Origin of the sequence: Streptomyces sp. NPDC052079, from assembly GCF_040680275.1 — a bacterium.
Lineage (GTDB): Bacteria > Actinomycetota > Actinomycetes > Streptomycetales > Streptomycetaceae > Streptomyces.
The window spans coordinates 112570-170240 of the sequence record NZ_JBFAWL010000011.1 but is presented as its reverse complement, the minus strand read 5'-3'; the positions used below and the strand labels follow the sequence as shown (position 1 = coordinate 170240).

Genomic DNA, 57671 nt, shown 5'->3' with positions numbered 1-57671 from the left:
GAACGTCACCTCGGACAGCTCCAGGTAGTACACGGCCTCACCTTCGCGTACCGCCTGCTCCAGTACGCGCTCCCAGATCGTGTGCGTGGCCAGACCGATCTCCCCGGCCGCTCGCACTCCACGGCATCCCTCCAGCGGATGCACGGTCAGAAACGGTCCCGTTCCCGGACTCCCGGGTCCGTGCGGCGTCCGATGCCGATCGCCCATCGCCCGTCTCCCCATGTTTCCGGGTCCGCCTACCCCGGCGGTTCCCGGCCATTCCCCGGCGCGGTGTGTAGTACGCCGCACGGTGGGCAGGCGCAACCGCAGCGCAGCCGGGACCGTGCGCAGCCTACCGCTCCGGTCCTGCGGCGGCCGGACTCGACCGAATCACCAGACGTTCCCCGAGCACCGACGAGGCGGTGACATGAGCTCCGCTGCACCACTCCCCCTCCCGGGAAGGCAGAACCCCTTGGTCATCGGCGGTCACATGGACGCGGACCGGGCGCTGCTCACACCGCGCGGTGAGCTGGTCCACGGGTGCGCCGAGGCGCTGGCCGAGAAGCTGGCCGGGCTGCCCGCCGGCACGGCCCGGATCGACGTGGACATGAGCGGCGTGCACTTCATGGACTCGGCGGGACTGGAGTTCCTGGAGGTGCTGCGCGACCACGGCCGGCGCCGCCGCCTGCCGGTCACCGCCACCCGCTGGAACGGCCAGCCGCGCCGCATCCTGGAACTCGCCGGCCTCGACACCACGGACCCGCTGCGTTCCCCGGCCCCGCACGGCGCCCCGTCGCCGGCCCTCACGGCGGTGGCGCGGGAACGCGAGGAGCGGCTGCTTCTGCTCCAGGAGGAGGTCGAGCAGCTGCGGCAGGCGATCGCCTCCCGCCCGGTCATCGACCAGGCGCGCGGCATCCTGATGGCGACGTACGGCTGTACGTCGGACGAGGCCTGGCACATCCTGCGGGAGGCGTCGCAGTTGTCCAACACCAAGCTGCGCGCGGTCGCCGAGGCGGTCGCGGCGGGCTCCCGGCCGAACGGTCCCCGACCGCCGGAAGCGGTGCGGGACGCTCTGTCCAGGGCCCTCGCCCGCCGTCACCCCTGAGCAGCGGGGCCCAGGGGCGACGGGGGGGCCGAAGGTGGTTCGGCGGTCGGGCGCGTCACACGGTGCGGAACGCCAGGACCACGTTGTGCCCGCCGAATCCGAAGGAGTTGTTCAGGGCCGCGATGCGGCCCTCGGGCATGGGCCGGGGGGTTGCGCGGACGATGTCGATGTCCACCTCCGGGTCGATGCTGTCGAGATTGATGGTCGGCGGGGCGAGCCGGTCCCGCAGAGCGAGGACGACGGCGACGGACTCCACGCCGCCGGCCCCGCCCAGCAGATGGCCCGTCATGGACTTGGTGGCCGACACCGCGAAGTGGTCGGTGTCGTCGCCGAACACCTTACGCAGCGCGGTGATCTCGGCGACGTCGCCCATCGGCGTGGACGTGGCATGCGCGTTGACGTGCGCGATCTCGGAGGGTTCGAGGTCGGTGGCATCCAGCAGGTTGGTCAGGGCGGCGGAGATGCCCCGGCCGGTCGGTTCGGGCTGGGTGATGTGGTGGCTGTCGGCGGAGAGCCCCTGTCCCACGGCCTCCGCGTAGACGCGCGCACCGCGCCGGGCGGCGTGCTCGGCGGCTTCGAGGACGACGACACCCGCGCCCTCGCCCATGACGAAGCCGTCCCGGTCGACGTCGTACGGGCGGGAGGCCGCCGCCGGGTCGTCGTTGCGCTTGGACATCGCCATCATGTTGCCGAAGGCGGCCATGTTGAGCGAGCAGATGGCCGCCTCGGTGCCGCCGGCCAGGACGATGTCGGCCCGGCCGGTGCGGATCATCTCCACGGCGTAGCCGATCGCCTCGGCACCGGTGGCGCAGGCGCTGACCGGGCTGTGTACACCGGCGCGGGCGTTGACGTCCCGGCCGACGGTGGACGAGGGGGTGCTTGCCATCATCATCTGCATGGCGTGCGAGGAGACCCCGCGCGGCCCCTGCTGTTTGAGCATCTCGTACTGGTCGAGCAGCGAGGTCATCCCGCCGATGGCGGAGGAGACGACGACACCGAGACGGTCCGGGTCCACGACGGCGTCCGTGCCGGCCCGGCCGGTGAAGCCCGCGTCGCCCCACGCCTCCCGGGCGGCGACGAGAGCGAACTGGGCCGCGCGGTCGAGCCTGCCCGTTTCGGCTTCGGAGAGCACCTCCCTCGGCTCCACGGCGGCTTCCGCGGCGATGCGGACCTGGACCTCGGCGGTCCACTCGTGCCGCAGGGGACGTACTCCGGAGCGGCCGGCCAGCAGGCCCTGCCAGGTCGAGGCGGCGTCGCCGCCCAGGGGTGTGGTGGCACCGAGGCCGGTGACGACCACGGTTCGGTCGAGCGCTGTCACAGGAACTGCTCCACGTCGGGATCGATGAGGGGCTGGGCGGCGACGCCCCGGAAGGTGAGGGTGACGTTGTGCCCGCCGAAGCCGGCGGAGTTCTTCACCGCCACGTTCTGGTCGCCTTCGAGCTTGCGCGGGCCGCCGTGCACGACGTCGACGGAGAGGCCCTCGTCGAGGCGCGTGAAGTTGCGGGTCGGCGGCACGATGCGGTGATGCAGGGAGAGGACCGTGGCGATCGACTCGATCGCGCCGGCCGCCCCCAGGCTGTGCCCGGTCATGGACTTGTTCGCCGACAGTGCCGGGGCGTGTCCGGCGTCCCCGAAGACGGTCTGGACGCCGTGTGCCTCGGCCGTGTCCCCGGGCAGGGTCGCCGTGCCATTGGCGTTGAGGTGCGCCACCTCCTCGGGCGTCACGCCCGCGTCGGCGAGCGAGGCCCGCAGGGCGGCGGCGGTCCCGGCGCCGGACGGGTCGGGCTGCACCATGTCGTACGCGTCGGAGGTGACGCCCACGCCGGCGAGCTCGGCGTAGCTGCGCGCACCGCGCCGGCGTGCGTGCTCCTCCGACTCGAGGACGAGGATGCCGGCCCCCTCGCCGAGCACCATTCCGTCGCGTCCGGCGTCGTACGGCCGGCACGCCGAGGCGGGGTCGTCCACCCGCTTGGACAGGGCACGCATGGAGCCGAAGGACGCGATGACGAGGGGGTGCAGCGGTGCCTCGGCACCTCCGGCCACCACGACGTCGGCCTCTCCTCGGCGGATCAGTTCGACCGCTGTGGTCAGCGCCTGGGTTCCGGAGGAGCAGGCGTTGACGGTGGCGTGCACCCCGGCGCGGGCTTTCACCAGCAGCGCGACGGCCGCCGCGGCCCCGTTGCCCATGGACATCGGCACGGTGAGCGGCGGGACCCGGTTCCAGCCGCGGCCCTTCAGCGCCTCCCAGCCATCGATCATCGCGTTCATGTCGCCCAGAGCGGCCGACACGACCACGGCCACCCGCCGGGGCCGGACCGAGGCGCTGTCCAGGCCCGAGTCGTTCCAGGCCTCCGCCGCCGCCGTCACGGCGAACTGGGCGGTGCGGCTCAGGCGCCGACGCTGCTTGTGTTCCAGCCCGGGTCCCGGTTCGACCTTGATCCGCCCGCCGAGCACCGGGGGCATGTCCTTGGTCCAGGGCTGGTCGTCCAGCAAGCGGATGCCGTTCTCACCGCGCACCATCGCGTCCCAGGTACTGGCGACGTCACCACCGAGCGCGGTGGTCTCGCCGAGGCCGGTGACGACGACCTTCGTGCGCTCGTGCTGAGGATGTGTCCCCGGCATGACTCACTTCTCCTGTTCAGGGGTTGTGGCAGGGAAAGGCACGACGGCCGACCGTGCCGGTGGGTCCGCCGAAGGCGCGCCGGCGCCTCCGGCGGACCGTGTGCGTGCGGCGGTCAGGGCCGCCCGGCAGCCGTCGGCGCGAGCTGCGCCGCGAGCTTGCCGGAGTCCTTCTTGACCTGGGTGACCAGCACCTTCCTCAGCAGGGACTTCGGCATGATCCCGAAGTAGTCCCCGGGCTCCACGTCGAAGGTCCAGTGCACGCCGGTGGTGCCGTCCGGGTGCTCGGTGTAGTCATAGGTGCCGGTGTAGCCGAACGGCCCGTCCACCACGTGGAACCTGGAGCGCACCCCCGGCTCGAACTCGGTGATCTCGACGGTGAAGGTCATCTTCTTGCCGATCAGCTGGAAGGTGATCTCGTACCGGCAGCCTGCGCGCGCGGCTCCGTCCAGCAGCCGCGTTCCCACGCAGGCGGACTGCCACTCGGGGTCACGGGCAGGGTCCGACAGCCAGGAGAAGGCCTCCTTCGGCGTCACCGGAAGGTCGAATGCGTACTCAGCCCTGAGTGTCATCGGCGTGTGCTCCCAAGTGCGGTGCGATCGCCCGTGCGGCGACGGCGGCGTGCGGCGGATACATGACGGAGTTGTGGTCGCCGGAGACGTCGACGACCTGGAGCGATCCCTTGACCAGTGCCTCCCAGCCGAGCTTCGGGCCGTAGTCGGTCTGCTCGTCCACCGCGCGCAGCAGCAGCAGGTCGAGGTCGTTCGGCTCGGGCAGATAGGTCTGCAGGGCGATGCCGTTGGCGAGGTATGCCTCGAAGTAGCGCAGGATCTGCGCCCGGTCGGCGTCCTCGGCGAGGACACCGATGGCGGCGGCCCGCTGAAGGATGTGGTCGAAGGCGGCGTCGCCGCCGAGGGCCCGCAGTTCCTCCGCCGGGATGTCGAGGGTCTTTCCGTAGGGCACCGCGAGGTCACGGGCGAACCACGACAGGATCGTCGCGTCGTCCGCGGTCTCCGGGATGTTCTCCTCGATCGGTGCGCGGCTGTCGATGGCGGCAAGCAGTTCGATCTCCTCACCGGCCGCCCGCAGTTGGCCGGCCACCTCGTAGGCGATGACGCCGCCGAAGCACCATCCGCCCAGGGCGTAGGGCCCGGCGGGCTGGATCTCCTTGAGGTATTCGATGTAGCGGGCGGCCATGCCCTCCACGCTGACCTCGGCCTCGCCCACGGTCTCGATGCCGGGTGCCTCGACGGCCAGGACCCCACGGCCGGTGGGCAGGTGGCGGGTCAGCTCGACGTAGCAGAAGACGGTGCCGCCGAAGGGGTGGAACAGGAACAGCGGCCTGCTGTCCGCCTCCCCCTCGCGCAGGGTGACGATCGGGGCGCGGGAGGTCTCCTGGCCACCGCGTCGGACGGTCGTGGCGAGCTCGGCGATGGTGCCCTGCCGCAGCAGCTCGGAGATCGGGATCTCCACGTCCCACTCCTCGCGGATGGCGGCGCTGAGCCGGACGGCGAGCAGGGAATGGCCACCCACGTCGAAGAAGTCGTCGTGAACGCCGACCTCGGGGATGCCGAGGATCTCGGTCCACATCCGCGCCAGGGTGATCTCCGTGGCGTCGCGCGGCTTCTCGAAGGTGGCCTCCGAGGTGACGGCGGGTGCCGGCAGCCGGTTGCGGTCGATCTTCTTGTTGGCGGTCAGCGGCAGTTCGTCCAGGAGGACGATGATGCCCGGGACCATGTACTGCGGCAGTGAGACGGCTGCCGCCGACTTGATCTCCGTCGGCCTCGGCTCGGCTCCCGGCTCGGGCACGACGTATCCGACGAGCCGGTCGTCGCGGACCACGACGACCGCCGCGGACACCCCGTCCACCGCCTGCAGTACGGCCTCGACCTCGGCGAGTTCGATGCGGTAGCCGCGCAGCTTGACCTGGTTGTCCAGGCGGCCGTGGTGCAGCAGTCGCCCGTCACTGGTCCAGCGGGCCCGGTCACCGGTGCGGTACAGCCGCTGCCGGGGAGCCGCGGGCAGTCCCGTGACGAAGCGCTCCGCGGTCAGTTCCGGCCGGCCCCAGTACCCGATGGCCAGTCCGTCGCCGCCGATCCACAGCTCGCCGGGGAACCCGAGCTCGACACGGCGCCCCTGCGGGTCCAGCACGTACAGCTGTGTGTTGGCCAGCGGCCGGCCGATGTCGATGCCCCGGGCGGGGTCGACGCGGCCCTCGGTGGACCAGATCGTCGTCTCGGTCGGCCCGTACACGTTGTGCAGACCCGCGACCCGGCCGGCCAGGAACTCGGCCAGTTCCAGCGGCAGTTCCTCGCCGCCGCACAGGACGTTCAGCCGCGGGCAGCCGTCCCACCCGGCGTCGCGCAGCATGCGCCAGGAGGTCGGAGTGGCCTGCATCCAGGTCGCGCCGGAGTCCTCGATACGGGTCGCCAGGCGTGCGCCGTCGGCGGCCGTCTCACTGTCACAGACGATGACCCGGCCGCCGGCCACCAGAGGCATGAACAGTTCGAGCCCGGCGATGTCGAACGAGATGGTGGTGACGGCGAGCAGGCCGTCCGAGGCGGAGAAGCCGGTGTTCTCCCGCATCGACAGCAGCAGGTTCACCAGCGCGTGGTGCCCGATCCCGACGCCCTTGGGGCGGCCGGTGGAACCGGAGGTGTACAGAATGTACGCCAGGTCCGACGCGGTCGGTTCCTCCGGTGGTGCGCTGTCGCCGTCCCGGGGCTCCGGTGCGACGGCGCCGACGACGCCGGTCTCCAGGTCGTCGAGGTTCAGCACGGGCAGCCCGGCCGGCCGGCTCTCCTTCAAACTCCGGTCGCCGAGCAGCAGCCGGGCGCGGGAATCCTCGGCCATGTAGGCCAGCCGCTCCACGGGGAGCTTGGGGTCCAGCGGCACATAGGCGGCGTCGGCCTCCAGCACACCGAGCAGGGCTGCCACCAGCGGGGCGCCGCGCTCCGCCATCACCGCAACCCGGTCCCCCCGGGTGATCCCGGCGGTGCGCAGCGCGGTGGCGACCCGTTCGGTCTCCGCCAGCAGACGCCCGTAGCTCCACTCCTCGCCGTCGGCGACGAGGGCGGTCGCCCCGGGTGTGCGCCCCGCCTGCTCCCGGAACAGCTCCGGTAGCCGGCCCGGGGGCAGTTCGCGCACCGGCCCGGAACCCTGTGCGGCGAGCTGTGCCGTCTGGCGCGCGTCCACCCGGGCGAGCCCGTGCAGCGGCTCGTCCGGGTGCTGGACGAGGGTGTGCACCGTGGTGACGAAGGCGGCTGCCAGCTCGCGGGCCGTGCCCGGCTCGAAGATGTCGGTGTTGTAGCGCAGTACGCCCGCGAAGGCGCCGTCCCGTTCACCGCCCATCTCGACCCAGAGGTCCGTCTGGCCCTCCTGCTGCGGCAGCGGGTACGGCCTCAGGGTGGCGCCCGCGATCTCCAGCTCGGCGCCGGCGCCCGGGTCCAGCAGGAAGAAGGCGTCCATGTCGGTGAGGAACGGCAGCCGGTCCCAGGCGAAACCGGCCTGGTACAGCGGTGTCCGGCTCGGGTCCCGCGGTGGGGCGAGTTCCCGCACCAGCCAGGGGAAGGGCAGTTCCTGCGCCCGCATCGACTCCAGGGTGCGGGCCCGGGTGGAGGCGAGCACCTCGCGGTATGTGGCGTTCTCGTCGATCTCGCCGCGTACGACGACGGTGTTGACGAAGTTGCCGAGGGCGTCGCGGAACTGCCGTTGCAGCCGGCCGGAGGTCGGGGTGCCCACCAGGACGTCCGACTGGCCGCTCAGCCGGCTCAGCAGCACGAAGTAGGCCGACAGCAGCACCATGTACGGCGTCGCCGACGCCTCGCGCGCCAGGTCCCGTACCGCCTCGGTCGCGTCGGCCGACAGGGCGAACGGCACCGATCCGCCGTCGTACGTGGGCGTCGGCGGCCGGGGCCGGTCACCGCAGAGGTCCAGGCCGGGCGGTGCGTCGGCCAGCCTGGCGGCCTCGTCGGCAACCAGCGTCCGGGCCTTGTCGGTGGCCAGGAAGGCCTGCTGCTGCTCGGCGTACTTCGCGAAGGCCGTGCCGTCGAGGGTGAACCGATGGGGTACGCCCTCGAGCCGGCTGCGCACCTCGGAGAGCAGCAGGGCCAGTGACCAGAAGTCGCCCGCGGCGTGGTGCATCACGGCGGCGAACACCCAGGTACGTTCCCCGGTGCGGTACAGGTGGACGCGCCACAACGGCGGCCGGGACAGGTCGAACGGGGCCCGGGTGTCGGCCCGGACGCGCTCGCGCAGCGTCCCGGGGTCCAGGTCCCGCGCGTCGTGGTGCCGGATGTCGATCGGTACGGCCTCCTGGACCCACTGCGTCGGCCCGTTGTCGCCCGGCCGGAAGCAGACGCGCAGCGCGTCGTGCTCGCTCATCAGGTCGTCCAGAATCTCCCTGACCCGCAGGCCCAGTTCCGCGTCGGCGGTGACCTCGGCGCCGAACACGATGTGGTAGGCGGAACACTGCGGGTCGGCTTCATGGATGAACCAGAGGCCGGCCTGCTGCGCGTTGACGTAGGGCAGCGCGACTGCCGTGGTGTCGTCGGTCATCGTCGTTCCGGTCGTCATCAGCGGCCGTCCGTGGCGGCCGGCACCGACTCGGCGTTCATGAGCTTCCAGAGCGCTTCGGAGAGGGCGTCCACGGTGGGGTGGTCCCACAGCAGATCCACCGGCAGGTCGGACAGACCGCAGGCGTCCTCGACCTCCATACCGACGGAGAGGGCCGCCATGGAGTCGAGTCCGTAGGAGGTGAAGGGCTGGTCGGTGGCGAGTTCCCCGGCGGGTATGCCGGCCTCGGCGGCCACGGCCTTGGTGAGTACGTGCTTGATGTCGTCGAGCGTCATGGTCTTGGTGTTCATCGCGCGTAGGGACCTTCCGGTGTTCCGATGAGCAAGTGGGTCGTTCACAGGGAGGTGGGCCGGTGCCCGCCGGAGTTCGCCTCGTGCACACCCGGACCGGCTTGGCGCATGGTCCGGATGGAGAAGAACTCGTTGTTCTCGCGCTGGGAGTTCATGCGGTCGAGGAGCGTGCGCGCGGTGGCGGGGTCGAGATCGCCGATGTGGTACTCGTGCACCAGCTCACGGGCCAGGGCGGCTTCCAGCCACGCGCCGGCGGCGAAGAACTCGTCGAGGTGGTCCCGGTTGTGGAGCCAGACCCCGAGGGCGGCCACCTTGGCGTGCAGGGCGCACAGTTCCTCCGCCAGCCGCATCAGCCGGGGCGAGGTGGTCTTGCCGGACGCCGACGGCCGGTCCGCCCGGTCCGTCGCCCGCCGCTCCTGGTGGAACCGCTCGTACAGCGCGTCGAGCCGCTCGCGCACATCCTCGGCGCCGGCCCGCAGCGCGGTGAGTCGCTCCTCGTGGCAGCCGGCGTCCGGGGTGAGTTCCGCCAGCCGGTCGATCAGTGACGGGAGACTGGCGAAGACGGCGTCCTTGCCGCGCCCGAACACGCTCACCCGGGCGGGCTGGAAGGACGGCAGGCCGGCCCGAAGGTCGTACAGCGCGCTGAAGTCCTCGTCCCGCGGCCGCTCGTGGGACTTGGCGAGGGCGGCCAACTGCAGGGTGATGCTGTCCAGGCAGACCGGCTCACTGCCGTCGAAGACGGACACGACGGCGCCGTCACGCAGCATCTTCTGGAAGATGCCCACGTGTTCCTGGGCCCGCATGTAGTACCGGGCGCCCAGGGTGCGGGCCAGCGCCTTGCTGCTGAAGTCGACGAGACGGGCCACCTGCACCTTGGCGGCGTTGCCCCAGACGCTGAACTCTTCGGTGTAGAGGTGCAGCCCGCGCATCGCCACGAGGCTTTCGCACTCGGCGACCAGCAGGCTCACGTAGGCGTTCGCGAGGGATTCCGCGACATACGGGATCTCGCCGGCCGGGCCGTCGTACAGGTTACGGCCGGCCAGGAACCCGCCTGCCGTCCGCAGCATGGTGTCGCCCGTGCCCAGGGACAGTCCGGTGCACAGGGTCCGGGTGATCAGCAGCCCTCGCAGGGAGAGTTCGAGTCCCTCTCCTTCGGTGCCCAGGCGGGCGGAGGCATCGACCCTGGCGTCGTCGAAGGCGACCCCGCTGATGTCACAGCCGCGCAGGCCGTAGGTGGGGACGCGAGGTACGCCGGTCACCTGGCCGGAGAGGACCTGTGACCGGTCCACGAGGAACATGGACTGCTTGCGCTTGGCCGGTACCTCGTCGCCGCCGGTGGTACCGAGCAGCACCACGTGGGTGGACGTCCGGCCGCGGTTGATGGGCCATTTCTCGCCGGAGAGGACGTACGTCCCGCCCTCCGGCGTGGCCGTGAACTCGTTCGCGGCGAGATCGGCGCCGTGTCCGGGCTCGGAGTACGCGAGACAGGGGATCACCCCGCCGCGCAGCACGGTGGCCGCCCACTTGGCCCGCTGCTCGGCGTCCCCGCCGATCCAGGCGAGCATCATCCACACCTGTGTGCTCTCGCTGACCGCCACGTTCATGTCGCGCCGGGCGATCACACGGGTGAGCATCAGCAGTTCCTCGGTGGAGCGGAGGTCACCGCCGAGCCATTCGGGAACGAAGTACCTATGGAACCCGAACGCGCGCACCCGCTGGATACCGTCGGCCGGCAATTCCTCGCGCTCGTCGAGCTCCAGGGCCCGGGCGAAGGACGTCGAGTTGGCCGCCAGCTCGGGATCTCCCAGCCATTCCTCCATCGCCTCGGCGAGGGCGATGGCGTCCACCGGACGCTCGGCCTCCTTGACGGCGACGGAACCCACAAGTTGTTTTTCGGCCTCTAATTCGCGCATTGAATACTCCAATTCAGCGCATGAAAAAGTAGGGAATTGGCACAGGTCATCATGTGCCGACGGTGAAAACAGTGTGAGGAGGGCAAACAGTGCGAGAAGATCGGTGCGCGGCACGACCCTGTGCCACGGCAGACCTCAGGAAGGAAGCTGCCCCCCGAACGCGGGCACGCCTGTCGAAGGGCACGGGACCTGGAACGATCGCGCGCCGGTGACGCAGGCGGCCGGCGCTACCCGATACGGCAGCCGAATGGAATCTGGTTCACTTGCACGTCCCCCGTGACGTATGCGTGCAGGTCCTCGTCCAACCGTGGACAGAACCCTGATATGACGGGTCTCACCGAGACCCCTTCCCCGTTTGTAGCTGCCGGGCGTGACAACCCGCGCCCGCACGTGGCGGTTCTGCGCTACGTCCAGGACCCTAGCATTCGTTCCGTGCAGAATCTTGTGAGTCAGGTCACCATTTTAAGCTTTTTTTGTCGTGGAAGAAGAAATTCCGCCGGAAGGATTAATTCCGAACTTTCCGCATGACGGACTCATGAATTCCACACCGGGGCAACTTCCTTGAACATGCAATTGAAACCGAATCCGATCGGAGCGGACGGGGCTGGTGACCGCACACACGAAAAAGCGCCCGACCGGGGAGTCCCGGCCGGGCGCTGTTCGCGCGCGGAGGTGGATCAGGAGGCGCCCACCGGCTCCGCCCGGAGCCGGCCGTCCTCGTCGACGTCCGGCGGGATGGTCGACAGTGCGCTGGCGTGAAGGTCCTTGGTGCGGATCAGGAGGAAGCCGATCAGCGCGGCGATGAAGCCGAGAATCGCACACAAGGTCATGGCGCCGTGGAAGGCGGTCATGAACGCGTCGCGGCCGGCGGCCACCACCTGCTCCTGCAGCGCACCCGCGTTGGCGGCGACGGCGTCGAAGGCACCGGCGCTGATGCCGTGCCCGGCCTCCTCCGCGGCCTTCTCGCCCATCTGCTGCCCGACCGCCGAGGCGGCGAACTCGTCGGCCACCCGGTTCTGGAAGAAGGCGCCCACACCGGCGATGCCGACCGCGACACCGACCTGCTGGAAGGTCTCGTTGATGCCGGAGGCCACGCCGGACTTGGCGGGCTCCGCGACACCGATGGCCAGCGCCGCCCGGGTCGGGTTGAAGGCGCCCATACCGAAGCCGGCAATGATCAGGGACGGGATGAGCACCGTCCAGGCCGAGTCGACCTCCGCCAGGTTCAGGAACAGCAGGCCGATGGCCATGACAAGGGTGGAGCCGCCGAGCAGCACCCTGAAGGGGACCTTGCCGATGAGACCGCCGGCGATCGCTCCGGCCACGAACATCGCACCGGTCAGCGGCAGGAACCGGAGACCCGCGTCCCAGGCGTCCATGCCGAGCATGTTCTGCAGATAGCTCGTCTCGAAGAAGACCGACGGCAGGGCGCCGGCGTTGCCGATCATGGCAACGAGGGAAATGCCGACGAAGGTGGGATTGCGGAAGAACGCCAGGTCGATCATGGCGCGGTCGCCGAGGCGCCTCTCGATGACCAGGAACACCGCCAGGAAGACCGCGCTGGCCGCGTAGAGGCCGAGCGTGTTGAAGCTGGTCCAGCCCTCCTCGGGCGCCCTGATGGTGGCGAACACCAGCGCCCCGAGCGCGATGCTGAACGTGAGCAGACCCGCCCAGTCCGTGGCAGGCGCGCGCTTGTTGAGGGACTCACGCACCCGCAGCGCGCCGATGAGGACGGCGATGATGCCGACCGGCACGTTGATGTAGAAGATCCAGCGCCAGGAGAGCGAGCTGGTCAGCGAACCGCCGATGAGCGGACCGGTGGCGACGGCGAGACCGACGGCGGCACCGAAGACGGTGAAGGCGGTCCCGCGCTCCTTGCCGTGGAACTCATGGCCGAGCATGGCCGGGCCGACGGCGAACATGATCGCGGCGCCCACGCCCTGGACGGCGCGGTAGAGACTCAGCGAGGTGGCGTCGCCGGCCAGACCGCAGGCCAGCGAGGCGATGGTGAAGATGATGAAGCCCACCTGGAAGAGCCGCTTGCGTCCGAGCCGGTCGGCGAGCGAGCCCGCAGCCACCAGGAAGATCGCGAGCGTGAGGGCGTAGGCGTCGAACACCCACTGCAGGTCGGCGAAGCTGCTGTCAAGGGACTCGTGGATCTGCGGCAGTGCGACGGCCACCACGCTCAGGTCGAGCATGAGCATGAACGTGCCCAGCGCGACGATCCCCAGTGTCCACCACCTCGTGGGTGATGGCTCGTGTGCTGTGGACATGCGGGCGACTCTCCTATCAACCGGATTCATCGATGATGGAAAAATAGATGATTGGAAAGCCGGGAGTCAACCTCCGCAGAGGCGCGGCGCCCGACTGCGTGGAGCCCGCACACGAAAGGAGAGGGCGGGCCCCAAGGGCCCGCCCTCTCCTCACACTTGCCGGTCGGTCAGTCGGTGCACACGGACGCCGGCCAACGGCCGGCCAGCATCCGGTCGAGCATCTTGCGCAGCATCTGACGCTCGTCGGCGGCCAGCATCCCGAAGAAGGAGGATTCGACCTCGGTGACCACACCGTCCGCCTTCGCCAGCTCCGCACGGCCGGAGTCGGTGAGCACCAGGTTGTAGCGCCGCCGGTCCACGGGGTTGCGCCGGCGCTCCACGTGCCGGTTGCGCTCCATCTCGTCGATGACCGTCACGACCGTGGTCGGGTCGAGGTTGAGCAGTCGGCTCAGATCCTGCTGGGACAACTCGGGCCCGCCCGCCAGCGAGGCCAGCACGAAGAAGTACCGGCTGCGCATACCGACCGTCTCCAGGGCCTTCTCCACGTCCTCGACCAGCAGCAAAGCCGCCTTGTGGAGCAGATATCCCGGACGCTCGGCGATCAGGAAGTCCTCGCGGGGCCGCAGAGGCGCCCCGTCTTGCTCCGCGTTGCCGCTGCGCGCCATGAGCCGACTCCCTTCATGCATCCGTGATGCTTCAACCATACGTATGGCCACTATCGAAGATACCAACGCTTCGGCGGCATGGAACGTGCCCGGCCCGGACGACCGACCGGAAGCCGGACAGGGGGCACCGGCCCGCCGCTCGTCACGGTGAGCCGGGCCGGTGCGGGGTACCCGGCGGACAGGACCGGCGGGATCAGCGCAATGAGGAGGCGACACGATGAGCGATCACACTCCCTCCCAGGCCGAGGGCGACCGGGACGACGGCGAGTGGACCACCCCCGACGTCCCCCACACCACCCCCTCCCAGGCGGAGGGCGAACGCGACCAGTCGGACGCCCCGGACGCGTCCGACGACGACGCGGGGTGAGCCGGGGACAGATGAACCTAGCCCTCCGGCACACCTTCCTCTTGCGTGACAGCGGCCTCGTCACGCAGCTTTTCGATGATCCCGGTGACCTCGAGCCCCTGGGCCGAGGTCAGCGGCGGCGTGCGGTGACTGATGTCCCCGCAGATGGGACACGCGGGATCCGACTTCACCACGGCCCAGACGCTCTGCGGCGCGTACTGGTGCGGCATCGACGGGATGACCTTGGGGAAGAAACCCCAGTCAGGTGCGGTGCTGACAAGTCCCAGCGTGCGCCGCTCGCGGATGAGCCGGCGCAGGGGGACACCGGCGGAGGAGGAACTGCCCGCGAGGATCCCGATGGCGGCTTGGGAGGCCGCGCAGGTCACCAGGTGGATCGAAGGGCCGAGTGCCGCCTCGCCCACGAGACGGCCGTCCAGCCCGTAGTCCGGTTCGGGACGGTGGGCTCCCGAGCCGCCCCCGGAGCCCACCGCACAGTTCCAGCAGGCCGTCTGCGCCTCCGGCACGCTGAGGACCACCTCGCCCGCAGCAGCGGCACGATACAGGGCGCACGCCACCATGGGGATACCTGCCGCGTAGGCATGGTGGGCGAGCACCGCCTGCTCGGCCATGTCGTCCGTGGCACCGACCACCAGGTCGGCTCCTTCGAGAACTTCGGCGAGGCCGAGGTTGCCCAGCGGCTCCTGGTACTCGTCGACTCGCACCGCCGGATCAACGGCCCGCAGACGGCGGGCCAGGGCGGTGGTCTTCCGCATGCCCACGTCCGCGGCGGCGTAGACGGTACGGGCCAGGTTCGCCCCGTCGACGGTATCCGGGTCGATCAGCGTCAGCGAGCCCACGCCGGAACGCACCAGGTGCTCGGCGATACAGCTGCCCACGGATCCCAGTCCGCACACGACGGCGTGCCGACTCGACAGGTCACCGACCAAGGGCCACACCCTGTCCGTCGCGTCACTCATTCGGCGGCCCACCGCCGCACGGGCCAGGCCGGCGAGTTGCCCCTGAGGAGACGCCGTGGGATCCCAAGGCGAGGGCAGGGCCGTCAGTTCCGGTCGTGGCGACCGCTTTCCCGCGTGTGACCCGTCACCCTGCTCCCATGTGACGGCAAGCGGGCCCACCACGGGGTACTCGGCGTCGACGAAGAGCGCGCCCACCCTGCCGGGGGCCGAGGGCACGGGGACGATCAGGCGGGGCCGGTTGTTGACGTGGATGATCGAGGCAAGGTCGTCGCCCGTGGCCGGGTTCTCCCGGCCACGGGACGTCCGCCGACGCACGGATGTCCCCGAGGGCAGGTCCAGTCCCGCAGAGGCCAGATCGGCGCAGAGCGGGACGACTGTGCCGGGCACCCGCTGCAGCACAGTGTGCTGATGCGGACCCCGCCGCAGGACGTGGAGGGACATCCGCAGGCGGCTCCCAAGCCGTACGTCCTGGGTGCGGGGCCGGCCTTCGGTGACCACCGCGATCAGCAGCTCCGCCAGATGCGGGTTGATTTCCAGCATCCTGCCGGTGCTGGCCACATCGGTCGGGGAGGGATCCGGCACACCTTTGGGGTGGGTATGGACCGTACCGACCAGCCTGCCGTGCCGGGCCTGTTCGAGGAGACCGACGGCCGTGGAAAGTTCAGCCGACATGTCCCAGCTGGCGCTGCTGTAGCGTCCGTGGGTGTCCTCGAGGAGGACGTGCACGAGGGAACCGCAGCCGAGGAGCGCGCCGCCGCGCTCGGGAGGAACGCTGCACAGTCGATCCCGAATGGCGTCGATGACGCCGTCCGTGAGCCGGACCGGGGCATGGACCGCTGAGCGTGAAGCCGCCGCCCGGCCCCTCACCTGCTGAACCTCGGCTTCCTGCCGGCCATGCGCAGGGATGTGTACGCCATCCACTTGGCCGCGTGGGTGCGGACTTCCGCCAGGTCGGCGGCCGAACGGCCACCGGGGCCGCAGAGGACGGAGACGCTCTGCCCTCCGACCTTCACCGAGTACATGTGCTTCTTGTGGCTGATGACGTTGTCCAGGTTGGGCCGGATCGGGGTGATCCGGAACGCGTTCCCGTCACTCGGGGACCGGAACGCAAAAAAGACGAAGGGCAGCTGACCCGAGCAGGGAGGCTGCATCTGAAATTTCCAGCCCGTCAGGAAGCTGGTGACCACAGGCTGCCATTTCTCGACGTTGTGGGGGTCCAGCCTGCTCAATAAGTCGATGTCGGTCTGGGTTGGGCCCGGATTTATCGCAGCCATGCGCTCCTGGGGAATCTTGGAGATCTCTTGGGAAACCCCGGAGGAATCACTCCTCACGAACCCCCCTCCGGGAACCAGCTCAACGTCGGGCCCGTTGTTCCGCTCCATCTCCTCAATCATCGAACGGACATCCTCCCAGGACGCTGCCTGTTCACCGGAAGCCATGCGTTCCTGCGGGAGCCTGGACAGGGGGATCCTCTGGCCCTCCGGGGATTCCGCCAGATGAACCAGTGCAGGGCTTTGTCCCGGTACCAACTCCACATCACGCACGTCCAGGACGCTTTCGCCCCCGGACACCGGGTCGTCCGGGCGAGTGAAGACGAAGGAGTCGGTCTCTTCATCGTATTGGGGCGTCAGGACGATGGGCTCCCGAGTGGTGTCGTGGGAATTGTGGGAACTGCGGGGCGAAGCTGCCACGGCCGCCCTCCTGCTGTGTGACGAGCGGGGAGCGGAGGCGTGCGCCGCCTTGTCTCTGATACCCGCCCCCGTTGGTGGATGACAGGAAAGCTACCCTGCGAATACTTTCCGGCAAAAGAGATTGATGGCGAGGAATCGTTTTTCCGGTCGTATCTTGTACTTCACTCGGGGACGGAAGTGACGGCAGGGAAAAGGGCGCCTCACCGAGACAACGACAGCTAATCCGCATCCCTTTGCAGTCCTGTCCACGCAGCATTGGTCCGCAGGGAGATACGCTCGCCGCCGACCGGCGTGGCAGAAGATCAAGGAGGTACTTCGCGGACCGACGGAACCTTCGGCCTGGGCCGCTTGAGCCGGCGGCATTTCTGACGTAGCCGCCGGCACAGTCCGAAGTCGGAACTACGCCTGTCAGGGACCGAGGCCGCCCGCATCAGCGAGCGTCCGGCCTGCGCGAACTCTCGCTGAGAGGCTGTTCGCCACCTGCATCGGCACCCTGGTCAGCGGCTCGAAGTCCCATCCGGCACATGGTTGAGCGCTCAGCCAACAAGGTCGCCGCGACAAGAGACCGTTCGAGCGCTGCGCCCCTGGGAGGCGCTCATGCCCGCACGCCCTGCGCCGCAACTCCGCAAGCTGCCGGTCGAACCACCCCCGTCCGAACCGGCGGGTGCGGTCGGGCTCTTCGGACGACATCCCCAGACCATGGCCCAGCAGTGAGGAGCCCAACAGCTCGAACTGCTCAATCGGCATGGCATCTCCACGATGGACGGAATGGTCGAGTCGCCATGGCTCCCGTCGACCGGCCGTCATGGCCCGTCGCGCACACCGGGCAGGACCTCTGAGTCCGCACTCCAGTCAGTACGTCCAGACAGTCCCGCACGGCCCGTTCGACCTCTTCCGTGTCCTCGCTTACGGAGGGCTGCCGCCCTTGCGCACCCATGTAGGGACGCGTCCCCTGACACGCGTCCACGCTCCACGCCCCTACGCGCGGCGTGACAGCCGGACGCGCCCGAGAGGCCGCCGCAGGAGATGCACAGAGCCCGCCGCCCATGCTCGGTCGAGCCGCGGCGGGTGAAGAACACCGCAAAGCCGACCACGTCGGTCACAGGCATTGGCAGCCGGAACGCGGCAGTCCACGCAGGTGAGGCGGTAGGCGGTCGAGTCATATCCAGGGCTCTGGATCGCCGCCACATCCCCCGCAACCATGAAAGGTCGACTGCACCCCCTCATCATCAGCCCGCGACGGCCAGTGGACACCATCGCGACTCGTACCATATCTTGTACAAACCCAGAGAGGAGGCGGCAAGCATGTCCATCACCGCCAGCGAGGCACGCCAGAACCTGTTCCCGCTGATCGAGCAAGTCAACGAGGACCACGCCGCGATTCACATCACCTCCCGCAAGGGGAACGCGGTCCTCATGTCCGAAGAGGACTTCAACTCCTGGACGGAGACCGTGCACCTCCTGCGCTCCCCGAAGAACGCCCGCCGCCTGCTGGACTCCATCGCCGAGGCGGAGGCCGGCAAGGGTCAGCATCGCGAGTTGATCGACCCCGACGCGGAGCGTGCATGAAGATCTCGTTCACGTCCCACGCCTGGGAGGACTACACCTACTGGGCCGAGAATGACCGCAAGATGGTCAGGCGCATCAACAAGCTGATCGGCGACACCACGCGCGACCCCTTCAAGGGCATTGGCAAGCCGGAGCCCCTGAAGGGTGACCTGTCGGGCTACTGGTCCCGGAGACTCGACGACACACACCGACTCGTCTACAAACCGACCGACGACGAGTTGATCATCGTTCAGGCTCGATACCACTACTGACACGGCCACTTTGTGGCACCTCGCCGACGGGGTCGACCCCGGAGTGGACCCCGGACGCGGAGGCGTGTGGTGGGGCGGGTGGGACTCGAACCCACGGCCGACGGATTATGAGTCCGCTGCTCTAACCGGCTGAGCTACCGCCCCATAGCGGCGTGTCGCGTACATGTGTGCGCGCCGTCTGCCGCAGCATAGCCGCTCATACGATCTCCTGCTTCGGATGGTCGGCTGCGTACGGCCTCGTTGACCATGGAGACCTCTCCGAGCCCCCCACGGTTCCCCCGGACATGAAAAAGGACCCCTGCGGGGGTCCTCGTTCAGCATGCTCCCCCGACTGGACTCGAACCAGTAACCTGCCGGTTAACAGCCGGCTGCTCTGCCAATTGAGCTACGGAGGACCGAGCTCCCCCGACTGGACTCGAACCAGTAACCTGCCGGTTAACAGCCGGCTGCTCTGCCAATTGAGCTACGGAGGAATGACTCGTTGCATCGAACGCACCCACCTGGGTAACCGCCAGGGGGCGCGCGCTCGCTGCGACACATACATTAGCGCAAGCAGGGGGGTGCTCCGCCAATCGGTACTCCCCGGCGCTGTCGCCGCACCGGAGAAGTACGCAGACGGGAACAACGGGAAGGGTGGCCGCCATGCGTTACCGGCTCACGTTCGTCGCCGGAGTCGTCCTGGGTTACGTGCTGGGCACGAAAGCGGGGCGCGAGCGCTACGAGCAGATGAAGAGGTCGGCCCAGCAGCTTGCACAGAACCCCGCCGTGCGCAACACGGCCGAGAGCGCGGCGCAGCAGGGCCGGGAGCTCGCGGACAAGGCGTACCACGCGGTCAGCGACAAGGTCGGTGACCGTATGCCCGACACGGTCGCCCAACGGGTGCACGCCCTGCGCGAGCGCACCGCCCAGGGCCCGGCCGAGGACGACTGGGGCACCAGCAACACCTGACGGTTGCCCCACCCTGCGGCGCCCGGGCCCACCCACCCCTCCCCATGCGGCAAAATTCGCCGTATGGGGATAGTCGCCGGGCTGGACAGTGCGCCCGATTTCACTCGCATCGTCGTGTGTGACACGGACACCGGGGCCGTGCTCAGGCAGGGGTATGCCCAGCATCCGGTGCAGGGCGCCGACGGCGGCGGCCGTCCCTCCGATGTCGACCCGCAGGCCTGGCTGCTGTCGCTGGGCGAGGCGGCGGGCGGCGGACTGCTGGAGGGTGTGCAGGCCATCGGCGTGTCCGCGCAGGCCAACGCGCTGGTGCCGCTGGACGCGCAGGGCAACACCGTGCGGCCCGCGATGACCGGCGGTGACAAGCGGGCGCAGGTCGCGGCGGCCGACCTGGTGGACGCGCTCGGCGGGCGCGAGGCGTGGGCGCAGGCGGTGGGCTGTGTGCCGGGGGCCGCGCAACCGGTGACCAAGCTGCGCTGGATGGCCCGTACCGAACCGGAGAACGCGGCGCGCACCGCCGTACTGCTCCAGGCGCACGACTGGCTGGTGTGGCAGCTGCTCGGCCGGCCGGTGCGGCGGACGACCGACCGGGGCGGGGCCTCCGGGACCGGTTACTGGGCGGCGGCCACCGGCGGCTACCGGCCCGATCTGGTGGAGCTGGCGCTCGGGCACCAGGTGATGCTTCCGGAGGTGATCGGCCCGGCGGACGCGGCCGGTACGACGCCGGAGGGGCTGCTGATCTCCGCGGGTACGGGCGAGACGATGGCGGCGGCGTTCGGGCTGGGGATCGGGCTGGGCGACGCGGTGGTGTCGCTGGGCGCCTCCGGGTCCGTGATGGCCGTACACACCGAGGCATTGGTCGACCAGCAGGGCATGATCACGTCTCTCGCCGACGCGACCGGCATGCATCTGCCCGTCGTCACCACCCTCAACGCCGTACGGGCGCTGCGCGGGACCGCGGAGTTGCTCGGGCTGCCCGATCTGGAGAGCCTGTCCGAGCTGGCGATGAAGTCGACGCCGGGTGCGCACGGGCTGGTGCTGCTCCCCTATCTGGAGGGTGAGCGCACCCCGCAGCTGCCGCACACCGCAGGGACGCTGGCGGGGCTGCGGCGCGAGTCGATGCGGGCCGAGCATCTGGCGCGGGCCGCGTTCGAGGGGATGCTGTGCGGGCTCGCGGACGCGCTGGATGTGCTGCGCGGCCGGGGCGTGGACGTGCGGCGGGTCTTCCTGCTGGGTCCGGCCGCGGAGCTGCCCGCCGTGCAGGCGGCGGCGCCCTCGCTGTTCGGGGCGCAGGTGGTGGTGCCGCAGCCGGCGGACTACGCGGCGATCGGCGCGGCCCGGCAGGCGGCGTGGGCGCTCGGTGTGTCGCAGGGCACCCTCGATCCGCGGACGCCGCCGGTGTGGCAGGGCGCGGTGGCGCAGGTGCTGGATCCCGGTGAGGAGCTGGCGGTGGGACAGGCGGTGCGCCAGCAGTTCGTGTCGGTGCGGGAGCAGACGCATCCGGGCGCGTTCCGCATATAGCGGGCGGTCGTCTCGCGCGCCGGCGGGTTAATTCGGTTGAGGTAACGCGGGTGGAGTGTTCGACGATAGGGGCCACGGGCAACCGAACGCCCCGTGTCGACCACCCGAGAGATTCAGCGTGCTCATACGACTTCTGCGGTCCCACCTCCGCCCCTACACCAGACCCATCACCCTGCTGGTGCTGCTGCAGTTACTGCAGACCTGCGCCACTCTCTACCTGCCCACGCTCAACGCCGACATCATCGACAACGGTGTCGTGAGAGGTGACACCGGTTACATCCTGAGCTACGGCGCCCTGATGATCGGCATCTCGCTGGCCCAGGTGGTGTGCAACGTCGGCGCCGTCTTCTACGGCGCCCGGACGGCGGCGGCCCTGGGCCGGGACGTGCGCGCCGCCGTGTTCGACCGGGTGCAGTCGTTCTCCGCGCGTGAGGTGGGTCACTTCGGCGCGCCCTCGCTGATCACCCGTACGACGAACGACGTCCAGCAGGTGCAGATGCTGACCCTGATGGCGTTCACGCTGATGGTGTCCGCGCCGATCATGTGTGTGGGCGGCATCGTGATGGCGCTCGGGCTGGACGTTCCGCTGTCCGGGGTGCTGGTCGGGGTGGTACCCGTGCTGGGCATCTCCGTGACGCTGATCGTACGCAGGCTGCGCCCGCTGTTCCGGGCGATGCAGAAGCGGCTGGACACGGTGAACCGGGTGCTGCGCGAGCAGATCACCGGCAACCGGGTGATCCGTGCCTTCGTGCGGGACGCGTACGAGCAGGGGCGGTTCCGTGAGTCCAACACCGAGCTGACCGATGTGTCGCTGCGCACGGGCAACGTGCTCGCGCTGATGTTCCCGGTGGTCATGACGGTGGTGAACCTGTCGTCGATCGCGGTGGTGTGGTTCGGCGCGCACCGGATCGACAGCGGCGGGATGCAGATCGGTGATCTGACGGCGTTCCTCGCCTATCTGATGCAGATCGTCATGTCCGTGATGATGGCCACGTTCATGTTCATGATGGTGCCGCGCGCCGAGGTGTGCGCCGAGCGCATCCACGAGGTGCTGGACACCTCCTCGAGCGTCGTGCCGCCCGTCGCGCCCGTCACCGAGCTGCGCCGGCACGGGCATCTGGAGATCCCGGGCGCGGGCTTCCGCTACCCGGGCGCCGAGGAGCCGGTGCTGAGGTCGGTGGACCTGGTGGCGCGGCCCGGCGAGGTCACCGCCGTGATCGGCTCGACCGGCAGCGGCAAGTCCACGCTGCTCGGTCTGGTCCCGCGGCTGTTCGACGCCACCGACGGCGAGGTGCTGGTCGACGGGGTGCCGGTGGCGGACATCGAGCCCCGGCTGCTGGCGCGGACCGTCGGTCTGGTGCCGCAGAAGCCGTATCTGTTCGCGGGCACGGTGGCGACGAACCTGCGCTACGGCAATCCGGACGCCACCGACGAGGAGCTGTGGCACGCCCTGGAGGTGGCGCAGGGCAAGGACTTCGTGGAGCGGTTGGAGGGCGGCCTCGACGCGCCGATCGCCCAGGGCGGGACGAACGTCTCCGGCGGTCAGCGCCAGCGTCTGGCGATCGCCCGGACGCTGGTGCAGCGACCGGAGATCTATCTCTTCGACGACTCCTTCTCCGCGCTCGACTACGCCACCGACGCGGCCCTGCGCGCGGCCCTCGCCCGGGAGACGGCCGAGGCGACCGTGGTGATCGTCGCCCAGCGGGTGGCCACGATCCGGGACGCCGACCGGATCGTGGTCCTGGACGAGGGCCGGGTCGTCGGCACCGGCCGGCACCACGAGCTGATGGCGGACAACGAGACCTACCGGGAGATCGTGCTCTCCCAGCTGACGGAAGCGGAGGCTGCCTGATGGCGGGGCCCGGAGGACGGATGATGGCCGGCGGCGGCCCCGACCAGCGGTCGCTCGACTTCAAGGGGTCGAGCAAACGGCTGATCGCCCGGTTCCGGCCGGAACGCCTGACGATCTACGGGCTGCTGGCCTGTGTCGTCCTGAGCGTGGGCCTCAGCGTGGTCGGGCCGAAGATCCTCGGTGAGGCCACCGACCTGGTGTTCGCCGGGATCGTGGGCCGGGACATGCCGGAGGGCGCCACCAAGGAGCAGGTCCTCGACTCGATGCACGAGCAGGGCGACGGCGACGTTGCCGACATGCTCCGCAGCACCGACTTCACCCCCGGCGACGGCATCGACTTCACGGCGGTGGGGAACGTCCTGCTGGGGGCGCTGGCGGTGTTCCTGGCCGCCGGTCTGCTGATGGCGGTGGCGACCCGGCTGGTGAACCGGGCGGTGAACCTCACCATGTTCCGGATGCGCGAGGACGTGCAGGCGAAGCTGTCCCGGCTGCCGCTGTCGTACTTCGACAAGCGGCAGCGCGGCGAGGTGCTGAGCCGCGCCACCAACGACATCGACAACATCGGGCAGACGCTCCAGCAGTCGATGGGACAGCTGATCAACTCGCTGCTCACCATCATCGGTGTGCTCGCGATGATGTTCTACGTCTCGTGGATCCTGGCGCTGGTGGCGCTGGTGACGGTGCCGCTGTCGTTCGTCGTCGCCACGCGGGTGGGCAAGCGGTCGCAGCCCCACTTCGTGGACCAGTGGCGGACCACCGGCACACTCAACGCGCACATCGAGGAGATGTACACCGGGCACACCCTGGTGAAGGTGTTCGGGCGGCAGGAGGAGTCGGCGAAGCGGTTCGCCGAGGAGAACGAGGCGCTGTACGAGGCCGGGTTCAGGGCGCAGTTCAACAGCGGCATCATGCAGCCGCTGATGCTGTTCGTATCCAACATCAACTATGTGCTGGTGGCGGTCGTCGGCGGTCTGCGGGTGGCGTCGGGTTCGCTGTCCATCGGGGACGTGCAGGCGTTCATCCAGTACTCGCGGCAGTTCTCGATGCCGCTGACGCAGGTCGCCTCCATGGCGAACCTGGTGCAGTCGGGTGTCGCCTCCGCCGAGCGGGTCTTCGAACTGCTGGACGCGGACGAGCAGGAGGCGGACCCGTCGCCGGCCGAGAAGCCGGAGCGGCTGCTCGGGCGGGTGGAGCTGGAGCGGGTGTCGTTCCGGTACGACCCCGAGAAGCCGCTGATCGAGGACCTGTCGCTGACGGTGGAACCGGGCCGGACGGTGGCGATCGTCGGGCCGACGGGAGCCGGCAAGACGACGCTGGTCAACCTGCTGATGCGGTTCTACGAGGTGTCCGGCGGGCGCATCACCCTCGACGGGGTCGACATCGCGAGGATGTCCCGGGAGGAACTGCGCTCCGGGATCGGCATGGTGCTCCAGGACACCTGGCTGTTCGGCGGCACCATCGCGGAGAACATCGCGTACGGGGCGTCCCGTGAGGTCACCCGGGAGGAGATCGAGGAGGCGGCGCGGGCCGCTCACGCGGACCGGTTCATCCGTACGCTTCCCGACGGGTACGACACGGTGATCGACGACGAGGGGGCGGGGGTCAGCGCGGGTGAGAAGCAGCTGATCACAATCGCCCGGGCGTTCCTGTCCGACCCGGTGATCCTGGTCCTGGACGAGGCGACGAGCTCCGTGGACACCCGTACGGAGGTGCTGATCCAGAAGGGCATGGCCCAACTGGCGCACGGCCGTACGTCCTTCGTGATCGCACACCGCCTGTCGACGATCCGGGACGCGGACACGATCCTCGTGATGGAGAACGGCTCGATCGTCGAACAGGGCGCCCACGAGAAGCTACTCGCCTCGGACGGCGCGTACGCCCGCCTGTACAAGGCACAGTTCGCGGAGGCGGTGGCGGTGGTGGACTGAATTTAGCCCCTCCGGCGTTTGAGGAGCGGGGGTCCGGGGGCAGCGCCCCCAGTTCTGTCAGCCCCTCCGGCGTTTGAGGAGCGAGGGTCCGGGGGCAGCGCCCCCGGGGACGGGACGGGAAGGGGCGGCGGGGGCGAATCAAGGCGGGGCGCGGCGCGGGAGCCCCGTCGGGCCAGGGCCCACCCTGGTTGTCACCGCTTCCCCTTACTGTCGAGGCATGGAAGGCACCGCACCCCCCACCGCATACGACCCGACGTCAGTCGCCCGCTGGGCCACCGAGCCCGACAAACGCCCCGGCCGCACCGCCTTCCAGCGCGACCGCGCCCGCGTCCTGCACTCCGCCGCACTGCGCCGCCTCGCCGGGAAGACGCAGGTCGTCACGCCGGGCGAGCACAGCCAGGTGTGGGACGCCAGCCCCCGCACCCGCCTCACCCACTCCCTCGAATGCGCCCAGGTCGGCCGCGAGCTCGGCGCGGCCCTCGGCTGCGACCCCGACCTGGTCGAGGCCGCCTGTCTCTCCCACGACCTGGGGCACCCGCCCTTCGGGCACAACGGCGAACAGGCGCTGAACGAGTTCGCGGAGGACTGCGGCGGCTTCGAGGGCAACGCCCAGTCCCTGCGCCTCCTCACCCGTATCGAACCCAAACGGTTCACCCCCGAGGGCTCCGTCGGCCTCAACCTCACCCGCGCCACCCTCGACGCCGCCACCAAGTACCCCTGGCCGCGCGGCGCCCACCCCACCGACCCGGACTCCCCGAAGTTCGGGGTCTACGAGGACGACCGCCCGGTGTTCGACTGGGTCCGCAAGGAGGCCCCCGGCAGCCGCATCTGCTTCGAGGCCCAGGTCATGGACTGGGCCGACGACGTCGCCTACTCGGTGCACGACGTGGAGGACGGCCTGCACGCCGGCCACATCGACCCGAACTGCCTGCACGCCGAACCCGAACGCCGGGCGGTCTTCGCCGTCGCGGTGGGCCGGTATGTGCCCGCGGACACCGACCCCGCCGAACTGGCCGAGGCCCTCGACCGCCTCCTCGCCCAGGAGTGGTGGCCGCACGGCTACGACGGCACGGCCGTCTCGCAGGCCCGTCTCAAGGACGCCACCAGTCAGCTCATCGGCCGCTTCTGCCTCGCCGCGGAGGGCGCCACCCGGCAGGCCTTCGGCAGCGGGCGCCTCACCCGGTACGCGGCCGAGCTGGTGGTCCCGCGCGGCACCCGGATGGAGTGCGCGGTCCTCAAGGCGGTCGCCGACCGGTACGTCATGCAGCGCGCCGAGCAGGAACTGCTCCGCGCCGACCAGCGCATCGTCGTCCTGGAACTCGCCGAGGCGCTCACCGCCCGCGCCCCCGAGGGCCTGGACCCCCAGTTCCGCACCCTGTTCGACCGGGCCCCGGACGACCGCGCCCGCAAGCGGGTGATCGTCGACCAGATCGCGTCCCTCACGGACGCCTCGGCGCGCTCGCTTCACGCCCGGCTGACGGGGCAGGGATGACCCGTATGGCCTGATCGGGTCACTCCCCCTTCCGGCATCATCTTGCGTGCGGGACGCTCGCAGGTGGCTACACCGTTACGAGGAGGCATCACGTGGTCGACGCGGATCAGACTTTCGTCATCGTCGGAGGCGGCCTGGCCGGCGCCAAGGCGGCCGAGACGCTGAGAGCGGAGGGCTTCACCGGCCGGGTGATACTGATCTGCGACGAGCGCGACCACCCGTACGAGCGTCCGCCGCTGTCCAAGGGCTACCTCCTCGGCAAGGAGGAACGCGACAGCATTTTCGTGCACGAGCCCGCCTGGTACGCGCGCCACGACATCGAACTGCACCTCGGCCAGACCGTCGACGCCATCGACCGCGCCGCGAAGACCGTCCGCTTCGGCGACGACGGCACCACCGTCCGCTACGACAAGCTGCTGCTCGCCACCGGCGCCGAGCCGCGCCGCCTGGACATCCCGGGCACCGGCCTCGTGGGCGTCCACCACCTGCGCCGCCTCGCCCACTCCGAACGGCTGAAGGGCGTCCTCACCACCCTCGGCCGGGACAACGGCCATCTGGTGATCGCGGGCGCCGGCTGGATCGGCCTGGAGGTCGCGGCCGCGGCCCGTGAGTACGGCGCGGAGGTCACCGTCGTCCACCGGGGACAGACCCCGCTGCACTCGGTCCTCGGGCCCGAGCTCGGCCAGCTCTTCGCCGAGCTGCACCGCGAGCACGGCGTCCGCTTCCACTTCGGTGCCACGCTCACCGAGATCACCGGCCAGGACGGCATGGTCCTCGCCGCCCGCACCGACGACGGCGAGGAGCACCCCGCGCACGCCGTCCTCGCCGCGATCGGCGCGGCCCCCCGGGTCGCTCTCGCGGAGGGCGCGGGACTGGAGCTCGCCGACCGTGCGGCCGGCGGGGGTGTCCTCGTCGACGAGCGCCTGCGGACGTCGGACCCGGACGTCTATGCGGCCGGTGACGTGGCCTGCTTCCCGCTCGGCCTGTTCGGCACGCGGCTGCGCGTGGAGCACTGGGCCAACGCGCTGCACGGAGGGCCGGCGGCGGCGCGCTCCATGCTGGGGCGGGAGGAGATCTACGACCGCGTTCCCTACTTCTTCACCGACCAGTACGACCTGGGGATGGAGTACTCCGGGTGGGCGCCGCCGGGGTCCTACGACCAGGTGGTCATCCGGGGCGATGCGGGGAAGCGGGAGTTCATCGCGTTCTGGGTGAAGGAGGGGCGCGTGCTGGCGGGGATGAACGTGAATGTGTGGGATGTCACGGATCCGATCCAGGCCATGATCCGGGGGCGGGGGCAGGTGGACACGGAGGCGCTGGCGGACCCGCATGTGCCGTTGGAGAGTCTTGTGGGGTAGTGCGGCAACCGGAGGTGTCAGTTGCCCCCCGTAGAATTCACGCGTGGCTGGGCGGATCAATGATGAGGACGTGAAGGCGGTTCGGGACGCGGTTCCGATCGACGCCGTGGTGTCCGAGTATCTCCAGCTGCGCAACGCGGGGGGAGGGAACCTCAAGGGTCTCTGCCCCTTCCACGACGAGAAGTCGCCGTCCTTCCAGGTCAGCCCGAGCAAGGGACTTTTCCACTGCTTCGGCTGCCAGGAGGGCGGCGACACCATCACGTTCGTGATGAAGATCGACCACCTCTCCTTCTCGGAGGCGGTCGAGCGCCTCGCCGGACAGGCCGGCATCACCCTGCGCTACGAGGAGGGCGGGTACAACCCCACCCACCAGCGCGGCGAGCGCATCCGTCTGGTCGAGGCCCACAAGATCGCCGCGGACTGGTACGCGGAGCAGCTCGCGACCTCCCCGGAGGCGGACACCGGCCGGGTCTTCCTCGCCGAACGCGGCTTCGACCAGGCCGCCGCGCAGCACTTCGGCGTCGGCTACAGCCCCCAGGGGTGGGACCATCTCACCCGCTTTCTGCGCGGAAAGGGGTTCAGCGACAAGGAGCTGATCCTCTCCGGCCTCGCCCAGGAGGGCCGCCGCGGCCCCATCGACCGCTTCCGCGGCCGGCTGATGTGGCCCATCCGCGACATCGGCGGGGACGTCGTCGGCTTCGGCGCCCGCAAGCTCTACGAGGCGGACAACGGCCCCAAGTACCTCAACACTCCCGAGACCGCGATCTACAAGAAGTCCCAGGTCCTCTACGGCATCGACCTGGCGAAGAAGGACATCGCGAAGGCTTCCCGCGCGGTCGTCGTCGAGGGCTACACCGACGTCATGGCCTGTCACCTCGCGGGCGTCACGACCGCCATCGCCACCTGCGGCACCGCCTTCGGCGGCGACCACATCAAGATCCTGCGCCGGCTGCTGATGGACAACGGCAGCGCACGCGTGATCTTCACCTTCGACGGCGACGCGGCCGGCCAGAAGGCGGCCCTGCGCGCCTTCGAGGACGACCAGAAGTTCGCCGCCGAGACCTATATCGCCATCGCCCCCGACGGCATGGACCCCTGCGACCTGCGGCTCGCCAAGGGCGACGAGGCCGTCGCCGACCTCGTCGAACCCCGCACCCCGCTCTTCGAGTTCGCCCTGCGCCAGATCGTCCGGCGCTACGACCTGGACACCCCGGCCGGCCGGGCCGCCGCCCTCGACGAGGCGGCCCCCATCGTCGCCCGCATCAAGAACAGCGGTGCCCAGCACGAGGTCGCCGTCGAACTCGCCGGGATGCTGGGCATCCTCGACACCCAGTTCGTCGTCAAGCGGGTCGCTCAGCTCGCCCGCTGGGCCCGCGAGCGTGGCGGCAAGGGCCCGGGCCCCGACCGCGGGCAGCAGGGCGGCGGGCGGCACGGCGGCGGGCCGCAGTCGTACGCCCCGTCCGCCGCGCGGCCGGCCCCGCGCGGTCCGGCCCTCAACCTTCGCAATCCGGTGTTCGCCACCGAACGGGAGCTGCTCAAGCTCGCCCTTCAGCGCCCGGAGCTGGTCTCCCCGGCCTTCGACGCGTACGGCGTCGACGAGTTCACCGCCCCGCCCTACGCGGCCGTACGGCAGGCGATCCTGGACGCGGGCGGCGCGGAGTACGGCGTGCAGGACCCGCAGGAGTATCTGATCCGGGTCCGCGACTCCGCCCCCGACGACACCGTCCGCGCCATGGTCACCGAGCTCGCCGTCGAGGCGATCATGCTGCACCGGGGCGTCAAGGAGGTCGACGAGACCTACGCGGGCGCCCAGCTGGTCACGGTTCGGCGGCGTGCCGTGGAGCGGCGCATCCGCGACATCACCAGCCGCCTCACCCGTCTCGGCGCCCACGGCGACCCGGCCGAACTGGCGTCCGTGCAGAACGAGTTGTGGGTGCTTCAGCAGTACGACCAGTCGCTGCGGGAACACGGCGCGGCGGCACTGTGAGGCCGTCCGCGTAACCGCCCGGTCACGCACCGGACGCAAAAAGTCACCGCACGCCCCTCGTGGGGAGGATGTGTCGTACCCCACACTGGGGGCGGTGCCTGAGTCCTCGGAGCGCGGCCGATCCGTCACCGACGGGTCCCGGACATCCGCGGTTCCGCTCATCGCGTACGGGACGGACAGCGGCGAGGCCGCCGACTCCGCCCCCGAAGTACCGCTGTCCTCCCCCCTGGCAGCGATCATCCTGGAGGTCGCCCCCGTGCAGACCCAGACCCTCACCGAGTCCGACGCGGAGCTGCTCGTCGCCATGCCGGCGCAGAGCCGTGTCGTGCACCATCCGGAGACGTCGTCCGAGGCCGCCGGGCCGCCGGCCGAGGCGTTGGAGGCGGCCGGTCCGCCCGTCTATCCGGTCGAATCCGTCGAATCCGTGGTAGCCGTCGAATCCGTGGGGCCGCGCGGCCCCGTCCGGCCCGAGACCGGCGGTCCCTCCTCGGATCTGTTCCGCCAGTATCTGCGCGAGATCGGCCGCATCCCGCTGCTGACCGCCGCCGAGGAGGTCGAACTCGCCCGCCGTGTCGAGGCGGGGCTCTTCGCGGAGGAGAAGCTGCGCCGCACCCCCGACCTGGACAGCAGGCTCGCCCTGGACCTCGACCGGCTCGTCGTCATGGGCCGGATGGCCAAGCGGCGGCTGATCGAGGCCAACCTGCGGCTCGTCGTGTCCGTCGCCAAACGGTACGTGGGCCGGGGCCTGACCATGCTGGACCTGGTCCAGGAGGGCAATCTCGGGCTGATCCGGGCGGTGGAGAAGTTCGACTACGCCCGGGGGTACAAGTTCTCCACCTACGCCACGTGGTGGATCCGCCAGGCGATGTCCCGGGCGCTCGCCGACCAGGCGCGCACGATCCGGGTGCCGGTGCATGTCGTCGAGCTCATCAACCGGGTGGTGCGCGTCCAGCGGCGGATACTCCAGGAGCGCGGGTACGAGCCGACGCCGGGCGAGGTCGCCGCGCATCTGGATCTGCCGCCCGAGCGGGTCGGCGAGGTGCTGCGGCTGGCGCAGGAGCCGGTGTCGCTGCACGCGCCCGTGGGCGAGGAGGACGATGTGGCGCTCGGCGACCTCATTGAGGACGGGGACGCGGCGAGTCCTGTGGAGTCGGCGGCGTTTCTGTTGCTGCGGGAGCATCTGGAGGCTGTGCTGTCGACGCTGGGAGAGCGGGAGCGGAAGGTTGTGCAGTTGCGGTATGGGCTGGTGGATGGGCGGCCGCGGACGCTGGAGGAGATAGGGCGGATCTTTGGTGTGACGCGGGAGCGGATTCGGCAGATCGAGTCGAAGACGTTGAACAAGCTGCGGGATCATGCCTTTGCTGATCAGTTGCGGGGGTATTTGGACTGAGTTTTTTCGCCCCCGCCGCCCCTTCCCGTCCCGTCCCTGGGGGGCTTCGCCCCCCAGACCCCCCTTTTTTTGCGCAGTTCCCCGCGCCCCTAAACGTGCCCCTGGTCGTAGCGGTGGAGGAGGAGGCGAGGGATGGCTGGGTGCGGTCCCAGGGGGGTGGAGGCTGTGCCCGGGGCTGCTGTTGCGCATTCTGTGGCGAAGCGGCCGGGGGCCGTGAAGTAGGAGGCGACGGCCACGCGGTGGCGGCCTCGGGCGGCCAGAGCGCGTATGGCGTCGCGGACGGTGGGGGCCGTGGCGGAGGCGTAGGCGGGGACGACGGGGACGCCGAGTCGTTGGGCGAGCAGGCGTGCGGTGCGGGCCGTGTCGACCCTCGACTCGGGGTCGCGGGAGCCGGCGGCGGCGAGGACGACCCCGCTCTCGCGGCGGGTCGCGGCGTCCGCCGGGGTGCGCCAGCCGGCCTCGGTGAGGCGGGCGTGCAGAGCGTCCACGAGCAGGGGGTGCGGGCCGAGCGGGGCGGCCACCCGCGTGTGCAGCCGTGCCCCGGCGGCCATCCGGGGGATGTCCCGCTTGACGTGGTACCCCCTGCTGAGCAGCAGCGGTACGAGGACGGCCGCCCGGGTGCCGCGCGCGTCCAGCTCGGCGAGGGTGTCGGGCAGCAGGGGCGCGTTGAGCTCGATGTGGCCCAAGTGCACGGGCAGACCGGGGCGCAGTGCGCGTACCCCGGCCAGGAGCTGCCGTACGGTGCTCAGCGCCCGCGGGTCGCGGCTGCCGTGGGCCACGACGACGAGGGCGGGGGGATGCGTGGGGTACGGCGTCATGCACCGATCGTCGGCGCGGGACGTTGCCTTCCCGTTGCCCGGGGATGACGGGTGTTTTTCGGCGGTTCCCATCGTGGGGCGAACCGGGGGGCGTGGTGGGGCGTCTCTCCGGGGCGAGGACAGACCGGGAAGGGGCCGTCCCATGCGCCGTTTCACAGTTCGCCGTCCGCGTCTGCCGCGCACCCGTGCGGGGCAGCGGCGGCTGGTGCGGGCGGTGGTGGCGGGGTGCGTGCTGGCGCTGCTGCCGGCGACCTGGCTGCGGCTGACCACGGACGACCGACTGCGCACCACCGCCGATGTGCCGCGCGCCGAGGTGGCCGTGGTGTTCGGTGCGGGTCTGTGGGACGGGGAGCCGTCGCCGTATCTCGCGCACCGGCTGGACGCGGCGGCGCAGCTGTACCGCGCGGGCCGGATCGAGGTGGTGCTGGTCACCGGCGACAACAGCCGTGAGGACTACGACGAGCCCGACGCGATGCGGGCGTATCTGACCCGGCACGGCGTGCCCGACGCGCGGATCGTCAGCGACTACGCGGGCTTCGACACCTGGGACTCCTGCGTCCGCGCGAAGAGGATCTTCGGGGTGGACCGGGCGGTGCTGATCAGCCAGGGCTTCCATGTCCGCCGTGCGGTGGCCCTGTGCGAGGCAGCCGGCGTCTCCTCGCACGGTGTCGGCGTCGCCGAACCGCACGACGCCACCTGGTACTACGGGGGTGTCCGGGAGGTCTTCGCGGCGGGCAAGGCGGCGCTGGACGCCGCGTTCCGGCCCGATCCGCGCTTCCTGGGACCCAAGGAGCCGGGGGTGGAGCGGGCGCTGACGGAGGCCCGCGCGGAGCAGGCGCGGGGATGAGCGATCACGCATACCGCGGTATGCTCGCCCCATGGCGGACACGACGCGCATCACGGTGACGCTCCCGACGGAGCAGGTCAACGAACTGAAGAAGCTCACCGACAACGTCTCCGGCTATGTCGCCGAAGCGGTGGCGCGTCAGTTGCGACACCAACTGCTCGGCGCCGACCTACTGCGCCATCAGGAGGAGTACGGTGCCTTCACCGAGGAGGAACTGGCTGAGGCCCGCTCCCGGATCCTCGGCGGCACGGATGCCGGTGGCTCGCAGAGCGCGGCATGACCATGCACGTCGCAACCCTCGTCCTGGACTCCGAGGGCCTCTCCGCCTGGATCGCGCAGGACCGCAAGATCCTCGCGATGTTCCAGGTCTTCCACGACATGGGTGCTGACGTCGTCGTGGGAGCCAGCACCATTGTGGAGGTCAGCCACGCGCGGGTGAACACGGCGCGGCTTCGCTGGGCATTGTCCGGCGTCAGGGTCGAGCCGGTGACCGAGCAGGCGGCGAAGGCAGCTGCGGAGCTGCTCAGGGCGGCGGGCCTGCACGGCCACAAGTACGCGATCGACGCGACTGTGGCCGAGATGGCACTTCGTCAGCCGGGCCCGGTGGCCATACTGACGTCGGACGTCGACGACATGTCACGCCTGTGCGATGACCGTATCCGCCTGATCGGCCTCTGAGCGGGGGGCGCAGGCGCCTCACCACGGCCGGATGCCGGCGGGGAGGTCGCCGTACCCGGGGCGTAACAGGGGCCGGCGCGGTGCGTAACACCCGACGCGCAGGGTGAACGTATGCGGAACACCGTGACGCCCACGCACTGCCCCTACTGCGCGCTGCAGTGCGGTATGAATCTGACGCCGGCCCCGGACGGGACGGGCGTCGAGGTGAGTGAGCGCGCGGACTTCCCCGTGAATCGGGGGGCGCTGTGCGGGAAGGGACGTACCGCTCCGGCCCTGCTGTCGTCGGCCGTGCGGCTGACCTCGCCGTTGGTGCGCTCGGCGGGGGGCGCGCTGGTGCCGGCGTCCTGGGAGGAGGCGCTGAACCGGGTGGCCGAGGGGCTGGGGCGTACCCGCGCGGAGTACGGGGCGGACGCGGTCGGGGTGTTCGGCGGGGGCGGGCTGACCAACGAGAAGGCGTACAGCCTCGGGAAGTTCGCCCGGGTGGTGCTCGGCACCTCGCAGATCGACTACAACGGGCGGTTCTGCATGTCGTCGGCGGCAGCCGCCGGCACCAGGGCGTTCGGACTCGACCGTGGGCTGCCGTTCCCGCTGGAGGACGTTCCGAGGACGGGCTGCGTGATCCTCGTCGGGTCGAACCCGGCGGAGACCATGCCGCCGTCCCTGCGCTACTTCACCGAGCTGAGGGAGAACGGCGGCACGCTGATCGTCGTGGACCCGCGCCGTACGAAGACCGCCGAGCAGGCCGATCTGCATCTGGCGCCGCGCCCCGGCACGGACCTCGCGCTGGCACTGGGTCTGCTGCACCTCGTCGTCGCCGAGGGGCACACCGACGAGGAGTACGTCCGCGAGCGCACCGTCGGCTGGGAGGAGACCCGGGCCTGCGCGATGGCGCACTGGCCGGAGTACGTGGAGCGGATCACCGGTGTGTCCGTGCCCCGGCTGCGGGAGGCCGTACGGCTGTTCTGCGCGCCCGAGTCCGCGATGGTGCTCACCGCGCGGGGGCCGGAGCAGCAGGCCAAGGGCACCGACACGGTGAGCGCGTGGATCAACCTGGCCCTGGCGACCGGGCGGCCCGGCAGCCCGCTGTCCGGGTACGGGTGCCTGACCGGGCAGGGCAACGGGCAGGGCGGGCGGGAACACGGCCAGAAGGCCGACCAGTTGCCCGGCTACCGCACGCTGACGGATCCGGCGGCGCGGGCGCATGTCGCCGAGGTGTGGGGGGTGGACCCCGACACCCTGCCCGGGCCGGGGCGCAGCGCGTACGAGCTGCTGGACGCGCTGGGCACGGACATCCGCTCGCTGCTGCTGATGGGGTCCAACCCGGTGGTGTCGGCGCCGCGCGCCGCGCATGTCGAGGAGCGGATCCGCTCCCTGGACTTCCTGGCGGTGTGCGACGTGGTGCTGTCGGAGACGGCCGCGCTCGCCGATGTCGTCCTGCCGGTGACGCAGTGGGCGGAGGAGACGGGGACGACGACGAATCTGGAGGGGCGCGTGCTGCTGCGCCGCCTGGCGGTCACCCCGCCGGAGGGCATCCGCAGCGACCTGGAGGTCATGCACGAACTCGCCGCGCGGCTGGGCGGAGACCGGAACCTGGAGAAGGGCTTCCCGACCGACCCCGAGGAGGTCTTCGCCGAACTGCGCCGGGCGAGCGCGGGCGGGCCCGCCGACTACTCCGGGATCACCTACCGGAGGCTGGCCGAGGAGAACGGCATCTTCTGGCCGTGCCCGGCCGGGGCACACGCGTCGCCGGCGACCGGTGCCGAGGTCCGTACCGGAGCCGCGAGCGACACCCGCGCCCGGACTGCGGCGGCGACCGGGACCAGCGTCGGCGCCAAGGCCGATACCGACACCGGCACCGGAGAGGCCACCGGCACCGGAGAGGCCCGTACCGGAGCCGCGAGCGACACCCGCGCCCGGACTGCGGCGGCGACCGGGACCAGCGTCGGCGCCAAGGCGGGTACCGACACCGGCACCGGAGAGGCCCGTACCGGAACCGCGAGCGACACCCGCGCCCGGACTGCGGCGGCGACCGGGACCGACGTCGGCGCCAAGGCCGATACCGACACCGGCACCGGAGAGGCCACCGGCACCGGAGAGGCCCGTACCGGAGCCGCGAGTGACACCCGCGCCGCCCGGACTGCGGCGGCGACCGGGGCCAACGTCGGCGCCGGAGAGGCCGCCCACACCGGAGAGGCCGCGTCCGGTGATCTGCCGGGCGGGCCTGCCCCGGCCGGCGGGTCCGGCACCGGCGTGCATCCCGGTACGCCCCGTCTCTTCCTCGACCGGTTCGCCACCGAGGACGGGCGGGCGCGGTTCGTACCGGTGTCGTACCGGGCGATCGCCGAGGAGCCGGACGAGGAGTACCCCGTCCTGCTGACCACCGGGCGGGTCGTCGCGCAGTACCAGTCCGGCGCGCAGACCAGGCGGGTCGACGAGCTGAACGCCGCCGCTCCCGGTCCGTTCGTGGAGCTGCACCCGCGGCTCGCGGAGCGGCTCGGTGCGGCCGAGGGCGACCCGGTGGCCGTGGTGTCCCGGCGGGGGAGGGCGGTGGCGCCGGCGCGGATCACCACCGCGATCCGCCCCGACACGGTCTTCATGCCGTTCCACTGGGCCGGTGAGGGCCGGGCCAACACCCTCACCAACCCGGCCCTCGACCCGACCTCCCGGATGCCGGAGTTCAAGGCGTGCGCGGTGCGGCTGGAGGCCGTTCAGCCCACGCCCACCGCGCTCCAGGCCGCCGCGACGGCCGCGTACTCGGTTCCGCCCTCGCCGTAGAGATCCGCGGCCGCCTTCAGGGTCGCCGTGCGGGCGCCCGCGTAGTTCGTCGAGGACGTCATGTGCACCGTCAGGGCGCGGTACCAGATGGCGCCGAGCTTGGCGCGCCCGATGCCGGTGACCGTGGAGCCGTCGCAGGTGGGCGAGGAGTGCGCGACGCCGCCCAGGGTCTTCGCGCCGCTGCCCTCGGCGAGCAGGTAGGCGAAGTGGTTGGCGACGCCGGAGGAGTAGTGCACGTCGAGGTCCTTGACCGAGGTGTCCCAGCAGTCCGCCGACTTGCCGTCCTTGGAGGGCTCGTCCATGTAACGCAGGGCGTCCCGGCCGAAGCCGTCCCGGACGATCTTCTCGCCGATCAGCCAGTCGCCGGGGTCCTTGGCATTCGCCGCGTGGAACTCCACCAGCGTGCCGAAGATGTCCGAGGTCGCCTCGTTCAGACCGCCGGACTCCCCCGAGTAGGTCAGGCCGGCCGTCTTGGACGTCACGCCGTGGGTCATCTCGTGTCCGGCCACGTCCAGGGAGACCAGCGGCCCCATCTGGGTGCCGTCACCGTCCCCGTACGTCATGCAGAAACAACGGTCGTCCCAGAAGGCGTTGTTGTAGCCGTTGCCGTAGTGCACGCGGTTGTACGAGCCCTTGCCGTCGCCCGCGATGCCCCGGCGGCCGTGGACGTCCTCGTAGTAGTCCCAGGTGACGTCGGTGCCGTACTGGGCGTCCACCGCCACCGTGGCGCGGTCGGCCACGGTGCCCGTGCCCCAGTGGTTGTCGGCGTCGGTGACGACGGGCGCCGGTGCGCGGTTGGCGCAGACGACGAGGACGCACAGGTCGGTGCGGTTGCCCGCGTCGCCGGTGTATGTGCCGCCGCGGGTGGGGTCCTTCAGCTCGTACCCGGACGCCGTGGCCGTCGTCTCCAGCGGGACCGTGCCGCCGTAGAGGGACTGGCCGTCGCCGGAGACGTTCTCGAGGCTGTCCCAGGCGTCGATGCGGGTGCCGGTGCGCGCGTCGGTGAGCACGGTGCGCGCGACCGGGTTCCCGGACGGGTCCTGGGCGACGGCGTCGGTGCGCCAGGCGAGCCTGGGGGCGCCGTGCAGGGCGTCGACCACCAGCTCGGGCTTGGCGGTGAGCTTCTTGAGGGTCTCGCCGAGGTGGGCGGCGCGCAGGGTGTTCGCCGCGAGGTCGGCGGCCTTGGGGGCGGCGAGCCCGGGGGTGACGGTCGGGAGGCCGATGCGCGCGCGGGTGGCGCGGGTGACGCCCCGGTAGCTGCCGTCGGGGGCGAGGTGCAGGACGAAGTCGCCGCCCAGGACGGGGAGTCGGTGGTAGGTGCGGTCGTAGCGGATGTGCCGGCTGCCGTCCGCGTCGATGACGACGTCGCGGACCTTCGTCCGCTGGCCCGCGGTAAGGCCGAGGGCGTCGGCACGCTCCTCGAGGACCGACGCGGCGTCGGCGACGGCGGCGGAGCGGGTGGGGAGTTCGGCCGCACCGGCGGTGGTGGGGGTGAGTGCCGCGGCCAGCAGGGCGGTGCTGGTGACGGCCACGGCGGTGGTGACGGGGCGGGAACCTCGGACAGGCCGTATCGGGCTCAAGCGGTCTCCTGGAACGGGCGCCCCGACACGGGTGGGGGGAGGGGGCGGCGCTGATGTTGACCGCGATTCAAGTGGCGCCGATCATGTCATGTCCATAGCGCGAATGTGCGGGTGTGTGAGGGGTGAGAATCGTTCCTGCAAGGCTCCGGTGACACTTCGGTGCAGAGGGGCTCCGCCGACCGTCCGCGCAGGTGAACGAGTGATTCTCCCCTTCTTCGTCTACGGCACCCTCCGCGCCGGCGAGCGCAACCACGACCTGTTCCTGCGCGGCCGCACCCTGAGCGAGGAACCCGGCCGGCTCCCGGGCGCGACGCTGTACGAGGGGCCCGGATATCCGTACGCCGTCGAGGAGCCGGGCGGCACGGTCAGCGGGGAGCTGGTCACCGCGCTGCCGGAGGCGTACCCGGGGCTGCTCGCCGAGCTGGACCGGCTGGAGGGGTACGTACCGGGCGGCCCGCGCAACCTGTACGAGCGCGTGGTGAGGGAGGTCCTCCGGGAAGCGGACGGCACGGCGGTGCGCGCGTGGGTGTACGTCGCCGCTCCCGCCGTCGCCGCGGAGCTGCGGGCGCGCGGGAAGCCGGTGGAGGGCGGGGCGTGGCGGGGGGTGAGGTGAGACGGGGTGGGTGGCGTGCAGTAGGTCCTAGACCCGCCGCCGCATTCGGCCCTGGATGAACAGGCCGATCAGTCCCACCGTCCCCGTGCCGAGCACACAGGAGCCGATCACGACGTCGTCGCGCTCCGCGCGCTGGACCGCCCGCTGCTCGTCGTAGCTTCTGGTCTCGGAGCTGTGGACCCGGGGGTGGCAGGTGTCGCCCGGGTGCATGGGCGAGGGATGCTCCTCCCTGTCCGGCCCCACGTTGATCCCGGAGCAGATCACGCCCTTCGCGTAGGCGTGGTGCGCCAATCCGCCGCCCACCTCGAACAGCCCCCAGAGCACGAGGGCCCACATCACCACGAGCACGCGCAGCCGCATCCGTCCCCACCTCCCCGCACGCGACCCCAGCGCCCCCGCCCCGCTCCCCGCCCCGGTCACCCGTTCACCCCCGCGCCGCGCACCCTTCGGGTGCTTCTCCGGTGACCGGTTCGGCACCGCGTCCGTGACCTGCTGAAACCCGGTGAAGTGTGCGCCCGTCCGGGTGCGTCTGACACCCGTTCAGCCCGCCTCCTGACGCTTCCTCAGGAAGCGGCGGAGGCGCGGTGGCACTTACCTCGGAAAGGCAGGGACGCGTCCGACGGCGGCACAAGGGGGTGCCGCGGGCCGGGTCCCCTTCGTGAGCTCGAGGGAGCATCGATGCGACGTACCGCCCGGCTGCTGACCGGCGTCACCGGCAGGTCCGGTCTGACCGGCGCGGCGCTCGCCGTGGCCGCCGCGGGGCTGCTGGCCGCCCCCGCGTATGCCGTGGAGGCCCGCGGCACGGTGGCCGGGGACCTGGAGCTGTACCCGTCCTCGGTCGTGCCCGGCGCGCAGGTGACGGCGAACACCGCGGCGTGCGGCGACGAGGACACGGCGGGGGGCGACGCCTCCGCCGTGGGCGCCGGCCGCTTCACGCTGACGCCGAGCACCCACGAGCGGAACGCGATCGGACAGTTCCAGGTGCCGCCGAGCGCGCAGCCGGGGATGTACGAGATCGTCGCGACGTGTGCCGGCAGCGGCCGGCGAGTGGCGGGTGATCTGCTCGTCACGCTGACGCCCGAATCGCAGCAGGTGCATCCGCGGGGAAGTGTGAAGACGGGGGTCGGCGGCGCGCTGGGCCACGACCCCGTACAGACCGCGGCCGGTGTGACGGCGCTCGCCGTCGCCGCCGCGGGCGGTACCTGGCTCCTGCATCGCCGGGCGAGAGGCGACGGGATCTGACGGGCACCCTCCGCTGCCCGTCCCCGCCGGTACCGCATGTCCCCTCCCCCTCCGGGTCCGACGCCCCTCGCGGCCCGGAGGGGGGTACGGGGCCGACACGAGACGAGGTCCACTCCGTGACGCGCCGCAGGTTCCGCCGCCGGGCCGGGGGTCCGAGCAACGCAGCGATAATCGCCGTCACCGTGATCGCGCTGTGCTCCGGGATGATGCTGCTGCGCGACGGGACGGGGGACACCCCGCCGCAGCCGTCGGCCGCCCAGGCCCGCAACGGTGCCGACAACAACGGCGTGCTCCGGTCCGCGGCGCCCGCGCTCCCGCCCTCCCCGCCCGTCCGTGTCCGCATCCCCGCGATCGACGTGGACGCGCCCCTGACCGGCCTCGGTCTGACGAGGACCGGCAGCCTCGACGTCCCGCCCGCCGGCCGGAAGAACCTCGCGGGCTGGTACGAGGCCGGCACCACCCCCGGCGAGAGGGGCACCGCGATCGTCGCGGGCCACGTCGACAACGCCGACGGCCCCGCCGTCTTCTACTCCCTCGGCGCGCTGCGCAAGGGCAGCACCGTCGAGGTGGACCGCCGGGACGGCACCGTCGCCGTGTTCACGGTGGACGCCGTCGAGGTGTACGACGCCGAGGACTTCCCCGACACGAAGGTCTACGGCCCCGCGACCCGCCCCGAGTTGCGGGTCATCACCTGCGGCGGCGGCTACTCCCGCAGCACCGGCTACCGGGGCAACGTCGTCGTCTACGCCCACCTGACGCACACCCGCTGAGCGGCCCGCGGCCCGCTACGGGCGGCCGACCGCGAGCGCGGGGGCGTAGGCGTCGCCGTCAGAGTTGACGATCACCCAGCCGTCGCCCGCCCGGACCAGGTGCGGTTCGTCGTCGAGCTTGCCGGCGAGGTCGCGCACCGTCGTGCCGTCCTCCTCGCCCACCCGGGTGCCGTCACGGGTGGTGAGGGTCCACAGGCGCTGCGACTCGCCGAGCACGGCCACCCGGTCGCGGCCCGCCGGGGCGAGGGCGACGACCGGGGTGCCCAGATCCACGTGCCAGCGGCGGAGGCCGTCGTCGAGCGAGTAGGCCACGACCCGTTCGGGACCGTTCGACCCCGGTTTCTCGGCGGCCACGATCAGGTTCCCGTCGGCGACCGCCGCGCGGAACACCGGCCGGGCGGTGAACACGGGGTGGAGCCCTGAGAGGGCCAGCTCCTCCTCTTCGGCGGCGAGGGAGACCTTCACCGGCTTCCGCCGCGGGTCGTCCGGCTCGTCGTAGGCCAGTGCGGCGGCGAGGCCGCGCTCGTCCTTCTCCCGCACCAGCAGGGTGAACGGCTCGGCGGAGAGCACCGCGGCCACGTCCACGTAGCTCTGGACCGGCAGCTCGCGCCGGCTCAGCTCCTTGCCCGTGGCGTCGTCGAGGGTGAGGAGCCACGCCGAGTGGAAGTCGCTGTAGGAGCCGCACGTGACGACGACCCGGGTGGTGCCGCCGGCCGGGGAGGCCGTCACCGGCTCGCACTCGGCGTCGTCCCCGCCCTCGGCACGGGCCGCGGTGGGCGTCGCGGTCCAGCGCACCGCGCCGTCGGTGAGCCCGTACCCGTGGACCGCGTGTTCGCCCAGCGCCACGGCCACTCCCCCGCCGGCGCTGAGCACCCCTCCGCCGCCGTACAGCAGTGTCCTGCCGGTGAAGTCCCGCTCCCACATCTTGCGTCCGCTGCTCACCTCGACGCCCCACACGGTGTCGCACGGCTTCTCGTCCCGCGCGAAGGCGACCAGGCCGATGCCGTCGACGGGCCGCTCGCTCATCGCGCACACCGACTCGCGCGTGGGCGCCCGCAGCACCCAGCCGCGGTCCCCGGTGCCGGAGTCGTACGCGACCAGCGCGTCGGTCCGGGCCCGTACGACCGTCCCGGCGTCCTCGCCCAGCGCCCAGACCCCGACGCCGCGCACGCTCGCGGGCCGGTCCGGGCCGGCCTGCCAGACCGGGTCGAGCACCGGCCCGCGCATCCAGAGGTAGGCCTGCCAGCCGGGCCACAGCGCGATCAGCACGCCCGCGACGGCGAGTGCGCCGGGCACGGTCTTCCCGGGGCGGGTGTCGGAGAACGCGGCGAGCGCGGCTTTGAGCGCGAAGGCGCCCACGAAGGTGAGCACGAACGCCAGGACGAGGGTCGGCGCCGTGCCCTTCGGGCAGGGCCGGTACATGTCGCCGCAGATGTCGCCGGGGAAGGACGTCCACCCCAGCGCGTGGAACTCCACCGCGAGCCCGACGAGCGCGCCCGCTCCCATGACCAGCGCGGCCTTCCCCAGCGCCCGCGTCCCGGACGGTCTGCCGTCCTCCACCATCGTCTTCCCCACCCCTGTGCGGTGTGCGGTGCTTCCGAGCACCGGCCGCCCGCGCCGTGGAGCGGCGATGGAGCCTAACGCGCGTGCGTGGAGCACGTCAGCCGGGCCGATCACCGGGTCCGGCTCAGGCCAGCCACTGTTCGTACGCCAGGTTCGCCACCAGCGCGAAGACGACCGTCAGCAGGACGACGCGGACGAAGCCGCTGCCCTTCTTCAGGGCCGTGCGCGCGCCGAGCGTGCCGCCGGCCAGGTTGAAGACCGCCATCAGCGCCGCCAGTTGCCACAGCACCGCGCCCTGCCAGGCGAACATCGCAAGGGCTCCGGCGTTGGTGCAGCAGTTGACGATCTTGGCGGTGGCGGAGGCGGTGACGAGGTCGAGGTGGAGCAGGGCGGTGAGCGCCAGGACCAGGAACGTGCCGGTGCCGGGGCCGACCAGGCCGTCGTAGAAGCCGATGCCGAGGCCGCCGAGGCCGATCGCGGCGAGGATCTGGCGGCGGGTGGCCGGGCCGGTGGCGGGTGCCGTGCCGAAGGCGGGGCGCAGGATGACGAAGGCGGCGACGGCGAGCAGCACCACCATGATCACCGGTTTGAGGACCTCGGTGCTCATCCCGGCCGCGAAGAAGGCCCCGCCCGACGATCCGGCGAGGGCGGCCATGCCGATGCGTACGGCGGTCCTGACGTCGACGGGTGCCTTGCGGGCGTAGGTGACCGCGGCGCCGGTGGTGCCGACGATCGCGACCGCCTTGTTGGTGCCCAGGGCGTGCGCGGCCGGTGTCCCGGAGGGCAGCCCGAGCAGCAGGGCGGGCAGGAGCAGCAGCCCGCCGCCGCCGACCACGGCGTCGATCCAGCCCGCGGCGAGGGCGGCCAGACAGAGCAGGACGACCGTGGTCAGGGAGATGTCGGGCATGACCGCGACCCTATGGACGGGGTAGATGGTACGTCCATCAAGATGAGCGTTTATTGAGGTTGCGGCCGGGGCGGGCCGCTGGACCCGTCACCGGGCCGGGGTCCACCTCACACGTGTCGCCGCCCGCCGCTGAGAGCAGCGTTCCGCGCGGGAAACAGAGGGGATGCTGCCGGGTAACACCCGCACCGCACGCTCAGGACATGACCTCGACTGAGCGTGTGGTGGTGATCGGCTCCGGCCTCGCGGGCGTACGACTCGCCCGGCGGCTCGGCGAGCTGGGCACGCCCGTGACGCTGATCGGCGAGGAGGAGCACCGCCCGTACAACAGGGTGCTGCTCGCCGAGGTGCTGGCCGGACGCTACAGCCCCGAGGTGATCGCCCTGCCGGCGCCCGCGGAGCTGACCCGGGCCCGGGTGACCGGCATCGACCGCGCCGCGCGGACCGTCGCGTGCGCCGACGGCGCGGTGATCGGATACGACCGGCTGGTCCTGGCCACCGGCTCCAACCCGGTACTGCCACCGCTGCGCGGCCTGTTCACCGCGGACCACGAATTGTTCGAAGGCGTGCACGCCTTCCGCACCATGGACGACTGCCTGGGCCTGGCCAAGGCGGTACGGCCGGGGGTGCGGGCGGTGGTGGTCGGGGGCGGGCTGCTCGGTGTCTCCGCGGCCCGCGCGCTCGCCGTGCGCGGCGCGCAGGTCGTCCTTGCCCAGCAGGCCGGGCGGCTCATGGAACGTCGGCTCGACCCGGCCGCCTCGGCACTCATCGAGCGGTATCTGACCGGCCTCGGTGTGGAGGTGCACACCGAGTGCCGGGTACGGGACGTGCGCTGCGTCGCGGGCGCGGTCCGCCCGGTGGAGATGGCCGACGGCTACGCCCTCGACGCCGACCTCGTGGTGCTGGCCTGCGGGGTGCACCCGAGGGTCGGCCTCGCGCAGGCCGCCGGGCTCGACGTCCGCAAGGGCGTCGTCGTCGACGACGAACTGCGCACCTCCGACCCGTACATCCACGCCGTAGGCGACTGCGCGGAGCACGCCGGCACGGTCTACGGGCTCGCCACCCCGGCCCTGGAACAGGCCGACGCGCTCGCCGCGCTGCTCGCCGGGGACACCACCGCTCGCTACACCGGCACCCGTTCCCTGACCCGGCTCACCCTCACCGGGCCGGACAGCCCCTTCGACCTGGCCGCGTTCGGCGAGACCGAGGAACGTCCGGGCGACGACGTCGTCCAGCTCACCGACGCCACCCGCGGCACCTACCGCAAGGTCGTCGTCCGTGACGACCGCCTGGTCGGCGGGGTCCTGGTCGGCGAACTCGGCACCGTCGGCGCCCTCGCGCGTGCCTGGGAGGGAGCAGAGCCGCTCCCCTCCGCCGGCGGGCCGCTGCTCCACCTGCTCACCAACGACGGAGGCTCCTGATGTCCACGGACACACCGACCATCGTGCTCATCGGCCACGGCATGGTCGGCCAGCGTTTCCTGGAGGCGCTCGCCGAACGCGGCCTGACCGCCACGCACCGCGTGGTCGTGCTGTGCGAGGAGCCGCGTCCGGCGTACGACCGCGTCCAGCTCACCTCGTACTTCTCGGGGAAGACCCCCGAGGACCTGTCCCTGACGGACTCGGCGTTCATCGAGACGCACGGCATCGAGCTGCGTGTCGGGGACCCGGCGGAGACCGTCGACCGTGCGGCGCGCAAGGTGACGGCGCGCTCCGGGCTGGTCGTCGGCTACGACATCCTGGTTCTGGCCACCGGCTCCTACCCGTTCGTGCCGCCGGTGCCGAACAAGGACGCCGCGGGCTGCTTCGTCTACCGCACGATCGAGGACCTGCTGGCGATCGAGGAGTACGCGCGGACGTCGACGACCGGTGCCGTGGTCGGCGGCGGTCTGCTCGGCCTGGAAGCGGCGGGCGCGCTCAAGGGGCTCGGGCTGAACACCCACATCGTGGAGTTCGCGCCGCGTCTGATGCCGGTGCAGGTCGACGAGGGCGGTGGCGCGGCGCTGCTGCGCACCATCGAGGGCATGGGACTGAGCGTCCACACGGGCGTGGGCACACAGGAGATCCTGACCGACGCCTGGGGCGCCGTCAGCGGCATGAAACTGTCCGACGGCAGCGAACTCCCCACCGACATGGTGGTGTTCTCCGCCGGTGTCCGCCCCCGTGACCAGCTGGCCCGTGACTGCGGCCTCGACGTCGGCGAGCGCGGCGGCATCGCGGTGGACGAGAAATGCCGCACGGTGACCGACCCGCACGTGTTCGCCATCGGCGAGTGCGCGCTGGCCGCCGACGGCCGGGTGTACGGCCTGGTGGCGCCCGGCTACGAGCAGGCGGAGACGGCCGCCGCGACCATCGCCGCGGAGGATTCGTCGTTCACCGGCGCCGACCTGTCCACCAAGCTGAAGCTGCTCGGAGTGGACGTGGCGTCCTTCGGCGACGCGCACGGCACCGCCGACGACTGCCTGGACGTCGTCTACTCCGACTCCCGCGCCGGCCTGTACAAGAAGCTGGTCATCGGCCGCGATGGCACGCTGCTCGGTGGCATCCTGGTCGGCGACGCGGAGGCGTACGGCACGCTGCGGGCCTTCACCGGCTCGGTGCCGCCGGTCGCCCCGGAGGCGCTGGTGCTGCCCGCGGGCGCCGGGGCCCCGGTCCAGCTGGGCCCGTCCGCGCTGCCCGACGACGCCGTCGTCTGCTCCTGCCACAACGTCACCAAGGGCACCATCCGCGGCGCGGTCACCGAGCACAGGTGCACCACCGTGCCCGAGGTGAAGGAGTGCACCAAGGCCGGTACCGGCTGCGGAAGTTGCGTCAAGGTGCTGGGCCAGTTGGTCAACGCCGAGCTGGAGGCCGGCGGCGTCGAGGTCGACAAGGGCCTGTGCGCCTGCTTCTCCCGGACCCGCGAGGAGTTGTACGAGATTGTCCTGGCCTTGGGCATCACCTCCTTCCGTGAGCTGCTCGACCGGCACGGCCGGGAGGCCGCCCGGGGCGGTGACGGCTGCGAGGTCTGCAAGCCCGCGGTCGGCTCGATCATCGCCTCCCTCGCCCCGACGATCGGTGCCAGCACTTACGTCCTCGACGGCGAACAGGCCGCCCTGCAGGACACCAACGACCATTTCCTGGCCAATCTGCAGAAGAACGGCTCGTACTCGGTCGTGCCGCGCATCCCCGGCGGCGAGATCGCCCCGGAGAAGCTGATCGTCATCGGTGAGATCGCCCGCGACTTCGGCCTCTACACGAAGATCACCGGCGGTCAGCGGATCGACATGTTCGGCGCGCGGGTGGAACAACTCCCGGTGATCTGGGCCCGGCTGGTGGACGCCGGGTTCGAGTCCGGCCACGCCTACGGCAAGTCGCTGCGCACCGTGAAGTCCTGCGTCGGGCAGACCTGGTGCCGGTACGGCGTCCAGGACTCCGTCCGCATGGCGATCGACCTGGAGCTGCGCTACCGGGGGCTGCGCTCCCCGCACAAGCTCAAGTCGGCGGTCTCCGGCTGCCAGCGCGAGTGCGCGGAGGCGCAGTCCAAGGACTTCGGCGTCATCGCCACAGCCCACGGCTGGAACCTGTACGTCGGCGGCAACGGCGGCGCCACGCCGCGCCACGCCGACCTGCTCGCGCAGGACCTCTCCGACGCCGAACTGGTCCGCCTGGTCGACCGGTTCCTGATGTTCTACATCCGCACCGCCGACCGCCTGGAGCGCACCAGCGTCTGGCTGGACCGGATCCCCGGCGGCCTGGACCACGTACGGGACGTGGTCGTCCATGACGCGCTCGGCATCTGCGACGAGCTGGAGGCGCTGATGGCCGCCCATGTCTCGCACTACCGCGACGAGTGGGCCGAGACCGTCAACGACCCGGAGAAGCTGGCCCGCTTCGTGTCCTTCGTGAACGCCCCCGACACCCCCGACCCGGTGGTCGCCTTCGTGCCGGAGCGCGACCAGATGAAGCCCGACCTGCCGCTGCTGAACATCGGCCTGCGACCCGCCGACGACATCCTGGAAGGAAGCGCCATACGATGACCCTGACCCTGGAGACCACCGATCTGAAGGTTCAACTCCGCCTCGCCAACGACTGGTTCACGGTCTGCGATCTGAGCGCGCTGCTCCCGGGCCGCGGAGTGGCCGCCCTCCTCCCCGACGGCCGCCAGGTCGCCGTATTCGCCGACCGCACCGGCCGCCTCTACGCCATCGACAACCGCGACCCCTTCACCGGCGCCGCGGTCCTCTCCCGGGGCCTGACCGGCACCGACCGGGGGCGTCCCTTCGTCGCCTCGCCGCTGCTGAAGCAGCGCTTCGACCTGGAGTCGGGGCAGTGCCTGGACGACGAGGCGGTGCGGGTGACGGCGTACGAGGTGAAGGCGGCCTGACCCAGCGGGGCGCCTGTCGACGTCCTGCCGGGTGGTTGGCCGGTCTCAGCCCCTGAGCGGCGGGCGGCCCGCATACTCCTCCGGCTGGGGCCGGAGGTCGAGGTAGAACCACTCGGCGTCGGGGGCGGGCGGCCGGGGCGGCGCCTCGTGGGCCGGGTGCGGGGCCGTCCCCGCTCGGGCCGGACCCGGCATCAGCAGTTCCACCCGCAGCCCTTTGCCGCGCTGCTGCGCGGTGAACTCCTCGACCTGGTTGCGGCAGGCGTGGTCCAAGATGGGTGACGCCAGTGAGGTCGAGCCGGATCCGCGGCTTGCCGGAGACGGCGGCGGACTCCAGCGCCTCGATGACCTTGGGCAGCCGCAGGAAGGTGGCGTTGCCGGCCATAACAACCTTGGCCGTGTCCTCTTCCGCGTGGTGCCGGATCACCGTCTGCGACATGCGCAGCGCGGCCAGCAGGATCCCGGCCGCGAGACCGACGAGCACCCCCTCCAGCAGTGCGGTCGCCACGATGACCACCACGGCTGACGGTGCCCACATGGACGGTCCACGCACGGGTGCGCCGGGTGTGGCTGCTGCTCGGCCTCGGCGGGCTCGGCGTCCTCACGGCGGTCGCCGTGGTGGGCTTCGCCTTCGCCCGCTGGGCGGGGCGGCCCATCCGGCAACTGGAGCGCGCCACCCACGCGCTGGCGGACGGGGGCAGGTTCGCGCCGGTGCCGGTCACCAAGGGGCCGCCCGAAGTGCGCTCCCTGGCCGCCGCGTTCAACCGCACGGCGGCCCGGCTCGCCCATCTCCACTCCTCCCAGCGGGCGTTCGCCGGTGAGGACTCGCACCAGCTGAAGACCCCCCTCGCGGCACTGCGGCTGCGACTGGAGAACCTGGAGCCGCATGTTTCCGCACGCGCCCGGGGCAACCTCGAAGCCGCGCTGACCGAGACGGACCGGCTGGCCCGCATGGTCGAGGCCCTGCCGGCGATGGCCCGCCTTGGAGGAGCGCGCCGCCACCCCCGTCCCGGTGGACGTGGGCGCGGTCTGCGCGGAACGGCATGCCTCGTGGATGCCGGTGTTCGCCCGGCAGGACGTGTCCCTGGTGCTGTTCGCGGGCCGTGTGGGGCCCGTGCTGGCGGTGCCGGGGGCCGTCGAGCAGATCCTGGACAACCTCCTGTCCAACGCCCTGCGGGCCTCGCCCGCCGGCAGCTCGGTCACCATCGAACTGCGGCTGCGCACACCGGCCCGCCGCACCCTGCGCGACAGCCGCCCCCGCCGGGTCGACCTGCACGTCACCGACGATGGCCCCGGGATGACCGCCGAGCAGCGGGCCCGGGCCTTCGACCGCTTCTGGCGCGCGCCGGGCGCCCCCAAGGGCGGCACCGGCCTCGGCCTCGCCCTGGTCCAGCGCCTCGCCCACACCGGCGGCGGCGAAGCGTCCCTGCACACGGCGGCGACGGGCGGACTGGACGCGGTGATCGGCTTCCTCCCCGCGGCCCCGCCCTCGAACGGCGCACTCCCTCGCGGAAGAGCCCTCCCCTCCCTCTGCCGTAGCGGAGAGCTACCCTCCGGTCACGTCACGTTCGTATCACAGGACCTTCATATCCCCGACACACCACCCGCACCCCAGTAGCTTCAGCACCCTCGTACTCAAGCACACGCATACGCCCGATCTGGGGGGCTTCTCACCATGAACCCGTTCCGTACCTCCGCCGCCGCGATCCTCACCGCCCTCGCCCTGGCCGCCGTTCCGGCCACGGCCGTGGCCCACGACGGCAACCACCCGTTCAAGAACTGCACCGACGCGTACGACAACGGGTACAGCAACATCACCAAGGGCGACGACCACTACGGCAAGCACCTGGACCGCGACAACGACGGCATCGGCTGCGACCAGCCCCCGGCCGACTTCAAGCCCCACGAGGAGACCGCCCCGGACACCGCCAAGGACCCGAAGACCACCGCCGACGCCACCGACCTCGCCGAAACCGGCGGCAACAACACCACCCCCTACATCGCCGCAGGCGGCGCAGCCGTCATCCTCCTGGGCGGCGCCCTGATCATCACAACCCGCAAGCGCCGCGGGAACAACTGACCCCCGCACACCCGGGGAGCCGGTGCAACGACCGGCTCCCCCTGACGGAACGCCATCTGTGCAGCGTTCCGCCCTCCACCCGCGGCTCCGTGAGTCTGGCTCCGGGCCCTGCAACGGGGCCTACCATCGAAGGACAGCAGCCTGAGCCAGCGCACTGGGGTGACCGTGAGCAACTGGGCCGACCTGACGAACGGCAAGCGCCTCAAGCACCTCCGGGGTTCCGACCTGACCCAGCAGGGACTCGCCGACGCGGCGGGCCTGTCCCTGGCGCTGGTTCAAAAGGCCGAGCAGGACCGGGGCGAACTGTCCATCGGCTCCCCTCCTCAAACTCGCCCACGCGCTCAACACGGACGTGTCGGTGATCCTGGGGCAGCAGGCTCCGCGCCGGGGGATGGACCAGGGCACGCGAGCCACCGTGCGGCGGCTCTCGGACGCCGTCCACGACAGCGCCCTCGGCATGTGGGACAGCGTCGAGGAACCGAGTTCGCTCGCCGAACTGTCGTCCGCCCATGACCGCGTGTGCGCTGCCTACTGGCGGGGCTCCTACGAGGAGTTCGGCGAACTCGCCGCCAAAGTGCTGCTCGAAGGGCGCGTCCGGCACGCGCAGGCCACCGGACGCGAACGCGAACAGCTGGGCTCGATACTGGCGAGCACCTACCAGTTCGCTTCCTCGGCCGCGATCCTCCTGGGCAAGCGGGACCTCGCACTGAGCGCGCTCACCTCCGCACGCTACTTGGCGGACGACTCCGGCGACGAGGTCCTCACCGCGCTCCTGGAGTCGACGCTGTCATGGATCTACCTGCGGAGTGCCCAGGTCCCGCGCGCTGTCGCCGTCGCCGAGAAGGCGGCGCTGCGCATCGAGCCGTCGTTCAGCAAGGCCTCCCGCCCCCAATTGCTCGCCTACGGACGGCTGATGATCTCCGCCGGCGTGGCCGCCTCACGCAGGGGAGACTCCCCGTCCGCCGACGACTACCTGTCACAGGCCCACGCGGCGGCGGCTCGGCTCGGCAGCGACGAGGAACTGTACGGCACGCATTTCGGACCCACGTCGGCGAACACCGAGGCCGTGGGGATCGCTGTCGCGCTGGGCAACCACGGAAGGGCGCTGCAGTTGGCCGCGCGTACGGAGTTGCCTCCCTCCATGCCCAAACTCGCCCGCAACCGCTACAAACTTGACGTCGCCTTGGCCCAGTGCGAAGCGAAACCGTACGACCGGGCCGCCGACACCCTGATCGAGGTGGGCCTCGACGCACCCGAGTGGGTCAGGCACCAGGCGCTCCCCGGCGTCATCGGCAAACGCCTCGCGAAAGTCAGCACGGCCCGCGTGCGCAGCATCAGCGAACTCATCGGCGTCCCTTTGATCGCGTAGCCCCTACGGAGCGTAGGAGCGCGGATCGGGCAACTCCTCCCGGTCGTACGCCCGTCACTTCACTCACCGTAAGCGAGTGACCACACTTGATATATGGTCAGTTTTCGGAGTGAGCAGCGGCGGGAGCAAGCTCGGCCCCGCCGAACCGTGGGCGATGCGAGGCGGCGCCAGGCGCTGGCGGACGCGGCGGCCGGTCACGCGGGCGACGTCGCGAGGGTCGAGCGGTTCCGCTGCGTGATCTACCTGTGCGGTGCTCCCCACACCGACTTCGCGACTCCCCTCAAGGAGTGCACGGAGTACGCGAACGCGTTCGGCCGGCAGATCACCGACGTGATCGAGGAACGCGCGGGTCTGCTGCCGCCGCAGGGGCGTGACGGTCTGCGGCAGGCCATCGAGCGCGTCAGGAAGGGCGAAGCCGGTGCCGTGCTCACGAAGAGCGGCACCCCCGCACGGGTGCCGCTCTTCCCTTCGTGGGCCGGGGCCGTTGCCGATCGGTGAGGGTGGTCGGGTGACAGGCAACGGCTCCGGGGCTTTAGCGGTGGTCGCTGCCCGTCGAGGTGACCGCCGCGCGGCCGGCCTCCAGGCGGGCGACCGGGATGCGGAACGGGGAGCACGAGACGTAGTCCAGGCCGGCCTCGTGGAAGAAGTGGACGGACTCCGGGTCGCCGCCGTGTTCGCCGCAGACGCCGAGCTTCAGGTCGGGGCGGGTCTCGCGGCCGGCCTTGGCGGCGAGCTTCACCAGGGAGCCGACGCCGTCCTTGTCGATCGTCTCGAACGGCGACACCCCGAAGATGCCCTTCTCCAGGTAGGCCGTGAAGAACGAGGCCTCCACGTCGTCCCGGGAGAAGCCCCAGACCGTCTGGGTGAGGTCGTTGGTGCCGAAGGAGAAGAACTCGGCCGCCTCGGCGATCTGACCGGCGGTCAGCGCGGCGCGCGGCAGCTCGATCATCGTGCCGATGGCGAGCTTCAGCGAGGTGCCGGAGGCCTCCTCGACCTCGGTGATGACCTTGTCGGCCTCCTCGCGGACGATCTCCAGCTCCTGGACCGTGCCGACCAGCGGGATCATGATCTCCGCGCGGGGGTCGCCCTTGGCGGCCTTGCGTTCGGCCGCGGCCTCCGCGATGGCCCGCACCTGCATGGTGAACAGCCCGGGGATGACCAGACCGAGGCGGACGCCGCGCAGTCCCAGCATCGGGTTCTGCTCGTGCAGCCGGTGCACGGCCTGGAGCAGCCGCAGTTCGTTCTCGTGCGGCTCCTGCCGGGACTCGGCGAGGGCGACGCGGACCGACAGTTCGGTGATGTCGGGGAGGAACTCGTGCAGCGGCGGGTCGAGCAGGCGGACGGTGACCGGGAGGCCGTCCATCGCCTCGAACAGCTCGACGAAGTCCCGCTTCTGCAGCGGGAGCAGAGCCTTGAGGGACTCCTCGCGCTCGGCCTCGGTGTCGGCGAGGATCAGGCGTTCGACCAGTTCACGGCGGTCGCCGAGGAACATGTGCTCGGTGCGGCACAGGCCGATGCCCTGGGCGCCGAAGCGGCGGGCGCGCAGCGCGTCCTCGGCGTTGTCGGCGTTGGCCCGCACCCGCAGCCGGCGCTTGCGGTCGGCGAAGGCCATCATCCGGTGTACGGCCTCGACGAGCTCGTCGGCGTCGTCGGCGCCCGGGTGCATCCGGCCCTCGAAGTACTCGACGACCGGTGACGGGACGACCGGCACCTCGCCGAGGTAGACCTTGCCGGAGGACCCGTCGATGGAGACGACGTCGCCCTCCTCCACGACGTGCCCGCCGGGTACGGTCATCCGCCGGCGCTTGGTGTCGACCTCGAGCTCCTCGGCGCCGCAGACACAGGTCTTGCCCATGCCGCGGGCGACGACGGCCGCGTGCGAGGTCTTGCCGCCGCGCGAGGTGAGGATGCCCTCGGCGGCGATCATGCCGTCGAGGTCGTCGGGGTTGGTCTCGCGGCGGATCAGGATGACCTTCTCGCCGGAACGGGACCACTTCACGGCGGTGTAGGAGTCGAACACCGCCTTGCCGACCGCCGCGCCCGGGGAGGCGGCGATGCCCCGGCCGACCTGCTCGACCTTGGCGCCGTCGTCGAAACGCGGGAACATCAGCTGGGCGAGCTGGGCGCCGTTGACCCGGGTGAGGGCCTCGGCCTCGTCGATCAGGCCCTGGTCCACCAGCTGGGTGGCGATGCGGAAGGCCGCGCCCGCGGTGCGCTTGCCGACGCGGGTCTGGAGCATCCAGAGCCGGCCGCGCTCGATGGTGAACTCGATGTCGCAGAGATCCTTGTAGTGGTTCTCCAGGGTCTCCATGATCTGCATCAGCTGGTCGTACGACTTCTTGTCGATCCGCTCCAGCTCGGCGAGCGGCACGGTGTTGCGGATGCCCGCGACCACGTCCTCGCCCTGCGCGTTCTGCAGGTAGTCGCCGTAGACGCCCTGGTGGCCGGAGGCGGGGTCACGGGTGAAGGCGACACCGGTGCCGGAGTCGGGGCCGAGGTTGCCGAAGACCATCGAGCAGACGTTGACGGCGGTGCCCAGGTCGTGCGGGATGCGCTCCTGGCGGCGGTAGAGCTTGGCGCGGTCGCCGTTCCAGGAGTCGAAGACCGCCTTGATGGCGAGGTCCATCTGCTCGCGCGGGTCCTGGGGGAAGTCCCGGCCGCACTCGGTCTTGACGATCTTCTTGAACTTGGTGACGAGCTTCTTGAGGTCGGCGGCCTCCAGCTCGGTGTCCACGGTGACGTTCTTGGCGGCCTTCGCGGCCTCCAGCGCGTCCTCGAACAGCTCGCCGTCGACGCCGAGGACGGTCTTGCCGAACATCTGGATGAGGCGCCGGTAGGAGTCCCAGGCGAACCGGTCGTCACCGGCCTGCTTGGCCAGTCCCTGCACGGACTTGTCGGACAGGCCGATGTTGAGGACGGTGTCCATCATGCCGGGCATCGAGAACTTGGCCCCGGAGCGGACCGACACGAGGAGGGGGTCGTCGCTCTGGCCGAGCTTCTTGCCCATCCTCGCCTCGAGGGCGTCGAGGTGCGCGCTGACCTCGTCACGCAGTGCCGCGGGCTCCTCGCCACTGTCGAGGTAGGTCTTGCAGGCCTCGCTGGTGATGGTGAAGCCGGGCGGGACGGGAAGGCCCAGGTTGGTCATCTCGGCGAGGTTGGCACCCTTGCCGCCGAGCAGGTCCTTGAGGTCCTTGTTGCCCTCGGTGAAGTCATAGACGAACTTCACGCCCTCAACGCTCGTGCCCGGCTGAGCTACGTGGGGATCTTTGTTTTCCGACACGGGTCTCGACTCCTCGAGGACGCGGTGGCTGCCCTGACGGCGAGGAATGTACCCAGATCAAAGGCGTCTGGGTACGTCCACTTGCGCGTCATGTGCCTGTAACCACTCGCCCGCCAGCGGATTGAAAGTCAAAGCTTGGCAAGCAGTCACCGTCGAGTGTTTTCACTTCTTGAACACACCATCCCGTCAACCCGTCCTCCGAGTGCTCGTATGAGCGGCATTCTCCACGTCTGATTTCGCTCGGTGAACGATCATGGGATGGCACTGAGTGCCGCCCTTTGAGAAGTGCAGCCGCTCAAGATCCGCTCATCTGAGCGCAGCCCTTATCAAGGGTGGCGAGAATCACGCTGCCACATCGCGCCGGATTTCACCATGCGGGCAGCCGGCACCCGCTCCGCACCACGAAGTCACCGGTCGGATGAACGCGCCGGTCGGCACGGCCGTACGAAACGACGGCGGACCCGGACCCCCACGCCGGGTCCGCCTCCTCGCCGGCCTCGGTACGGAAGGAACCTCCGGGTTGCCCGACTCCCTACGTGTCCTCGGACGTGCCCGCACCCGCCTGCGCGCCCTGCGTGACGCGCACCCCGCCGCAGCCCGCGCCCTCCGCCGGACCGTCCACGTCCTCGCCGCCGTCCTCGTCGTCGGCGCCCTCCTGCTGCCGAACTCCGCCTCGGCCCTGCGTCCGAACCGCTTCACGGGCATCCCCGCCGAGGCGATCATCGGTGCCGTCCTGCTGCTCGCCCTGCCGCGCCGGCCCCGCATCGTCGTGGCCGCGCTCTACGGGGCGGGCCTCGGCGTCCTGACCGTGCTCAACCTGCTGGACATCGGGTTCACCGAGTATCTGGGCCGGGGCTTCAACATCGTCCTCGACTGGGGCCTCCTCGACGACGCCCTGTCCTACGTCGAGGACTCGATGGGCGGTACGGCGGCCACCGCCGCGGCCGTCGGCGCGGTCCTCCTCGCCCTGCTCGTCGTGGTCCTGATGGCGCTGGCGACGGTACGGCTCGGCCAGCTGCTGGCCCGGCACCGCGCCCGCGCCACCCGGGGCGCGCTGATCGCGGGAACCGTGTGGATCACCTGTACCGCCCTGGGGCTGCAGATCGCCGGTGTGCCGGTCGCCTCGGACCGGGCCGCCGGGGCGGTGAAGGGACAGACCGAGCGCGTGGTGAACACCCTGCGCGACGAGGCGGCGTTCGCGAAGGAGGCCCGGGCGGACACCTTCGGCGCCACTCCCCCCAGCCGTCTCCTGCCGGACCTGCGCGGCAAGGACGTCGTCATCGCCTTCATCGAGAGCTACGGCCGTAGCGCCGTCGAGGACCCGGCGATCGCCCCCGGCGTCACCCGCACCCTCGACGCCCGCACCGCCGCGCTCGCGCGGGCCGGCTACCGGGCGCGCTCCGGTTGGCTCACCTCGGCGACGTACGGCGGCAGCAGCTGGCTGGGACACTCCACGGCCATGTCCGGCCTGTGGATCGACAACCAGCAGCGCTACCGCACCGTCACCAACGGCGACCACCTCACCCTCACCAAGGCGTTCCGCAAAACCGGCGCCTGGGACACCGTCGGCATCATGCCGGGTGTGCGGAAGGCCTGGCCGGAGGCGGAGTGGTACGGCCTCGACCGGGTCTACGACGCGAACGAGCTGGGCTACCGGGGGCCGAAGTTCAGCTGGTCGACCATGCCGGACCAGTACGCCCTGGAGGCGTTCGAGCGTCTGGAGCACGGCAGGAAGCACGACAGGCCGCTGATGTCGGAGATCATCCTCACCTCCAGCCACCAGCCCTGGGCGCCGATCCCCGAGCTGGTCGACTGGGAGGACCTCGGCGACGGTTCGGTGTTCGACGCCGTCCAGAAGGCGGGGAAGAAGTCCTCCGACGTCATCGCCGACTCCGCCGCGTCCCGGCGGGAGTACGGCAGGTCGATCCAGTACTCGGTCACCAGCCTCACCCAGTGGCTGGAGCGCTACGGCACCGACGACACCGTGCTCGTCTTCCTCGGCGACCACCAGCCCATCGCCCGGGTCAGCGGCCACGGCGCGAGCCGGGACGTGCCGGTGACGATCGTCGCCAAGGACCCGGAGGTGCTGGCGAAGACCGACGGCTGGAACTGGACCGAGGGGCTCAGGCCCGCGAAGGACGCGCCGGTGTGGCGGATGAGCTCCTTCCGCGACCGCTTTCTGACGGCCTTCGGCTCCGTCCCGCACCCCACCGGGGGCTGATCAGCCGCCGGAGGTGTCGAGCTCCGCGTCCTCGCCGACGCCCGCGCAGTCGTAGGGGTCCTTCAGCCAGCCGTCCGGCAGCACCACGCGGTTGTTGCCGGACGTCCGGCCGCGGGGCCCGTCGGCGCCTGCCGGCCAGGGCTGGTCCAGGTCCAGTTCGTCGAGCCCGGCCCGCAACTCCTCCAGCGAGGAGGTGACCGCGAGTCGCTTGCGCATCTCGGAGCCGACCGCGAAGCCCTTCAGATACCAGGCGACATGCTTACGGAAGTCGATCACGCCGCGGGACTCGTCACCGATCCACTCGCCGAGCAGCGTGGCATGCCGGACCATGACGTCGGCGACCTCGCGCAGAGCGGGCCGTACGAAGGCGTCGGTGCGCCCCTCGAAGGCGGCCACCAGGTCCGCGAACAGCCACGGCCGGCCGAGGCAGCCGCGGCCCACGACCACGCCGTCGCAGCCCGTCTCTCGCACCATCCTTAGCGCGTCCTCGGCCGACCAGATGTCGCCGTTGCCGAGCACCGGGATCTCCGGGACATGCTCCTTCAGCCGGGCGATGGCGTCCCAGTCGGCGGTGCCGCCGTAGTGCTGGGCCGCGGTGCGGCCGTGCAGCGCGATGGCGGTCACGCCCTCCTCGACGGCGATCCGGCCGGCGTCCAGGTAGGTCAGGTGGTCGTCGTCGATGCCCTTGCGCATCTTCATCGTCACCGGCAGCTCCCCGGCTCCGGCGACCGCCTCGCGCAGGATGGAACGCAGCAGGTTCCGCTTGTACGGGAGGGCCGAGCCGCCGCCCTTGCGGGTCACCTTGGGGACCGGGCAGCCGAAGTTGAGGTCGATGTGGTCGGCGAGGTCCTCCTCCGCGATCATCCGGACGGCCTTGCCGACGGTGGCCGGATCGACGCCGTACAGCTGGATGGAGCGGGGCCTCTCGGTCGCGTCGAACCTGATCAGCTGCATGGTCTTGTCGTTCCGTTCGACCAGCGCCCGCGTGGTGATCATCTCACTGACGAACAGGCCCTTGCCGCCGCTGAACTCCCGGCACAGGGTGCGGAAGGGCGCGTTGGTGATCCCGGCCATGGGGGCGAGCACGACGGGCGGCCGCACCGCGTGCGGGCCGATCTGCAGGGACGGGTTCGTCAGGGCCGGTTCCGGCGTGGATGTGGGCGTGGGCATTGGCCCATTGTCCCGCACGCCGGGGCCGCCCGTCACGGTGACCGTGTAACACTCATTAGTTAACCGCACTATCGAAATACCCTACGATGGGACCATGCCCGAGCTCAGCCACGGCCGACGTCTCCTGGTGCTCGCGATCTGCTGCACCAGCCTGCTGATCGTGAGCCTGGACAACACCGTCCTGAACGTCGCCCTGCCCTCCCTGCAGCGGGATCTGCGCACCACCACCTCGGGCCTGCAATGGGCCATCGACGCCTACACCCTCGTCCTCGCGTCGCTGCTGATGCTCGCCGGCTCCACCGCCGACCGGATCGGCCGCAAGCGGGTCTTCATGGCGGGCCTGGTGATCTTCTCCCTCGGCTCGCTGCTGTGCTCGCTCGCCCCGAACCTCGAGGCGCTGGTCGCCTTCCGCGCGGTGCAGGCGGTGGGCGGTTCGATGCTGAACCCGGTCGCCATGTCGATCATCACCAACACCTTCACCGACCCGCGTGAGCGGGCCCGCGCGATCGGCGCGTGGGGCGCGGTCGTCGGCATCTCGATGGCCGCCGGTCCGCTGGTCGGCGGCCTGCTGGTGGAGTCGGTCGGCTGGCGCTCGATCTTCTGGATCAACCTGCCGGTGGGCCTCGCCGCCCTCCTGCTGACCCTGCGCTTCGTCCCGGAGTCCCGCGCGCCC

The 57671-nt window shown here is 71.0% G+C and carries 44 protein-coding genes, 3 tRNA genes and 3 pseudogenes (2 of these 50 only partly in view); 28 read left to right on the top strand and 22 right to left on the bottom strand.

The features are described from left to right. A protein-coding gene (locus tag AB0L56_RS18810) for an STAS domain-containing protein (protein ID WP_361022796.1) crosses the window boundary here: on the bottom strand, positions 1-117 show its beginning. It extends 153 nt beyond the left edge of the window; the window shows 117 of its 270 coding nt (coding positions 1-117); it begins with the start codon at positions 115-117; its stop codon lies off the left edge, out of view. 289 nt (positions 118-406) lie between these two features. On the opposite strand from AB0L56_RS18810, the gene AB0L56_RS18805 reads away from it, so the two are divergent. Next, positions 407-1084 (top strand): ANTAR domain-containing protein, encoded by a 678-nt coding sequence (locus AB0L56_RS18805; protein ID WP_365424608.1) that lies wholly within the window; start codon positions 407-409, stop codon positions 1082-1084. Between the two features lie 55 nt (positions 1085-1139). On the opposite strand, the gene AB0L56_RS18800 is transcribed toward AB0L56_RS18805, so the two are convergent. The 8 genes from AB0L56_RS18800 to AB0L56_RS18765 all read right to left on the bottom strand — a co-directional run bounded on the left by AB0L56_RS18800 (position 1140) and on the right by AB0L56_RS18765 (position 13419). Next, positions 1140-2402 (bottom strand): beta-ketoacyl-[acyl-carrier-protein] synthase family protein, encoded by a 1263-nt coding sequence (locus AB0L56_RS18800; protein WP_365424606.1) that lies wholly within the window; start codon positions 2400-2402, stop codon positions 1140-1142. After that, entirely contained in the window at positions 2399-3706 is a 1308-nt protein-coding gene (locus AB0L56_RS18795) for a beta-ketoacyl-[acyl-carrier-protein] synthase family protein (protein WP_365424604.1), read from the bottom strand. Before AB0L56_RS18795 ends, AB0L56_RS18800 begins: the two co-directional genes overlap by 4 nt. A gap of 113 nt (positions 3707-3819) precedes the next feature. Continuing rightward, positions 3820-4275: an SRPBCC family protein gene (locus AB0L56_RS18790; protein WP_361022808.1), complete on the bottom strand. Its 456-nt coding sequence runs from the start codon at positions 4273-4275 to the stop codon at positions 3820-3822. Beyond that, positions 4259-8278 (bottom strand): amino acid adenylation domain-containing protein, encoded by a 4020-nt coding sequence (locus AB0L56_RS18785; protein ID WP_365424602.1) that lies wholly within the window; start codon positions 8276-8278, stop codon positions 4259-4261. The genes AB0L56_RS18790 and AB0L56_RS18785 overlap by 17 nt, the downstream gene beginning before the upstream one ends. Beyond that, positions 8278-8568 carry an acyl carrier protein gene (locus tag AB0L56_RS18780; protein ID WP_361022814.1) on the bottom strand — a complete coding sequence of 97 codons (291 nt, stop codon included), beginning with the start codon at positions 8566-8568 and terminating at the stop codon, positions 8278-8280. Before AB0L56_RS18780 ends, AB0L56_RS18785 begins: the two co-directional genes overlap by 1 nt. Before the next feature lie 44 nt (positions 8569-8612). Next, positions 8613-10481 carry an acyl-CoA dehydrogenase family protein gene (locus AB0L56_RS18775; protein ID WP_361022818.1) on the bottom strand — a complete coding sequence of 623 codons (1869 nt, stop codon included), beginning with the start codon at positions 10479-10481 and terminating at the stop codon, positions 8613-8615. A 677-nt stretch (positions 10482-11158) separates the two neighbouring features. Further along, positions 11159-12754 (bottom strand): MFS transporter, encoded by a 1596-nt coding sequence (locus AB0L56_RS18770; protein ID WP_365424599.1) that lies wholly within the window; start codon positions 12752-12754, stop codon positions 11159-11161. Positions 12755-12921: 167 nt separating this feature from the next. Further along, on the bottom strand, positions 12922-13419 hold the full coding sequence (locus AB0L56_RS18765; protein WP_361022827.1) for a MarR family winged helix-turn-helix transcriptional regulator: 498 nt from the start codon (positions 13417-13419) through the stop codon (positions 12922-12924). A 217-nt stretch (positions 13420-13636) separates the two neighbouring features. On the opposite strand from AB0L56_RS18765, the gene AB0L56_RS18760 reads away from it, so the two are divergent. Further along, on the top strand, positions 13637-13786 hold the full coding sequence (locus AB0L56_RS18760) for a hypothetical protein (protein ID WP_361022830.1): 150 nt from the start codon (positions 13637-13639) through the stop codon (positions 13784-13786). A 17-nt stretch (positions 13787-13803) separates the two neighbouring features. Here the strand turns inward: AB0L56_RS18760 and AB0L56_RS18755 are convergent, their stop codons facing one another. Beyond that, positions 13804-15609: a ThiF family adenylyltransferase gene (locus AB0L56_RS18755; RefSeq protein WP_365424597.1), complete on the bottom strand. Its 1806-nt coding sequence runs from the start codon at positions 15607-15609 to the stop codon at positions 13804-13806. Next, entirely contained in the window at positions 15606-16433 is an 828-nt protein-coding gene (locus AB0L56_RS18750) for a hypothetical protein (RefSeq protein ID WP_361022836.1), read from the bottom strand. Before AB0L56_RS18750 ends, AB0L56_RS18755 begins: the two co-directional genes overlap by 4 nt. A 1305-nt stretch (positions 16434-17738) precedes the next feature. Here AB0L56_RS18750 and AB0L56_RS18745 point away from each other — a divergent pair. Further along, positions 17739-18002 (top strand): type II toxin-antitoxin system prevent-host-death family antitoxin, encoded by a 264-nt coding sequence (locus AB0L56_RS18745; protein WP_361022839.1) that lies wholly within the window; start codon positions 17739-17741, stop codon positions 18000-18002. Then, positions 17999-18253, top strand: coding sequence for a Txe/YoeB family addiction module toxin (locus AB0L56_RS18740; protein WP_365424594.1), 255 nt, complete (start codon positions 17999-18001; stop codon positions 18251-18253). The genes AB0L56_RS18745 and AB0L56_RS18740 overlap by 4 nt, the downstream gene beginning before the upstream one ends. 67 nt (positions 18254-18320) lie before the next feature. Here the strand turns inward: AB0L56_RS18740 and AB0L56_RS18735 are convergent. The 3 genes from AB0L56_RS18735 to AB0L56_RS18725 form a co-directional block, all read right to left on the bottom strand. Then, positions 18321-18397, bottom strand: a tRNA-Ile gene (locus AB0L56_RS18735). Positions 18398-18575: 178 nt separating this feature from the next. Next, positions 18576-18648: transfer RNA gene (locus tag AB0L56_RS18730), tRNA-Asn, on the bottom strand. A gap of 5 nt (positions 18649-18653) precedes the next feature. Next, positions 18654-18726 (bottom strand) — tRNA-Asn (locus tag AB0L56_RS18725). Positions 18727-18895: 169 nt separating this feature from the next. Here AB0L56_RS18725 and AB0L56_RS18720 point away from each other — a divergent pair. The 8 genes from AB0L56_RS18720 (at position 18896) to AB0L56_RS18685 (ending at position 30726) form a co-directional block, all read left to right on the top strand. Further along, positions 18896-19201 (top strand): YtxH domain-containing protein, encoded by a 306-nt coding sequence (locus tag AB0L56_RS18720; RefSeq protein WP_365424592.1) that lies wholly within the window; start codon positions 18896-18898, stop codon positions 19199-19201. 63 nt (positions 19202-19264) lie between these two features. Then, positions 19265-20719, top strand: coding sequence for an FGGY family carbohydrate kinase (locus AB0L56_RS18715; RefSeq protein ID WP_365424590.1), 1455 nt, complete (start codon positions 19265-19267; stop codon positions 20717-20719). A gap of 118 nt (positions 20720-20837) precedes the next feature. After that, positions 20838-22571: an ABC transporter ATP-binding protein gene (locus tag AB0L56_RS18710; protein WP_365424588.1), complete on the top strand. Its 1734-nt coding sequence runs from the start codon at positions 20838-20840 to the stop codon at positions 22569-22571. After that, entirely contained in the window at positions 22571-24499 is a 1929-nt protein-coding gene (locus AB0L56_RS18705) for an ABC transporter ATP-binding protein (RefSeq protein ID WP_365424586.1), read from the top strand. The genes AB0L56_RS18710 and AB0L56_RS18705 overlap by 1 nt, the downstream gene beginning before the upstream one ends. Positions 24500-24716: 217 nt before the next feature. Continuing rightward, positions 24717-25991, top strand: coding sequence for a deoxyguanosinetriphosphate triphosphohydrolase (locus tag AB0L56_RS18700; RefSeq protein WP_365424584.1), 1275 nt, complete (start codon positions 24717-24719; stop codon positions 25989-25991). A 92-nt stretch (positions 25992-26083) separates the two neighbouring features. Then, positions 26084-27349, top strand: coding sequence for an FAD-dependent oxidoreductase (locus tag AB0L56_RS18695; protein WP_365424582.1), 1266 nt, complete (start codon positions 26084-26086; stop codon positions 27347-27349). A 43-nt stretch (positions 27350-27392) separates the two neighbouring features. Next, positions 27393-29336, top strand: a complete 1944-nt coding sequence (dnaG, locus tag AB0L56_RS18690; protein ID WP_365424580.1) for a DNA primase — start codon at positions 27393-27395, stop codon at positions 29334-29336. 94 nt (positions 29337-29430) lie between these two features. Continuing rightward, entirely contained in the window at positions 29431-30726 is a 1296-nt protein-coding gene (locus AB0L56_RS18685) for an RNA polymerase sigma factor (RefSeq protein WP_365424578.1), read from the top strand. A gap of 89 nt (positions 30727-30815) precedes the next feature. On the opposite strand, the gene AB0L56_RS18680 is transcribed toward AB0L56_RS18685, so the two are convergent. Beyond that, positions 30816-31544, bottom strand: a complete 729-nt coding sequence (locus AB0L56_RS18680; protein ID WP_365424576.1) for a sirohydrochlorin chelatase — start codon at positions 31542-31544, stop codon at positions 30816-30818. A gap of 142 nt (positions 31545-31686) precedes the next feature. Here AB0L56_RS18680 and AB0L56_RS18675 point away from each other — a divergent pair, with 142 nt between their 5' ends. The 4 genes from AB0L56_RS18675 to AB0L56_RS18660 all read left to right on the top strand — a co-directional run bounded on the left by AB0L56_RS18675 (position 31687) and on the right by AB0L56_RS18660 (position 35844). Beyond that, a complete protein-coding gene (locus AB0L56_RS18675) occupies positions 31687-32391 on the top strand; it encodes an ElyC/SanA/YdcF family protein (RefSeq protein ID WP_365424574.1) in 705 nt (234 codons plus the stop codon). A gap of 31 nt (positions 32392-32422) precedes the next feature. Then, a complete protein-coding gene (locus tag AB0L56_RS18670) occupies positions 32423-32671 on the top strand; it encodes a hypothetical protein (RefSeq protein ID WP_361022872.1) in 249 nt (82 codons plus the stop codon). After that, a complete protein-coding gene (locus AB0L56_RS18665; RefSeq protein WP_365424572.1) occupies positions 32668-33069 on the top strand; it encodes a DNA-binding protein in 402 nt (133 codons plus the stop codon). Before AB0L56_RS18670 ends, AB0L56_RS18665 begins: the two co-directional genes overlap by 4 nt. Before the next feature lie 111 nt (positions 33070-33180). Next, a complete protein-coding gene (locus tag AB0L56_RS18660) occupies positions 33181-35844 on the top strand; it encodes a molybdopterin oxidoreductase family protein (RefSeq protein ID WP_365424570.1) in 2664 nt (887 codons plus the stop codon). Here the strand turns inward: AB0L56_RS18660 and AB0L56_RS18655 are convergent. After that, positions 35778-37424: a M4 family metallopeptidase gene (locus tag AB0L56_RS18655; protein ID WP_361022884.1), complete on the bottom strand. Its 1647-nt coding sequence runs from the start codon at positions 37422-37424 to the stop codon at positions 35778-35780. The genes AB0L56_RS18660 and AB0L56_RS18655 overlap by 67 nt on opposite strands. A gap of 199 nt (positions 37425-37623) precedes the next feature. Between AB0L56_RS18655 and AB0L56_RS18650 the strand changes: the two genes are divergently transcribed. After that, positions 37624-38037 (top strand): gamma-glutamylcyclotransferase family protein, encoded by a 414-nt coding sequence (locus tag AB0L56_RS18650; protein WP_365424568.1) that lies wholly within the window; start codon positions 37624-37626, stop codon positions 38035-38037. Positions 38038-38064: 27 nt separating this feature from the next. Here AB0L56_RS18650 and AB0L56_RS18645 read toward each other — a convergent pair whose 3' ends face one another. Continuing rightward, positions 38065-38397, bottom strand: coding sequence for a hypothetical protein (locus AB0L56_RS18645; RefSeq protein ID WP_365424566.1), 333 nt, complete (start codon positions 38395-38397; stop codon positions 38065-38067). A gap of 318 nt (positions 38398-38715) precedes the next feature. Between AB0L56_RS18645 and AB0L56_RS18640 the strand changes: the two genes are divergently transcribed. Beyond that, complete coding sequence (locus AB0L56_RS18640; RefSeq protein ID WP_361022893.1) at positions 38716-39279, top strand: hypothetical protein; 564 nt, start codon at positions 38716-38718, stop codon at positions 39277-39279. Positions 39280-39482: 203 nt separating this feature from the next. Beyond that, on the top strand, positions 39483-40049 hold the full coding sequence (locus tag AB0L56_RS18635) for a class F sortase (RefSeq protein ID WP_365424655.1): 567 nt from the start codon (positions 39483-39485) through the stop codon (positions 40047-40049). Between the two features lie 15 nt (positions 40050-40064). Here AB0L56_RS18635 and AB0L56_RS18630 read toward each other — a convergent pair whose 3' ends face one another. Both AB0L56_RS18630 and AB0L56_RS18625 read right to left on the bottom strand, forming a co-directional pair. Then, a complete protein-coding gene (locus tag AB0L56_RS18630; protein WP_365424564.1) occupies positions 40065-41624 on the bottom strand; it encodes a PQQ-binding-like beta-propeller repeat protein in 1560 nt (519 codons plus the stop codon). 112 nt (positions 41625-41736) lie between these two features. After that, complete coding sequence (locus tag AB0L56_RS18625) at positions 41737-42519, bottom strand: sulfite exporter TauE/SafE family protein (protein ID WP_365424562.1); 783 nt, start codon at positions 42517-42519, stop codon at positions 41737-41739. Positions 42520-42719: 200 nt separating this feature from the next. On the opposite strand from AB0L56_RS18625, the gene AB0L56_RS18620 reads away from it, so the two are divergent. The 3 genes from AB0L56_RS18620 to nirD are packed head-to-tail and all read left to right on the top strand — an operon-like array spanning position 42720 to position 46881. Continuing rightward, on the top strand, positions 42720-43937 hold the full coding sequence (locus tag AB0L56_RS18620; protein ID WP_365424560.1) for an FAD-dependent oxidoreductase: 1218 nt from the start codon (positions 42720-42722) through the stop codon (positions 43935-43937). Beyond that, the gene (gene nirB, locus AB0L56_RS18615) at positions 43937-46534 is read left to right on the top strand and encodes a nitrite reductase large subunit NirB (protein WP_365424558.1); all 2598 of its coding nucleotides are present in this window, start codon (positions 43937-43939) and stop codon (positions 46532-46534) included. Before AB0L56_RS18620 ends, nirB begins: the two co-directional genes overlap by 1 nt. Further along, a complete protein-coding gene (gene nirD, locus AB0L56_RS18610; protein ID WP_365424556.1) occupies positions 46531-46881 on the top strand; it encodes a nitrite reductase small subunit NirD in 351 nt (116 codons plus the stop codon). The genes nirB and nirD overlap by 4 nt, the downstream gene beginning before the upstream one ends. Positions 46882-46926: 45 nt before the next feature. Here nirD and AB0L56_RS18605 read toward each other — a convergent pair. Beyond that, positions 46927-47395: pseudogene (locus AB0L56_RS18605) on the bottom strand (SulP family inorganic anion transporter); the annotation flags it as partial. 2 nt (positions 47396-47397) lie between these two features. On the opposite strand from AB0L56_RS18605, the pseudogene AB0L56_RS18600 reads away from it, so the two are divergent. The 4 genes and pseudogenes from AB0L56_RS18600 to AB0L56_RS18585 all read left to right on the top strand — a co-directional run. Beyond that, a pseudogene (locus AB0L56_RS18600) lies at positions 47398-48496 on the top strand (HAMP domain-containing sensor histidine kinase); the annotation flags it as partial. Positions 48497-48553: 57 nt separating this feature from the next. Beyond that, on the top strand, positions 48554-48958 hold the full coding sequence (locus tag AB0L56_RS18595; protein ID WP_365424554.1) for an LAETG motif-containing sortase-dependent surface protein: 405 nt from the start codon (positions 48554-48556) through the stop codon (positions 48956-48958). A 165-nt stretch (positions 48959-49123) separates the two neighbouring features. After that, positions 49124-50327: pseudogene (locus tag AB0L56_RS18590) on the top strand (helix-turn-helix transcriptional regulator). A gap of 93 nt (positions 50328-50420) precedes the next feature. Continuing rightward, positions 50421-50825, top strand: coding sequence for a hypothetical protein (locus AB0L56_RS18585; protein ID WP_365424552.1), 405 nt, complete (start codon positions 50421-50423; stop codon positions 50823-50825). A gap of 34 nt (positions 50826-50859) precedes the next feature. Here AB0L56_RS18585 and ppdK read toward each other — a convergent pair whose 3' ends face one another. After that, on the bottom strand, positions 50860-53553 hold the full coding sequence (gene ppdK / locus AB0L56_RS18580; protein ID WP_361022914.1) for a pyruvate, phosphate dikinase: 2694 nt from the start codon (positions 53551-53553) through the stop codon (positions 50860-50862). 625 nt (positions 53554-54178) lie between these two features. On the opposite strand from ppdK, the gene AB0L56_RS18575 reads away from it, so the two are divergent. Further along, positions 54179-55828, top strand: a complete 1650-nt coding sequence (locus tag AB0L56_RS18575; RefSeq protein WP_365424653.1) for a CDP-alcohol phosphatidyltransferase — start codon at positions 54179-54181, stop codon at positions 55826-55828. On the opposite strand, the gene dusB is transcribed toward AB0L56_RS18575, so the two are convergent. Then, positions 55829-56998, bottom strand: a complete 1170-nt coding sequence (dusB, locus tag AB0L56_RS18570; RefSeq protein WP_365424549.1) for a tRNA dihydrouridine synthase DusB — start codon at positions 56996-56998, stop codon at positions 55829-55831. A 94-nt stretch (positions 56999-57092) separates the two neighbouring features. Between dusB and AB0L56_RS18565 the strand changes: the two genes are divergently transcribed. Further along, positions 57093-57671 carry the 5' end (the start) of an MFS transporter gene (locus AB0L56_RS18565; protein ID WP_365424547.1) on the top strand. 873 nt of this gene lie beyond the right edge of the window, so the window shows 579 of its 1452 coding nt (coding positions 1-579); its start codon is at positions 57093-57095; the stop codon falls past the right edge of the window.

Coding starts and splice junctions, on each gene's coding strand:
- AB0L56_RS18805 (WP_365424608.1), top strand. CDS start 407: ATGAGCTCCGCTGCACCACTCCCCCTCCCGGGAAGGCAGAACCCCTTG.
- AB0L56_RS18795 (WP_365424604.1), bottom strand. CDS start 3,706: ATGCCGGGGACACATCCTCAGCACGAGCGCACGAAGGTCGTCGTCACC.
- AB0L56_RS18790 (WP_361022808.1), bottom strand. CDS start 4,275: ATGACACTCAGGGCTGAGTACGCATTCGACCTTCCGGTGACGCCGAAG.
- AB0L56_RS18785 (WP_365424602.1), bottom strand. CDS start 8,278: ATGACGACCGGAACGACGATGACCGACGACACCACGGCAGTCGCGCTG.
- AB0L56_RS18780 (WP_361022814.1), bottom strand. CDS start 8,568: ATGAACACCAAGACCATGACGCTCGACGACATCAAGCACGTACTCACC.
- AB0L56_RS18775 (WP_361022818.1), bottom strand. CDS start 10,481: ATGCGCGAATTAGAGGCCGAAAAACAACTTGTGGGTTCCGTCGCCGTC.
- AB0L56_RS18770 (WP_365424599.1), bottom strand. CDS start 12,754: ATGTCCACAGCACACGAGCCATCACCCACGAGGTGGTGGACACTGGGG.
- AB0L56_RS18765 (WP_361022827.1), bottom strand. CDS start 13,419: ATGGCGCGCAGCGGCAACGCGGAGCAAGACGGGGCGCCTCTGCGGCCC.
- AB0L56_RS18760 (WP_361022830.1), top strand. CDS start 13,637: ATGAGCGATCACACTCCCTCCCAGGCCGAGGGCGACCGGGACGACGGC.
- AB0L56_RS18745 (WP_361022839.1), top strand. CDS start 17,739: ATGTCCATCACCGCCAGCGAGGCACGCCAGAACCTGTTCCCGCTGATC.
- AB0L56_RS18740 (WP_365424594.1), top strand. CDS start 17,999: ATGAAGATCTCGTTCACGTCCCACGCCTGGGAGGACTACACCTACTGG.
- AB0L56_RS18720 (WP_365424592.1), top strand. CDS start 18,896: ATGCGTTACCGGCTCACGTTCGTCGCCGGAGTCGTCCTGGGTTACGTG.
- AB0L56_RS18715 (WP_365424590.1), top strand. CDS start 19,265: ATGGGGATAGTCGCCGGGCTGGACAGTGCGCCCGATTTCACTCGCATC.
- AB0L56_RS18705 (WP_365424586.1), top strand. CDS start 22,571: ATGGCGGGGCCCGGAGGACGGATGATGGCCGGCGGCGGCCCCGACCAG.
- AB0L56_RS18700 (WP_365424584.1), top strand. CDS start 24,717: ATGGAAGGCACCGCACCCCCCACCGCATACGACCCGACGTCAGTCGCC.
- AB0L56_RS18680 (WP_365424576.1), bottom strand. CDS start 31,544: ATGACGCCGTACCCCACGCATCCCCCCGCCCTCGTCGTCGTGGCCCAC.
- AB0L56_RS18675 (WP_365424574.1), top strand. CDS start 31,687: ATGCGCCGTTTCACAGTTCGCCGTCCGCGTCTGCCGCGCACCCGTGCG.
- AB0L56_RS18670 (WP_361022872.1), top strand. CDS start 32,423: ATGGCGGACACGACGCGCATCACGGTGACGCTCCCGACGGAGCAGGTC.
- AB0L56_RS18665 (WP_365424572.1), top strand. CDS start 32,668: ATGACCATGCACGTCGCAACCCTCGTCCTGGACTCCGAGGGCCTCTCC.
- AB0L56_RS18660 (WP_365424570.1), top strand. CDS start 33,181: ATGCGGAACACCGTGACGCCCACGCACTGCCCCTACTGCGCGCTGCAG.
- AB0L56_RS18645 (WP_365424566.1), bottom strand. CDS start 38,397: ATGCGGCTGCGCGTGCTCGTGGTGATGTGGGCCCTCGTGCTCTGGGGG.
- AB0L56_RS18640 (WP_361022893.1), top strand. CDS start 38,716: ATGCGACGTACCGCCCGGCTGCTGACCGGCGTCACCGGCAGGTCCGGT.
- AB0L56_RS18635 (WP_365424655.1), top strand. CDS start 39,483: ATGATGCTGCTGCGCGACGGGACGGGGGACACCCCGCCGCAGCCGTCG.
- AB0L56_RS18625 (WP_365424562.1), bottom strand. CDS start 42,519: ATGCCCGACATCTCCCTGACCACGGTCGTCCTGCTCTGTCTGGCCGCC.
- AB0L56_RS18620 (WP_365424560.1), top strand. CDS start 42,720: ATGACCTCGACTGAGCGTGTGGTGGTGATCGGCTCCGGCCTCGCGGGC.
- nirB (WP_365424558.1), top strand. CDS start 43,937: ATGTCCACGGACACACCGACCATCGTGCTCATCGGCCACGGCATGGTC.
- nirD (WP_365424556.1), top strand. CDS start 46,531: ATGACCCTGACCCTGGAGACCACCGATCTGAAGGTTCAACTCCGCCTC.
- AB0L56_RS18595 (WP_365424554.1), top strand. CDS start 48,554: ATGAACCCGTTCCGTACCTCCGCCGCCGCGATCCTCACCGCCCTCGCC.
- AB0L56_RS18585 (WP_365424552.1), top strand. CDS start 50,421: ATGGTCAGTTTTCGGAGTGAGCAGCGGCGGGAGCAAGCTCGGCCCCGC.
- dusB (WP_365424549.1), bottom strand. CDS start 56,998: ATGCCCACGCCCACATCCACGCCGGAACCGGCCCTGACGAACCCGTCC.